The following is a 54,831-nucleotide window of genomic DNA, read 5'->3' on the forward strand; positions in this document are numbered from 1 at the left end:
GAGCGAGCGCAGCAGGTCGCGCGCCTCGTCGCGGCTCTGTGCGTCGCCCGTCGCCTTCCAATCCCGCAGCAGCACGACGGCCGCGCGCGCGATGTCGTCGGCGTTGTACGCGCCCTGACTCCAGTAGCCGGTCACCGCATCGCGGTTCCCTCCTCCGACGCGGCGGAAGCCGCCCGCGCCGTCGGCATCCGCGTAGGTCCACGGCGCCCGCACTGTCGGCCGGGTGTCGATGCCGAACGTGGTGTGCTCGGCGCTCGCGGCGACGGGAACGTCGGCGAGCAGGAAGCGCAGGTGCGCGAGATTGGTCAGGCGCGGGCGTCGGGCGGCATCGAGCGGCAGCGGACCGGCGAGGCCTGGAGCTGCGCTCGTCGCGCCGACGGCCGCGTCGACCGGGATCAGGGCGAGGGCGGATGCCGTCGCCGCGATGGTCAGGAAGGTGCGTCGTGAGGTGTCCATGTCATCACTTCTTCGTGCTGTCGGTGGAGCGGGGTTCGTGAGGGGCGATCAGGAGAGGTCGGCCGCGGGCTCGCGCAGCGCGCGGCCCCACGGCTCCGCCGGATCGTGGATCGCGACGGCGAGCGTGGTGTCGGACTGGCCGTAATACGCGAACCACCTGCCGTGGAACTTCACGAGCCCCTCGATGAAGGTCACGTTCGAGATGAGTCCGTGCAGGTCCTCGAACGACTGCGGCCGCAGCCACGGCTCCTGCAGCCGGGCGATGACCTTCGTCGGCTCGTCGGGGTCGATCGCGATCTGCCCGCAGCGGTAGTCGACGTCGACCGATCCGTCGTCGTTGATCGTGCGGGTCGCGCCGTTCGTGAGGAACACGAGCAGTCCGTTGTCGGCGAGCACGGGGGAGGCGCCGATCTCGACCAGGGCCTCGTCCCACGTGCCCGGCGTGGGGGAGTACATGGGGTCGGTGTCTGCGGTGCCCGGCGTCCAGTGGATGAGGTCGTCGCTCGTGGCCCAGTAGATCGCGCCCTCGCCGAAGTACATCCACCATTTGCCGTGCATCCGCTGCGGCACGATCACGCCGGCCTTCGACCAGTTGAAGCCGCGCGGATCCATGGTCTTGAACGTGTCGAAGTCCTCGAACAGCGGGCCGTGCTTGGTCCAGGTGCGCAGATCGGTCGAGGTCGCCAGGCACAGCTGGGCGCTGCGGCGGTCCCAGCCCGTGTAGGTGAGGTAGTAGGTGCCGTCGATCAGCGCGATGCGGGGGTCCTCACAGCCGTAGCGCTCGTAGTCCTCGGACGGAGAGAGGATCGGAGCATCCTCTCGCGTGAAGGTCACCCCGTCGCGGGAGCGGGCCATGCCGATGTGCGACACGATGTCGTCGGCGTGCGCGCGGTACAGCAGCACGACCTCGTCGCCGTCGACCAGCGCGGCCGGGTTGTACAGGTTGGCCGACTCCCAGCTCTCGCCGCGGGGGCGCAGGATGGGGTTGCCCTCGTAGGGGGTGAACGGTCCGAGGGGGAAGGATGCTCCGGTGAACATGGATGCCTTTCTGGGCTAGCCCTTGACGGCGGCGCCGAGGTCGGTGGCGGTGAAGAACCGCTGGAAGACGATGAACAGGATCACGACGGGGAACGCGAGGGCGGTGGCGCCCGCGAGGATCGCGCCGTTGGGGTTGGCGGTGGACTGCGCCACGTTCGAGATGTAGTTGGCGAGGGACACGGCGAGCGGCTGAAGGCTCGAGTCCTTGGTGATGAGGAACGGCCACAGGAACTCGTTCCACGGGCCGATGAAGGTCACCAGCACGACGGTCACGAGCACCGGCCGGATCAGCGGGAGCGCCACCGAGGTCAGCAGGCGGATCTCACCGGCCCCGTCGATCCGCGCCGCCTCGAAGATCTCCACGGGCAGCGCCTTGAAGAACTGCGTGAAGATGAAGACCGCGGTCGTGTTGATGAGGAACGGCAGGATCATGCCCAGATACGAGTCGCCCAGGCCGTAGCTGCGCGTGATCTGCACGTACAGCGGGATCATGAGCAGCTGGAACGGCACCATCTGCACGAGCAGCATGAGCACCCAGATGACCCCGCGACCGCGGAAGTCGAGCCGGGCGATCGCGTAGCCGGCGAGCAGCCCGAACACGACCGTGCCGAGCAGCACGCCCGCCGTGAAGATGAGCGAGTTCAGCAGGGAACCCGCCAGATCGATGCGCGAGTCGATCGCGACGAAGTTGTCGACCGTCCACCCGCTCGTCGGGAAGAGCTCGTTCGGGGAGTTCGTGGGGTTCTTCTGGAACGCCCCCACGAGCATGAAGTAGAACGGGAAGGCGAAGCCGATCGCCGCGATCGTGAGCACGATGATGCTCAGGATGCGGGGGACTGAACGTCTGCGGGTCATCATCGCTCCCTGGTCGCGCGGTTGGCGGCGAGCGACAGCATCCCGACCAGGACCACGAGGATCATGCCGATCGCCGCGGCGGTGTCGGGGTTCTGCTGCTGGATGCCCAGCTGGTAGATGAGCAGCACGGGGGTGGACGAGGCGCCGTCGGGGCCGCCGCCGTTCGTGAGCAGGTACGGCTCGGTGAAGAGGTTGGCGCCGGTGATGATCGAGAGGATCAGCACGAGGGTCGTCGCGCTGCGGACGCCGGGCACGGTCACGTGACGGAATCGGGAGAGGATGCCGGCGCCGTCGGTCTCGGCCGATTCGTACAGCTCCTTCGGCACGTTCTGCAGCGCGGCCAGGTACAGGAGGATGTAGAAGCCCAGCTGCTTCCACGTCACGTACAGCGCGATCATCGGCATCGCGAGTCCGCTGTTGACGAGCCATGAGGGGTCGGGGGCGAGCGGACCGAGGATCGTGTTGATCAGTCCGTTGCCCGAGAACAGCAGCATCCACACGCCCACGAGCGAGACGCTCGCCGTCAGATACGGCACGTAGAACGCCACGCGGTAGGCGGCGACCCAGCGGATGCCGGTGTTCAGCGCCGCCGCGAGGATCAGCGACAGCACCGCGGTCAGCGGCACGTTGATCACGAGGAACACGAGCGTGTTGCGGAACGAGTCGATGACCCGCGGGTCGGTGAGCACCGTGACGAAGTTGTCGAAGCCGACGAACGGGCGCTCGACCTCCGTGCCGGGGGCGGTGAAGAAGTAGTCGTGGAAGGCGATGTAGACGGCGAAGGCGAGCGGATACGCGAAGATCGCGATCACGAAGACGAAGTACGGCAGCGCGAAGAGGCCGCCGATCGGCTGCGCACCCAGCCATCGGGTGCGCAGCCGCCGGTTGTCGGTCATGACGTCACTCGGCGACGAGCTTGTCGATCTTCGAGGCCGCCGTCTTCAGGAACTCGTCGATGGAGGTCTTGCCGAAGATCACGGCCGACGAGTACTCGTCGCGGAAGGCCTGCCAGGCCTCGACGGAGTTCGGGATGCTGGGCACGTCAGCCGTCGCCTCGACCTGCTTCGCGAAGGCCGTGTAGTCCGGGTTCGCGGAGAAGTAGTCGGGGTAGGTGCCGGCGAGGTCGGTGCGCATCGGCATCTGACCGGTGAGCTCCAGCAGCTGGCCGTCGCTGTCCTCGTTCGTGGAGAACTGCAGGAAGTCCCACGCGGTGCCCTGGTTCTTGCACGCCGTGAACATCGAGACGCTCTTGGAGTCGGCGAAGGTCGTCGGGTTGTCGCGACCGTCGCTGGTCGGCACCGGCATGAAGCCGACGTCGACGGTGTCGGCGTACGACGGGATCGCCCACGGGCCGGCGAGCTGCATGGCCGTGGTGCCCGCCGACATCGCGTCGTCGGTCGAGGCCTCGTTCGGGGCCAGCTTCTCGTCGTAGATCGTCTTCCAGAACTCGGCGACCTTCTTTCCGGCATCCGAGTCGAACGTGGCCTTGCCGTCTTCGACCAGCATGGTGCCGTCGGTCTCGGCGAGGTACAGCGGATAGAAGTCGAACCACGGCTGGTAGAACTCGCTGGTCGGAGCCGGCCAGATCGCGCTCTGCACGCCGGACGCCACGATCTTCTTGGACCCCTCGAGGAAGGTGTCGTAGGTGTCCATCTGCGGGTCTTCGGGGTCGATGCCCGCGGCCTGGAAGAGGGCCTTGTTGTACATGACCATCACCGGGTTGGACTTCCACGGCAGCTGGTAGAAGCTGTCGTCGGTCTTGTAGGCGGCGAGCTCTCCGCCGCGCGAGGTGATGTAGTCGTCGCCGCCGTCGAGCTTGCTGAGGTCGACGAGGCCGCCCTGCTTGACCCATCCGGAGACGGCGGCCGGGGCCACGTTGTACACGAGGCACGGTGCGGTGCCGGCGGTGATCGCCGCGGTGATCGCCTCTTCGGAGGAGGATCCGGCCGGGATCTCCTGCGCGGTCACCTTCTCGTCGGGGTGCTCCTTGTTCCAGGCGTCGACGACGGCGTGACCCCAGGCCACCTCCTGCTCGTTGTTCGACAGCCAGACCTTGATCGGTCCCTTTCCGTCGGCCGAGCCCGAGGCGTCGCCGCCTCCGGCCGAGCATCCGGTCGCGACGAGCGCGACGACTCCGACGAGTGCTGCTGCACGGATCTTCTTCATGGTGTCCTCCTCGACACGGTGGGTGCGGCGGCCGACGGCGCCGCTGTGCTCTCGCGGAAGTGCACGACGTTGCAGTCGACGATCTCGGTGCGCGGCTGCGCTCCGAGGATGTCTGCCCGCAGGAGGCGGGCGGCCGCGCGACCTCGCGCGGCGGGGTCCGACGAGACGCTGGTCAGCGCCGGAGAGAGGTGGGCGGACAGGTGGTCGTCGTCGAATCCGGCGATAGCGAGGTCGTCGGGGATCGAGAGGCCCTGCGAGCGCGCGTAGGACAGGCCGGCGATCGCCATGGTGTCGTTCGCGTAGACGATCGCGGTGGGGCGCTCGGGAAGAGCGAGCAGCTCCTCGGTCAGCGCGCGTCCGCTCGCGGCGGTGAAGTCGCCCTCGCGCAGCAGCTCGTCGCCGCCGATCTCGTCGGTGTAGGCCTCGGCGCGGGCGCGGGAGTGCACGTAGGCGAGCGGGCCGGAGATGTGCGCGATGCGCTCGTGACCCGCGTCGCGCAGGTGGGCGATGATCTCGCGCACGGGGGTCGCATCGTCGGTGCGGACGCAGGAGAACGAGTGCGGCTGGTCGTAGGCGCCGACCAGGACCGTCGGCAGCTCGAGCTCGTCGAGGAAGGGCACGCGCCAGTCGTCGTCGCGGAGGTCGAGCAGGAGCGCTCCGTCTGCGCGGCCGTGGGTGAGCGAGCGGTAGGCGCGCTCCTCGGCGTCGCGGTCGGGGACCACCTGGAGGATGAGAGCCGTCTCGGTCTCGGCGAGGACGGACTCCACTCCGGCGATGAAGGCGGGGAAGAACGAGTCGTTCGCGATGACCTCGGGGTCGCGGGCGAGGACGACGGCCACGGCGTTGGCGCGGCGGTTCGCGAGGGCCCTGGCGCTCTGGCTGGGCGCCCAGTTGAGCTTCTCGGCCGCCGCGAGGACCTTCGCGCGGGTCTCCTCGGAGATCGGGCGGTTGCCGCTCAGGGCGTGCGACACCGTCGCCTTCGTGACGCCGGCCTCGCGGGCGACATCGGCGATCGTCGTGCGGCTCATGCCACCTCCTCGTGGAAAGACCGGAGTGAACCGGTTTGATGAGTGTAAACCGGTTTGATTGACCGAGTCAACGCTCGGCGCGGAACCCGTCAGTTGTGAGGGGAGTGGATGCCGCTAGGCCGTAGATCGCGGGCGAGCGCGCCGCTCAGACGAATCGCACGGTCTGCTGCAGGCGCGTGCGGACGTCGAAGAGCTCGTTGCCGCCGATCGCGCGCACCCCTGGCACGCCCTGGCGGAGCACCATGCCCAGCGCGCTCCGGCGCACGACGACGACCGGGATGCCGCGCACGGTGCCCAGCGGAGTGACGGCCTGCACGAGGTCGTCGTCCGGCAGTACGACGATGGCGCCGCCGAACCGCACCCGTGCGGCACGTGCCGTCACGCGCATGCGTCCGAGGAGCGCGGTGACGGGGGCGCGGACCCCGACGGTCGGACCCGTGATCTCGCCGCGGCGGAATCCGACCACCCCGCCGAAGTCCTCCGACATCACGCCGTAGAGACCGGACGGGCTGAGGACGACATGGTCGAGCTTGTCGTCGGCATCCGCCCCCGTGGCCACGTCATGCCAGATCGTGAAGCCCATGCCGAGGTCGGAGACGGTCCGTGCCGTCTCCTCCTCCGCCAGCGCATCTGCGAGCATTCGGCGCAGTTCGCGCGGCGCCTGACGGACCAGCGCGGGGTCGTAGGGATCGGGGACCTCCACGCCGACGCCCGCCCACTCGCGGATCAGCGTGATGTACCGCTCCCGGCGCCATCCACCGGGGTGCCCGTAGGAGCGGGCGCGAGGCCGTGTGTCCGGACGGGCGGTCTGCACGCGCCATCCGCTCCACTCGCTCTCCTCGACGAATCCGTGCCCGCGGTCGTACGCGGCGCGGCCCTCGGGGGTGCCGATGAGCTCCCACGCGTACTGCACCTGGATGAACACGGCGGCGTCGCCTCCCGTGTCGGGGTGCGTCTGGCGCAGGCGCAGCCGGTAGGCGCGCCGCAGCTCGTCGTGGTCGACCGTCGGGTCGACGCCGAGCACCTCGTACGCAGAGGCCGAGAGCGGGCTGTCGAACATCTCGCTCCTTCCGGCAGCTCTGATCCAGCGTATCCGCCGTGCCGGGGTGCGGACGCCCCGCACCGATCACACCCCGTGCGGCGCGGCGCCGGTCGACACGCGCTCGTCAGGAAAACCCAGAGCATCGGATGCCGGTGCTGCGTGCCGCCGGTCGACACGCCGCGCCGCGTGCAGATGCTCTGGGCCTTCCAGCAGAGCCCGGCGGGATGCTGCCGTCGTGAGGCCGTGCACTCGGCGAGGCCCCGTGAGGGCGACCGGCGATGGGCGGCGACGGCCGACGGACTTCGGCGTCGGGCGGGCGCGGGTGGGCGTGGATGCGGGGGCGGACGGGAACGTGGATGCGGGGGGCGGACGGGACTTCGGTGGTGGGCGTCGGGCGGGCGCGGGCGGATGGGACTCCGGTGGCGGGCGACGGGCGATGGGCGGGCGCGGGCGAACGGGACACGTGGACGCGACGACGGGCGGTCAGCCGGGCACGTCGACGATGCGCTCGGCGCCGAAGACGGGCGTCACGGCGCCGGCGGATGCGGCGGCGAGGTCGTCGCCCAGGGAGGCGAGCGCCGCGGCTGGCGCCCAGAGCTCGAGGGTCGCCGCCGCGCCGTAGCTCGGTGCGCCCAGCGTCGCGCCGTGGTGGCCGGCCCAGTCGCGCAGCAGGTTGTCGTAGCGGCCGGCATCCGCGTGGGGCACGACCACCGTCGCCTGCGTGAGCGACTCCCGCCGCACGGGCGACGCGAGATCCAGCGCCTCCGAGACGGCGGTGGAGTAGGCGCGCACGAGTCCGCCGGCTCCGAGCTTGACGCCGCCGAAGTACCGGGTGACCACGGCCACGACATCGGTGAGCTCCCGACGCCGCAGCACCTCGAGCATCGGGATGCCGGCTGTGCCTGACGGCTCTCCGTCATCCGATGACCGCGCCTGGTCGCCGAGCAGGCCGGTGACCATCGCGCTGCAGTTGTGCCGTGCGTCCCAGAACCGTTTGCGGATGCCGGCGATGACGGCATCCGCCTCCGCCACCGAGGCGACGGGCTCGACGTGGGCGATGAACCGCGACTTCTTGATGACGAGTTCGTGCTCCACGCCCGCGGCGATCGTCGTCGGGTAGCTGCGGTCTGTGCTCACCCCGCCACGCTAGCCCCGCCGCGTGCACGCACGCGATCTCGCCGAGTGCATGTAAACCCCGCCTGTGGGCGTGAAGCCGCCGAGTGCACGTGACGTCGCCGAGTGCACGGCCTGTCGAGGTCGGGATGCTGTGCACTCGCCGAGTGCACGGCATCTCGGCGAGTGCACGTAAACCCCGCCTGTGGGCGCAACCCCGCCTGTGGGCGTGAAGCCGCCGAGTGCACGTGACGTCGCCGAGTGCACGGCCTGTCGACGTCGGGATGCTGTGCACTCGCCGAGTGCACGTGATCTCGCCGAGCGCACGTAAACCCCGCCTGTGGGCGCGACGCCGCCGAGTGCACGTGAAGCCGCCGAGTGCACGGCCTGTCGAGGTCGGGATGCCGTGCACTCGCCGAGTGCACGTGAAGTCGACGCGCCCCGACGCGACGCGACGTGACCCGACGCGACCCGGCGGCGGGAAGAGCGGGGTCAGCGGTCGATGAAGGACATCTGCTGGGGGTTGTAGCGGGCGCCGTGGACCCGCGTGGCCAGCTGATCGAGGGCGGACATCTCGTCGGCGGACAGCGCGACGGCGGTCGAGCCCGCGTTCTCGGCGATGCGCGCCGTGCGGCGGGTGCCGGGGATGGGCACGATCCACGGCTCGCGGGCGAGCAGCCACGCGAGGGCGATCTGTCCGGGGGAGGCGTCCTTCGCGGCGGCGAGAGCGGCGACCTGACCGACGAGCTCCTGGTTCGCTGCGCGGTTCTCCTCGCTGAAGCGCGGGATGGTTCCGCGGATGTCGCCCTCGGTGAAGGGCGTGCTCTGATCGACCGTGCCGGTCAGGAAGCCCTTGCCGAGGGGGCTGAACGGCACGAAGCCGATGCCGAGCTCGGCGAGCACGGGAAGCACGGACGCCTCGGGCTCGCGCGTCCACAGCGAGTACTCGCTCTGCAGGGCCGTCACCGGGTGCACGGCGTGCGCGCGCCGGATGGTCTCCGCCGACGCCTCGGAGAGGCCGAAGTGCCGAACCTTGCCCTCGGCGATCAGCTCGCCGACCGTCCCTGCCACGTCTTCGATCGGCACGTCCGGGTCGACGCGGTGCTGGTAGAACAGGTCGAGCGTGTCGGTGCGCAGCCGGCGCAGCGAGGCTTCGGTGACCCGTCGGATCTGCTCGGGCCTGCTGTCGAGGCCGACGCTCTTGCCGTCTTCGATCTTCCAGCCGAACTTCGTCGCGATCACGACCTGGTCGCGGATCGGCGCGAGGGCCTCTCCGACGAGCTCCTCGTTCACGTAGGGACCGTAGACCTCCGCCGTGTCGAAGAAGGTGACGCCGAGGTCGAGCGCCGAGCGCAGGACCTCGATCATCTCCTCGCGTGTGCCGGGGTTGGGGCCGTAGCTCTGCGACATGCCCATGCAGCCGAGTCCGACCGCCGAGACCTCGAGGCCCTGTCCGAGTGTGCGCGTGTGCATGGGGTGTCCTTCCGTCGGCATCCTGTCGTTCCGACGCTACGCCCGCCTCTCCCTCCCGAGGGAGGCCCTGCCGCACCCCCTCTTGCCAGGCCCTCCATCGCCGTCGAGTGCACATGAACTCGCCGAATGCACGGGCTGTCGACGCGAGGATGCCGTGCACTCGGCGAGTGCACGTGAACTCGACGGCGGCAGGTAACGGAGAAGGGGCGGTCAACCGAAAGGTGGAGGCGCGCGCCGCACGGTCGGGGAAGAATGTGAGGATGCCGTCTCCTGATCACCCCGCCGCCGAGCCCGTGCGCGTGCGCACCTGGGCGGGGCTGATCGGCTCCGTGCAGGTCGGGCAGGCGGTGATCACCGTGGTGCTCGTCGCGATCGGGTCGTGGCGGGCCGCGCTCGACGGCGTGCCCCTGCCGTGGGTGCTGGCGATCAGCCTCGTCTTCCTCGGCTGGTACGGCGGCGGTCTGGTGCTGAGCGAGCGCACCGAGGATCGTCGCCTCGCCGCCGGCTGGCTGCTCGGGCTGACGCTGATCTGGCTCGGCGCCGTCGCGCTGTCGCCGGAGTACGTATGGCTCGCCTTCGCGCTCTGGCTGCTCTCCGGTTTCGTGCTGCGGATGCGGTGGGCGGCTCCGCTGAGCATCCTGATCCTCGCCGTCGTCATCGCGGCACCCGTGCTGCACCACGGCACCACGAGCTACGCCAACGTGATCGGCCCGCTGGTCGGCGGGGTCTTCGCGCTGGGGATCTCGCGCGGATACCTCGAGCTCGTCCGCGACGCGCGCGAGCGGCGTCGGCTCATCTCCTCGCTCGTCCAGGCGCACGAGGAGATGGCGGCCCTGCAGGACGAGCTCGCCCGCACGCAGCGCGAGTCAGGAGCGAGCGCCGAGCGCACGAGGGTGTCGCGCGACATCCACGACACCGTCGCGCAGAGCATGGCGTCGATCGGCATGCTGGCGCGGACCGGGACCGAGCAGGATGCCGACCCCGACCGTGCGCTCGAACAGATCGCGGCGCTCGCCGCAGAGGGACTGGCCGACGCCCGACGCATCGTGAACGACCTCATGCCGGCGGAACTGGAGCAGGCCGCCCTCGGCGACGCGCTCGGACGGATGCTGCGGCGTCTGTCGGACGAGACCGGGATCGCGGCGACGCTGCAGGCCGACGACCTCCCCGCGCTCGGCCTCGACGCCGAGGTCGCCCTGCTGCGCACGGCCCAGTCGGCGCTCGCGAACGTGCGCACGCACTCCGGCGCCTCGCGGGTGGTGGTGACGCTGGCGGATGCCGGTGACACGGTGCGCCTGGACATCGTCGACGACGGACGCGGCTTCGATTCCGCGCGACTCGACGCGCCGGGGCCGGACGGCGGCTACGGCCTGCGCGCGATGCGGGCGCGGCTGCGCGAGCTCGGCGGCGGGCTCGACGTGGAGAGCGCCCCCGGCGACGGCACGGCGCTCTCGGCTCACGTCCCGGTCGGAGGGCGCCCGTCGCCCCGCGGTGAGGGGAGAGCGTCATGACCGCGCTGCGCGTGCTGCTCGTCGACGACCACCCCATCGTGCGTGCGGGCGTGCGCTCGTTGTTCGACCGCCGCGACGACATCGAGGTCGTCGGGGAGGCCGCATCCGGTGAGGAGGCGGTGGCGCTGTCGCGGCACCTGCACCCCGATGTCGTGCTGTGCGATCTGCGCCTGGGCTCCGGCATGGACGGCGTCCAGACCACCGCTGCACTCCGGGCGCAGGAGCCGGCACCCGCGGTGATCATCCTCACCACTTTCGATCGAGATGCGGAGATTCTCGGGGCGATTGAGGCAGGTGCAGCGGGATATCTGCTGAAAGACGTCGCTCCTGACGTGATCGTGCAGGCGATCCGTCACGCCGCCGCAGGAGGGCTCGTGCTCACCCCCGAGCTCAGCGAACGCGTCGTCGAGGTCATGCGGGCACCGCGGGTGCGGCTCACCGAGCGCGAGCTCGACGTGCTGCGGCTCCTCGACACCGGCTCATCGAACCGGGAGATCGCGAAGACGCTGTTCGTCACCGAGGCGACGGTCAAGACGCACCTCGTGCACGTGTTCGAGAAGCTCGGCGCCGACAGTCGCGCCCGGGCGATCGCGATCGCCCGGGACACCGGCATCCTCTGACGTCTCGGACGTCTCGGACGTCTCGGGCGTCTCGCCGGTCGCAGCTTCGCACGGCGCTGCCGTGCCGTACGAGTGCGAGGCCGTGCGGAGGCGTGCGCTGCGAGGCCGCGCCGCGTCGTGTCGCGTCGTGTCGTGCCGTGCATCTCAACCGAACGATGGATCCGGTGCGGGAGCCGCGGAGCGAGGCTGGAGTCAGCCTCGAAAGGACACCCCTCATGCGCAAGCTCTTCTACGCCGCGTTCGCCTACATGCTCGTCGGCGTGCTCTCCGGACTCTTCTACCGCGAGTTCACCAAGGCCAACGGCTTCCCCGAGGGGCAGTTCACCCAGCTCGGTCTCGTCCACACGCACGTCCTCGTGCTGGGCTTCGTCGTGCTGCTGATCGTGCTGCTGCTCGAGAAGACGTTCGCACTGAGCGAGAGCCGCCTGTTCGGCTGGTTCTTCTGGATCTACAACGCCGGACTCGTGCTCACCTCGGCGATGCTCGTCTGGCACGGATGCCTCACGGTGCTCGGTCGGGAGTCGTCCGCCATGATCTCCGGCATCGCGGGGCTCGGTCACATCCTGCTCTCGGCGGGCATGGTGCTGCTGTTCCTCGCGCTGCGGAAGCGCCTGTTCGCTCCGAAGCCCGCCGGGGTGGCCTCCGCCTGAGCCGGGTCCCGGGTTCCTGGTTCACAACTCCTCAAGAAACAGGGCCGACAAACGAGGATCGGCCGATTCCGGGCGGAATCGGCCGATCCTTGAGGAGTTGTGAACGCGTTACTCCGCGGAGTCGTCGCGCAGGTGCGCGATGTGGGCCTCGTGACGGGAGATGTGGTTCGGAGACCTGCGCACGAAGATCCACGCCACGACGAGCAGCGCGAACCAGATCGGCGTCACCGCCAGCGCGGTCAGCGTATCGGGCTGCGTGGTCAGCGCCCACAGGATGAACACGAAGAACGCGAGCACCACGTAGGGCATGAACAGACCGCCCGGCATGCGGAACGCCGAGGCCGCGGCCTTCTCCTTGCGCGTGCGGCGGTAGACGATGTAACTGATCAGGAAGATCGTCCACACGAACATGAAGCACACGGCCGAGACCGTGGTCACCATGTCGAAGGCGGTGCCGATGTCCTTGCCCGCGTACAGCAGCACAACGCCCGACAGCAGCAGGATGCAGGAGAGGAACAGCGCGTTCTGCGGCACCTTGCGCGACGACAGGCGGCCGAAGATCTGCGGGGCGTCGCCGTCCTGCGCGAGGCCGAACACCATGCGCGAGGTGGAGTAGATGCCCGAGTTCGCGCTCGACATGGCCGAGGTCAGCACGACGAGGTTCACGACCGTCGCGGCGATGCCGAGGCCCGCGAGGGCGAACATGGCGATGAAGGGGCTCTCGCCCGCGACGTACTCGGTCCACGGGGTCACGGCCATGAGCACGATGAGCGCGCCCACGTAGAACAGCAGCACGCGGATCGGGATGGCGTTGATCGCCTTCGGCAGGTTGCGCGTCGGGTCCTTCGTCTCGGCGGCGGCCGTGCCGACGAGCTCGATGCCGACGAACGCGAAGACGGCGATCTGGAAGCCGGCGACGAAGCCCATGAAGCCGTGCGGGAACATGCCGCCGTGGTCCCACAGGTTCGCGAACGACGCGGTGCCCGCGTCATGCTGGAAGCCGGTGAAGATCATCACGAGGCCCGTGATGATGAGCGCGACGATCGCGACGATCTTGATGAGAGCGAACCAGAACTCCATCTCGCCGAAGGCGGCGACCGTGGGCAAGTTCAGCGCGAGCAGGATGATGATGACGAGCAGGCCGGGGATCCACAGCGGGATGCCGGGGATGAGCGCATCCGTGTACCCGGCGATCGCGATGACGTCGGCGACGCCGGTGACCACCCAGCAAAACCAGTAGGTCCACCCGGTGAAGAAGCCGGCCCAGGGGCCGAGGAGGTCGCTGGCGAAGTCGCTGAACGACTTGTACTTGAGGTTCGACAGCAGCAGCTCGCCCATCGCCCGCATGACGAAGAACAGCATGAAGCCGATGATCATGTAGACGAAGATGACCGACGGGCCCGCGACCGAGATGGTCTTGCCGCTGCCCATGAACAGGCCGGTGCCGATCGCCCCGCCGATCGCGAGCAGTTGGATGTGGCGGTTGCTCAGCGCCCGCCGCAGATGCTCCTCCTCGCCGGTGCCCTTTGTGGTGCCCCCTGAGTGCTGATTCGTCACTGTGATCCTCCGGTCGTCGTCGACTGCGCCCGCGCGCGGGCACGGTGTGCAGGCTAATGCACGCGGATGCCGTCGCCCGGGCGATCCGCGGAGGGTCAGCCGGATCGGCGTCGGGGCCGCGGCCGCGCGCGAGGCCGTCCAGAACTCCGGAGATCCGCCGACCGTCGGACGGGCCAGACCCGATTCGTCGGGCGCCGACACGGGCGCCGCCCGAGATCTCCGGAGTTCTGGACGCGCGGAGGGTCAGCCGGATCGGCTACTTCGCGACGAGCGTGGTCTCGAAGCTGTACATGTCGGGGCGGTAGCAGTGGTGGCCGTACTCGATGGCCCTGCCGGAGTCGTCGAAGGCGATGCGCTCCATCGTGAGCACGGGGCCGCCGTCGTCGATGTCGAGCAGTTCGCTCTCGTCTCCTTCGGCGCGCCGGGCGCCTATCTTCTGCTTGGCGATCCGGATCGTCACGCCCCGGGCGCGGAGGATCTGGTAGAGCCCGCGGGTGCCGAGGTCGTCGGTGGTGATGTCGCGGAACTCGCGGGGGAGGTAGTTCTCCAGCACGGCCACCGGCATCCCGTCGGTGCTGCGCTGGCGGCGGATGTAGACGACGTCCTCGCCGACCGGCACGCCGAGTCCCACGGCGACGGCGTCGGTCGCGGGGACGACCTCGTGGGCGAGCACGCGGGTGCCGGGCTCGTGGTGGGAGCCCTGGAGGTCTTCGTAGAGGCTGGTCAGCTCGACCTGGCGGGTGACCTGTCCCTGCACGACCTGCGTGCCGATGCCGCGGCGTCGGACGAGCAGTCCCTTGTCGACGACCTCCTGGATCGCGCGACGCACGGTGGGGCGGGAGAGGCCGAGTCGCTGGGCGATCGCGATCTCGTTCTCCAGACGGGCGCCGGCGGGGATGGCTCCGGAGTGGATGGCCCCTTCGAGGCGGCTGGAGACCTGGTAGTACAGCGGCACGGGGCCGGTGCGGTCGAGGTCGGCGAACAGCTCGTCCGGCCAATGGGGCTCGTCGCCGGCCATCGTTCCCTCCCCGGCCCGCGTGGTCGCGGGGTCCATGTTCCGACAATCTTACGTCCGCAATTACGGACATCTGGATCTCTTGCGCGTACACACCTATGTGCTATTGTTAGGACATTCGAGCATCGAAGCGGATGCCGACGTACAGAGAGGTGTTCGCGCGCATGACCGAGACGCAGGACGCACCCGAGATCATCGCCTTCGGACGCCTCGGAGTGGACCTCTATCCGCTGCAGAGTGGGGTCGGCCTCGAAGACGTGACGAGCTTCGGCAAGTACCTCGGCGGCAGCGCGGCCAACGTGAGCGTCGCCGCGGCGCGGCACGGGCGCCGCTCGGCCCTCGTCTCGCGTGTGGGCGACGATCCCTTCGGCCGCTATCTGCTCCGTGAGCTCGACCGCCTCGGCGTCGACCCGTCCGGCGTGGCCGTCGATCCGCTGCTGAAGACGCCCCTGACGTTCTGCGAGATCTTCCCGCCCGACGACTTCCCGCTGTACTTCTACCGCGACCCGAAGGCGCCCGATCTGAATCTCGACGCCGACCAGCTCGACCTCGACGCCGTGCGTGCGACCGATCTCCTCTGGCTCACGGTCACCGGCCTCAGCCAGGAGCCCAGCCGCTCCGCCCATCTCGCGGCGCTCGCTGCCAGGGGGCGCGCTCGGCACACGGTGCTCGACCTCGACTACCGCCCGATGTTCTGGAGCGATCCGGCCGCAGCGTCCGCGCAGGTGGATGCCGTGCTCGACGCCGTGACCGTGGCCGTGGGCAACCGCGAGGAGTGCGAGATCGCCGTCGGCGAGACCGACCCGCACCGCGCAGCCGACGCGCTGCTCGACCGCGGCATCGAGCTCGCGATCGTGAAGCAGGGGCCCAAGGGCGTGCTCGCCAAGACCCGAGACGAGACCGTCGAGGTGCCCCCGCTGGTCATCGACGTCGTCAACGGCCTCGGCGCCGGAGACGCGTTCGGCGGCGCCCTGTGCCACGGCCTGCTGAGCGGGTGGGAGCTCGAGCGGATCATCCGCTTCGCGAACGCGGCGGGGGCGATCGTCGCCTCGCGCCTGGAATGCTCGACGGCCATGCCCACGACGGCGGAGGTCGACGAGGCGATGGCAGGGGGGGAACTGACATGGGCATCCTGACGGCATCCGACTTCGCGCGGCTGCGGGAGATCCGCTCGCGGCGTCCGCACGAGATCACCGAGGCGCTGCGGGCGCGCACGCGGCGAGAGATCCTGGGCGCCGACGACCGCATGTTCATCGTCGCCGCCGACCATCCGGCCAGGGGCGCGCTCGCGGTGGGACCGGACGCGACGGCCATGGCCGACAGGTACGACCTGCTCGACCGGCTCGCCACGGCGCTCTCGCGACCGGGCGTCGACGGCGTGCTCGGGACCCCCGACATCATCGACGACCTCGCCGCTCTCGGCCTGCTCGACGGAAAGGTCGTGGTGGGCTCGATGAACCGCGGCGGCCTCCGCTCGGCGACCTTCGAGATGGACGACCGCTTCACGGCCTACGACGTGCCGAGCCTCGTCGACTCCGGGCTCGACTTCGCGAAGACGCTCATGCGCATCAACTTCGACGACGAGGGCACCTCGGCGACGCTCGAGGCGACCGCCCACGCCGTCACGCAGGCCGCCGCCGCGCGACTGCCCATCATGCTGGAGCCGTTCGTGAGCCAGTGGAAGGACGGGCACGTCGTCAACGACCTGACGCCGGATGCCGTCATCCGCTCGATCGCGATCGCCGCTGGTCTCGGCGGCAGCAGCGCGTACACGTGGATGAAGCTGCCCGTCGTGGCCGACATGGAGCGCGTGATGGCGGCGACGACCATGCCCACCGTGCTGCTCGGCGGCGACTCTCCCGACGACCCCGACGAGACCTTCGCCGCCTGGGAGGACGCGATGTCGCTTCCCGGCGTGCGAGGCCTCACCGCCGGTCGCACCCTGCTCTACCCGCCCGACGGCGATGTCGCCGCGGCCGTCGACATCGCGGCCCGACTCGTCCACCCCACGCTGATCTGAGGAGCCCGCATGACCATCGACATGACAGCCGCCCTCACGGGTGTGCAGGAGATCGGCCACTGGATCGACGGGGCGCAGCGCCCCTCGACGAGCGGCCGCACCGCCGACGTCTTCAACCCCGCGACCGGAGCCGTGATCGGCCGGGTGGCGCTGGCCGACGAGACCGAGATCGCCGAGGCGATCGCGTCCGCCGAGCGTGCGCAGAAGGCCTGGGGCGCCACGTCGATCGCGAAGCGCCAGGCGGTGCTGTTCGCGTTCCGCGAGCTGCTGAACGCCCGCAAGGGCGAGCTCGCCGAGATCGTCACGCGTGAGCACGGCAAGGTGCTCTCCGACGCGATGGGGGAGATCCTCCGCGGGCAGGAGGTGGTGGAGCTCGCGACCGGGTTCCCGCACCTGATCAAGGGCGCCTACTCGGAGAACGTCTCGACCGGCATCGACGTGTACTCGATCAAGCAGCCGCTGGGCGTGATCGGCATCGTCAGCCCCTTCAACTTCCCGGTCATGGTGCCGATGTGGTTCTTCCCGATCGCGATCGCCGCCGGCAACGCCGTGGTGCTCAAGCCCAGCGAGAAGGATCCGTCCGCCGCTCTCTGGATGGCCGAGCTGTGGCGCGAGGCCGGGCTCCCCGACGGCGTCTTCACGGTGCTGCAGGGTGACAAGCTCGCGGTCGACGGCCTCCTCACGAGCCCCGTCGTGCAGTCGATCTCCTTCGTCGGCTCGACCCCGATCGCGCAGTACATCTACGAGACGGCATCCCGCCACGGCAAGAGGGTGCAGGCGCTCGGCGGTGCGAAGAACCACATGCTGGTGCTCCCCGACGCCGACCTCGACCTCGTCGCCGACCAGGCGATCAACGCGGGCTACGGCGCCGCGGGCGAGCGGTGCATGGCCATCTCCGTCCTGATCGCGGTGGAGCCGGTGGCGGACCGGCTCATCGAGAAGATCACCGAGCGGATCTCCCGACTGCGCGTGGGCAACGGCGCGGGGGATGCCGACGGCGAGCCCGACCTCGGCCCGCTGATCAGCGGCGCGCACCGCGAGAAGGTGTCGGGCTACGTCGACATCGCGGCCGCCGATGGGGCGCGCATCGTGGTGGACGGCCGCGGCTTCGTCGTCGACGGGCACGAGGACGGCTTCTTCTTCGGACCGACGCTGATCGACGAGATCCCGCTCACATCGCGGGCGTACCGCGAGGAGATCTTCGGCCCGGTGCTGTCGATCGTGCGCGTCGAGACGTTCCAGGAGGGGCTCGACCTCATCAACTCCGGCGAGTTCGGCAACGGCACGGCGATCTTCACGAACGACGGCGGCGCCGCGCGGCGCTTCCAGACCGAGGTGCAGGTCGGCATGATCGGCATCAACGTCCCGATCCCCGTCCCCGTCGCGTACCACTCCTTCGGCGGCTGGAAGGCCTCGCTGTTCGGAGACGCGAAGGCGTACGGTGTGCACGGGTTCGAGTTCTTCACGCGGGAGAAGGCGGTCACCAGCCGCTGGCTCGACCCGGCGACGCACGAGGGCATCAACCTCGGATTCCCGCAGAACCGCTGAGGCGCGCATGAACGACGAGACCGGATGGTTCCATCGCCGCGGCGCGCTCACCGGCGAGGGGTGGGAGAGCGTCGTCGACGACGGCATCCCCGGCTGGCAGCACACGGGGCTGCGCGTGGGCGTGCTGACCGAGGGCGAGTCCCTCGCGCTGGACGGCGGCGGGCAGGAGCGCATCGTCGTGCCGCTCGCCGGGAGCTTCACGGTGGAGGTCATCGAGCAGGGAACCTCGTCGACCGTCGAGCTCGCGGGCCGGACGTCGGTCTTCGACGGCCCGACCGACGTGCTGTACCTCTCGTCCGATGCGACGGCGACCGTGCGGGGGAGCGGCAGGGTCGCCGTCGCCTCGTCGCCGACGACCGAGGTCCGGCCGACCAGACGCATCGCGGCGGGCGAGACCCCGGTGGAGCTCCGCGGTGCGGGGGCATCGAGCCGCCAGGTGCACAACTTCGGCACCCCGCAGGCGCTGGATGCCGCCCGGCTCATCGTGTGCGAGGTCATCACGCCGGCAGGCAACTGGTCGTCGTACCCTCCGCACAAGCACGACGAGCACCTGCCCGGTCACGAGTCGCGGCTCGAGGAGATCTATTACTTCGAGGCGGCTCGCGCCGACCGGTCGACGCAGGGGGCGGATGCCGCGTTCGGGCTGTTCAGCACCTACTCCTCTCCCGCCGGCGACATCGAGATCGACGCGATGGTCCGCACGGGCGACATCGCCCTCGTGCCGTTCGGCTACCACGGCCCGGCGGTCGCCGCCCCCGGATACGACCTGTACTACCTGAACGTGATGGCGGGGCCGGACCCCGAGCGCGAGTGGCTGATCAGCGACGACCCCGCGCACGCGTGGGTGCGCGACGCGTGGGCCTCGCAGCCGATCGACCCCCGACTGCCCTTCCCCGAGGGCGCATCAGCGCACGACGACGAGCACGACGAAGGAGGGCCGCGATGACGGCGACCAGGAGGATGTCGGTCAGCCAGGCGCTGGTCGGGTTCCTTGCGAACCAATGGACGGTCGACGGCGACATCCGCGAACGGACGATCCCCGGCGTGTTCGGCATCTTCGGGCACGGCAACGTCGCCGGCATCGGCCAGGCGCTGCGCCAGCTTGACGTCGAGAGCCCCGGCCTCATGCCGTACCACCAGGCCCGCAACGAGCAGGCGATGGTGCACCAGTCCGTCGGCTTCGCGCGGATGCACCGCCGCAGGGCGACGTTCGCCTCCGCGGCATCCGTCGGCCCCGGCGCGACCAACATGCTCACCGGCGCCGCGCTCGCCACGACGAACCGGCTGCCGGCGCTGCTGCTGCCGAGCGACACCTTCGCGACCCGCGTGGCCGACCCGGTGCTGCAGCAGCTGGAGCAGCCGTGGGACATCGGGCTCACCGTCAACGACGCGTTCCGTCCGCTCTCGCGCTTCTTCGACCGCGTGCAGCGGCCGGAGCAGCTGTTCTCGATCGCGCTGAACGCCCTCCGCGTGCTCGTCGACCCCGCAGAGACCGGCGCCGTCACGATCGCGCTGCCGGAGGACGTGCAGGCCGAGAGCATCGACGTGCCGCTGTCGTTCCTCGCCGAGCGCGAGTGGCACGTGCGCCGGCCCGTCCCCGAACGCGGTGCGCTGGAGCGGGCCGTGCGGGCGATCCGCGCCGCGAAGCGCCCGTTCATCGTCGCGGGGGGCGGCGTGATCTACTCGGGCGCAGAGGAGCAGCTGCGCGCCTTCGTCGAGGCCACCGGCATCCCCGTCGGCACGACGCAGGCCGGCGGCGGCAGCCTCGACTGGGATCAACCGCAGCACCTCGGCGGCGTTGGGGCCACCGGCTCGACCGCGGCGAACCGGCTCGCCGCCGAGGCGGACGTCGTGATCGGCATCGGCACGCGCTACAGCGACTTCACCACGGGGTCGCGCACCGCGTTCCAGCATCCGGGCGTCGAGTTCGTCAACATCAACGTCGCGGCCTTCGACGCGTACAAGCACGGCACGCAGCTGCCCGTGATCGCCGACGCCCGCGAGACGCTGGTCGCGCTCGCCGAGGCGCTGCCCGTCCGGCTCGTGAGCGATGAGTACGCCACCCGCATCGCCGGGGAGAAGGCGGAGTGGGATGCCGCGGTCGACGCCGCCTTCACGCCATCGGGGTTGGAACGGCCCGGCCAGCCGGAGATCATCGGCGCCGTGCAGGCGGCCACCGACCCTGAGGACGTGATCGTCCAGGCCGCGGGTTCTCTGCCCGGCGACCTGCACAAGCTCTGGCGCGTTCGCGACCCGCTCGGCTATCACGTCGAGTACGCGTTCTCGTGCATGGGGTACGAGATCGCCGGAGGACTCGGCGCCAAGCGCGGCGCCCTGGCGTCCGGCTCCGACCGCGACGTGGTCGTGATGGTGGGAGACGGCTCGTACCTGATGCTGAGTTCCGAGCTCGCCACGGTCGTCGCCGAGGGCATCAAGCTCATCATCGTGATCGTGCAGAACCACGGCTACGCCTCGATCGGCCACCTGTCGGAGACCGTCGGCTCGGAGCGGTTCGGAACGCGCTACCGGATGCAGGACGATCCGGCGCACGCCGAGCGGCTGCTGCCGGTCGACCTCGCCATGAACGCGCGCAGCTACGGGCTGGACGTCGTGGAGATCCCGTCGACGGCATCCGCGATCGACGACCTGTCGGCCGCGCTCGCCGCAGCGAAGGCCTCGCCGCGGTCGACCGTGATCCACATCGAGAGCGACCCGCTGCTCTACGCCCCCGACGGGGAGGGCTGGTGGGACGTGCCGGTGCCGGAGGAGGCGTCGCTGCCGACGACCCGTCGCGCACGCCGCGAATACGAACAGCGCCGGACGGCGCAGCGCCCGCTGCTGGGCGCGGAAGACGGAGGAGAGGCATGAAGGCGACGGTGGCCGGCGCCCCGGTGAGCTTCGGCGTGTTCGAGCTGACCCCGGAGGGCGCCGAGACGATCAGCCCCGACGACCTGCTGGCGACGCTCGCCGAGTCGGACTACCGCGGCGTGGACCTGGGCCCGTCCGGCTTCTTCGGGCAGGGCGCGCGGCTGCGGGAGCGGCTGCGGAGCCACGGGCTGGAGCTCGCCGGAGGATGGGTGCAGTTGCCCTTCTCCGACGACGACGCGTTCGAGGCGGCGCTGCCGGAGCTGCACGAGGCGCTGCGCGCGTTCTCCGATGCCGCAGAGGACGGTCCCGATCGGCTGCCGCTGCCCACGCTCGCCGACGGAGGCTCGAGCATCCGTCAGGGGGCGCCGGGTCGGGGAGGCGAGGTCGACCCGCTCGCCGAGGCCGCGTGGGGAAGGCTGCTCGCGAACACCGAGCGCGCCGCGGCCATCGTGCGCGCCGCCGGATTCGAGCCGACCTTCCACCACCACGCCGGCACGTTCGTGGAGTCGCCCGACGAGATCGACCGATTCCTCGCGAACGTCGACGTCGACCTCACCCTCGACACCGGGCACCTCTTCATCGCGGGCGGAGACCCGCTCGACGCCGTGCGCCGCTGGGGAGACCGCATCAACCACCTGCACCTGAAGGACGTCGACCTCGGCGAGCTGACGCGCGTCCTCTCCGCCGGCGGCGGGATGCGCGAGGTCTGGTCGTCTGGCTCGTTCGTCGCGTTCGGCGCAGGCGACATCGACCTCGCCGCCGTGATGGATGCCGTCGACGAGCGCGGTTTCGACGGCTGGATCGTCGTAGAGCAGGACGTGCTGAACGGCCCCGACGTCTCCCTCTCCGAGTTCCGCGCCGCGCGCGGGGCCGACCAGATCCGCAACCGCGAGGCGCTGCGCCCCTGGGCGTGACCCCTCTCCCCGACCCCCTCTCCCCGAAGGACCGCACGATGTCACACGCTCCCCTCCGCTTCGGCCTGATCGGCACCGGACGCATCGGCCAGGTGCACGCCGCGAGCATCGCCGCCGACCCCGACGCGCAGCTCTCCTGGGTTGCCGATCCCTTCGTCGACGGCGCGCGCCGCGTCGCCGCGACGTACGGCGGCACGGCGACCGACACCCCCGACGAGGTGTTCGCCTCGGGGCAGGTCGACGCGATCCTCATCGCCTCGCCGACCCCGACGCACGTCGACCTCATCGCGCAGGCGGTGGATGCCGGCATCCCCGTGCTCTGCGAGAAGCCGATCGACCTCGACATCGCGCGGGTCGAGGCGCTGCGTCCTCGGGTCGCGTCGGCCGGGGTGCCGGTGGCGCTCGGCTTCAACCGCCGCTTCGACCCCGCGTTCGCGTCGGCCAGGGCCCGCGTCGCCGCGGGTGAGATCGGCGCTCTCGAACAGCTCACGATCATCAGCCGCGACCCTTCGGCCCCGCCCGCCGACTACGTCGCCGTGTCCGGCGGGATCTTCCGCGACATGACGATCCACGACTTCGACATGGCACGGTTCTTCCTGCCCGAGATCGTCGAGGTCTCGGCATCCGGGTCGACGACCTTCGACGCCGGCGCCGCCCAGCACGGCGACTTCGACACCGCCGTGACGACCCTGCGCGCGGCATCCGGCGCCCTCGTCACGATCGTCAACTCGCGGCACAGCGCCGTCGGCTACGACCAGCGCATCGAGGCCTTCGGCGGCACCGGGATGCTGCAGGTCGCGAACGCGCCGACCAGCCTCGTCAGCCTGTCGACCGCGGATGCCGTCGAGGCGAAGCCGCCGTACGAGCCGTTCTTCCTGGAGCGCTACGCCGCCGCCTACGCCGCGGAGCTGCACGAGTTCATCCGACTCGCCCGCGGAGAGGAGTCGACGAGTCCGACGTTCGAGGACGGGCGCGCGGCGCTGATCCTCGCCGACGCCGCGCAGCGTTCGGCGACCGAACGCGTCGTCGTGCCGGTCGACCTGCGATGAGCGCCGTCGAGCAGCCCGCCCGCTACCGGCTGGCCGCGTCGGCCGAGATGCTCTACACCGACCTCGACTTCGTCGAGCGCGTACGCCGTCTGCACGAGCGCGGCTTCGAGGTCGAGATCTGGGACTGGAGCACCAAGGACCTCCCCGCTCTCGCCGCCACCGGCGCGGTGTTCTCGTCGATGACGGGGTACCTCCGCGGCGACCTCACGACGCCCGAGGGCATCGCCGACCTCCTCGCGACGGCAGAGGAGTCGCTGCGGAAGGCGGAGGTGATCGACGCCCCCCGGCTGAACCTGCACGGCACGGGGCTGGCGCCCGGCGGCCATCCGGTGCGCCCGCAGACCGAGGTCGCCCCGCACGAGTGGGAGATCGCCGCGGATACCCTCGCGCGCCTGGCCGCGCTGGGTGCGCGCGAGGGGCGCGTGTTCACGCTGGAGAACCTGAACACCGCCGTCGACCACCCCGGGACCCCGTTCGCCCGCGCCGCCGACACGCTGCGTCTGGCGCGGGCCGTGGACTCTCCGTGGCTGCGCCTCAACCTCGACCTGTACCACGCGCAGATCGGAGAGGGGAACCTGATCGAGCTCGTGCGGGAGGCGCTGCCGTGGGTCGGCGAGATCCAGGTCGCTGATGTGCCTGGTCGCTGCGAGCCGGGCACGGGGGAGATCCGCTACGAGGCGATCGCCGCCGCGCTGCGCGACCTCGGCTACGACGGAGTGATCGGCCTCGAGGGCTGGGCGCGCACCGACACGGATGCCGCGCTCGACGCGTTCCGGAGCGCCTTCGGGGCCTGAGCCGCAGTCACGTGACAGAGAGGCCGATGCGGACACACCGCATGGGCCTCTCTGTGGTCACGCGTCGTACGTCGTGGGGCCCGTCACCTCGGGTACGGACTCCCAGGCTCCGGATGCCGTGCTCCGCAGCGCGGCATCCACGATCTCCGCCGCCGACCATGCATCGGATGCCGACGGCGCGAGCTGCCTGCCCTCGGCGACGGAGCGCAGGAACAGCGAGGCCTCGATGGTCTTCAGGTCGTCGAAGCCCATGCCGGTGCCGGCCCCGGGCTGGAAGCGCGCGAAGTCGCCGTAGTCGGGCCCGGCCATGACGGTGCGGTAGCCGGAGGCGTCGTCGGCCAACTGGAGCTCGTTCAGGCGCTGGAAGTCCCACCGCAACGAGCCCTTCGTGCCGTACACCTCGATGCGGTACTCGGCGCGGGGGCCGATCGCGACGCGGCTGGACTCCAGCACGGCGACCGCACCGGAGTCGAAGCGGGCGAGGATCGCGGCGTAGTCCTCGTTCTCGACGTCGCCGCGGGGGCCATCGTCGGCGCCCTTGCTGAAGTGGCTGGCCGCGCCGGCCGACGGCAGGGGGCGGGTGCGGATGAAGGTCTCGGTGAGCCCGCTGACGGAGCTGATCCGGCCGACGATGTACTGCGCGAGGTCGGCCCCGTGCGAGAGCAGGTCGCCGAGCACGCCGCTGCCCGCGCGATCGCGGCTGAACCGCCACGTGAGGGCGCCGTCAGGATCGGCCGAGTAGTCGGCGAGCAGGGCGACGCGCACGTTCGTGATCGTGCCGAGCGCCCCGTCGCGCACCAGGCGCCTGGCGTGCGCGATGGCGGGGGCGTGCCGGTAGTTGAAGCCCACCGAGGTCACGAGGCCCGCGTCGAGAGCGCCCTGTGCGATCTCTCGCGACTCGCCGGCGCCGCGGCCCATCGGCTTCTCGATCCAGAACGGCTTGCCGGCCTCGATCGCGGCGAGGGCGATCTCGTGGTGCAGGAAGTTCGGCGAGCAGATCGAGACCACGTCGACGTCCGGGTGGGCGATCAGCTCGCGGTAGTCGGAGACGGTCTCGCGGTAGCCGAGCACGTCGGCGGCGTGTTCGCGGCCCCCGGCATCCGGGTCTGCGGCGACCGTGAGGTCGGCGACGACGGGCAGGTCGGGGTAGTGCCTGTGCGCCTCCAGATAGGCGCGTGAGTGCAGGCGCCCCATCCATCCGACCGAGACCAGACCGACGCCGATGTGCTTCTTCGTCACCACGGGCGACTCCTTCCGTTGGACACAGCGTATACCCCGAATGGAGATGTTGACAGAATGTATTGACATTTGGACTCCACGGTGTCAGGATCGCCCTGACACCGACGTCACCAGGTGGGACGTGTCGACGTCGACAGGATCCGCATCGAAGGGAAACCGAAATGAAGAAGCGCCTCATCGGCGTTCTGGGGATCGCCGCCGCAGCCGCGCTGCTGCTGTCGGCGTGCTCTGGAACCGGACAGGAACCGACGACCGACTCGCAGGGCGGCGGCGACACCAAGTCCTCAGGGCTGAGCTACGCCGTGGTCACGCACGCAGCGCCCGGCGACGCGTTCTGGGACCGCGTCAAGTCCGGCGCGGAGAAGGCCGGAGCCGACTACGGCGCCGACGTCACCTACAACTCCGACCCTGACCCCGCGAAGCAGTCGCAGCTCATCGACAACGCGATCGCGCAGAAGGTCGACGGCATCGTCGTCTCCATGGCCAACCCCGACGGCGTCCAGGCGAGCGTCGAGCGCGCCGTCGCCGCCGGCATCCCGGTCGTGACCATCAACTCGGGCATCGAGAAGTTCAAGGAGTTCGGCGCGATCACCCATGTCGGGCAGAGCGAGTCGATCGCGGGAGCCGCTGTCGGCGAGCGCCTCAGCACGGAAGGCGCGACCAACGCCCTCTGCGTCATCCAGGAGGCGGGCAACATCGGACTCGAGGAGCGCTGCAAGGCCGCGGCCGGCGCGTTCGGCGGCACCATGGAGAACCTGCAGGTCGACGGCACGAACGATGCCGAGGTCAAGGCGACCATCAAGTCGAAGCTGCAGGCCGACCCCTCCATCGACGCCGTGCTGACCCTCGGCGGCCAGTACGCGATCGACGCGGTCGGCGCCGTCGAGGAGTCCGGCAGCGCGGCGAAGGTCGCGACCTTCGACCTGTCGGAAGACGTCGTGGCCGCAGTGGCCGACGGCAAGATCCTCTTCGCGGTCGACCAGCAGCCGTACGTGCAGGGCTTCCTCGGGGTGACCGCGCTCTACCTCAAGAGCATCAACGGCAACGACATCGGCGGTGGAGAGCCGATCTACTCCGGACCGGCGTTCGTCACGAAGGACAACGCGGCCCAGGTCGCGGAGTTCGCCAAGAAGGGCACGCGCTAACACCGGCGGAGGGGGCGGGATGACACCCGCCCCCTCGTCCGGCGAAAGGACTGAAGATGACAACGACGGACATCGTCACGGTGGGCAACAGACCGCGACTAGAACGGCGGCCGCTGCGCAATCTGCTCGTGCGGCCCGAGATGGGAGCGCTCGTCGCAGCGCTGGCGGTGATGATCTTCTTCTCCGTCTACACGAAGAGCTTCATGACCACCGCCGGAGCGGGCGTCTGGCTCGAATCCGCATCGACCTTCGGCATCATGGCCGTGGCGGTCGCCCTGCTCATGATCGGCGGGGAGTTCGACCTCTCGGCGGGTGTGCTCACCGGCTTCACCGCTCTCGTGGTCGGCATCCTGACCACCCGGTACGGGCTGAACATCTGGGTGGCCGTGCTCGTCTCGCTCGTGCTGGCCCTCGCGATCGGCGCCCTCAACGGCCTCCTCGTGATGAAGACCGGGCTGCCGAGCTTCATCATCACCCTCGGCACGTTCTTCGTCCTGGCGGGCATCGACCTCGCCGTCACGAAGCTCATCACCGGTCAGGTGGCCATCCAGGGCATGACCAAGGTGCCCTACTACGACAGCATCCAGCCCCTCTTCGGCTCGTCGATCGAGATCGGCGGTGGCACCTTCTACATCTCGGTGCTCTGGTGGTTCGTCGTCACCGCCGTCGCGACCTGGGTGCTGCTGCGCACCCGGCCGGGCAACTGGATCTTCGCGGTCGGCGGGGCGGTCACGTCATCCCGCCAGGTGGGCGTTCCCGTGCTCAAGACCAAGATCGGCCTGTTCATGGTCACGGCCGGTGCAGCGTGGCTGGTCGGCATGATCTCGCTGTTCCGCACCTCGACGGTGCAGGCGAACACGGGCGTCGGGCAGGAGTTCATCTACATCATCTGCGCGGTCGTCGGCGGCTGCCTGATGACGGGAGGCTTCGGCTCCGCGATCGGCGCGGCGCTGGGCGCCCTCATCTACGGCATGGTCTTCCAGGGCATCACGTTCGCCCAGTGGGACACGAACTGGCTGCGCACGTTCCTCGGAGCGATGCTGCTGCTGGCGGTGTTCCTGAACCACTGGGTGCGACTCAGGGCGGGAGGAGTGAAATGACCGCGGTCAGCACGACGGCGCCCGTCGTCGAGGTGCGCGACATCGGCAAGAGCTACGGTCCGGTGAACGCGCTCGCCGGAGTCAGCACGACGGTGAACGCCGGACAGGTCACGTGCGTCCTGGGGGACAACGGCGCGGGCAAGTCCACGTTCATCAAGATGCTGGCCGGGGCGCACACCCCCTCCAGCGGCGAGCTGCTCGTCGACGGGGCGCAGGTGACGTTCTCCTCGCCGAGGGCGGCGTTGGATGCCGGCATCGCCACGGTCTATCAGGACCTCGCTGTCGTGCCGCTGATGCCGGTCTGGCGCAACTTCTTCCTCGGGTCGGAGCTGACGAAGGGCTGGGGGCCGCTCCGTCGGCTCGACGTGAAGCGCATGAAGCAGATCACGTACACGGAGCTCGCCAACATGGGCATCGACCTGCGTGACGTGGATCAGCCGATCGGCACGCTGTCGGGAGGAGAGCGCCAGTGCGTCGCGATCGCCCGTGCGGTGTACTTCGGTGCGAGGGTGCTGATCCTCGACGAGCCGACCGCCGCACTGGGTGTGAAGCAGTCGGGCGTGGTGTTGAAGTACATCGCCAGGGCCCGTGACCGCGGTCTGGGCGTGGTGTTCATCACGCACAACCCGCACCACGCGTACCCCGTGGGCGATCGGTTCCTGCTGCTGAACCGCGGTACCAGCATCGGCAACTTCGAGAAGGAGGAGATCTCCCTCGCGCAGTTGACGAGCATGATGGCTGGTGGCGCGGAGCTCGATTCGCTCGCCCACGAGCTGCAGCGGGAGATCGGCGACGACTCACCGGTCGTCGAGGAGATCGTGCGCGAGGCCGAGCAGGCGTCGGAGTTGGGGAGCCCCGACGCGGAGTCGCCGTCCGGCGGCTCCACCCCTGCATCCGCCTGAGCGCGCGGAAGAGATCGGCCGGCATCGCCCCGCGATGCCGGCCGATTCCGCGTGTTCGGGGATACCGCTCGCCGAATCGATTCGATAAACTGGTCGGACCCCCGATCCACCCCCCAGTTCTGCGAGCCGCTCCCTCATGGCCACCTCTCTCACCACGGGCCGTCCGTGGCGTGTCATCCTTGCCTTCTCCATCCCGCTCCTGCTCGGCAATGTCGTCCAGCAGCTGTACCAGTTCGTCGATGCGATCGTCGTCGGCCGCCACCTCGGCGTCGGCTCCCTCGCCGCCGTCGGCGCGACCGGACCGCTGCTGTTCCTGCTGCTCGGCTTCGCGTGGGGCCTCACGAGCGGCTTCGCCATCCCCATCGCGCAGGCCTACGGCGCCGGCGACGAGGTCGCGGTGCGCCGATCTGTCGCGACCGGGGTGATCCTCACCGGCATCACGAGCGTGATACTCACGGTCGGGGCGCCCCTGATCTCGCACCCTCTCCTCGCGCTGCTGCAGACGCCGAGCGAGCTGATGGCCGAGGCCACGGTGTTCACGCAGATCAGCTTCATCGGCGCCGGCGCGACCATGTTCTTCAACTACCTGTCGGCGATCATCCGCGCGATCGGCGACTCCCGCACGCCGCTGGTCTTCCTCACGGTCTCGTGCGCCCTGAACGCGGGGCTGGTCGTGCTCATGGTCGGACCGCTTGAGTGGGGCGTGGCCGGGGCGGCGCTGGCGACGGTCGTCGCGCAGGCCGTGTCGGTGCTGCTGTGCCTGGAGTTCGTGCGCCGCCGCCTGCCTCTGCTGCACCTGCGCCGCAGCGACTGGCGCGTCACGCGCGCCGATGTGGCCGAGCACCTGCGTCTCGGACTGCCCATGGGCTTCCAGGCGTCGATCATCGCGATCGGCACCCTCACCGTGCAGGTCGCGCTCAACACCATCGGCGCCGACGCCGTCGCCGCGTACACCACGGGCGCCAGGGTCGACAGCCTCGGCGTGGCCTTCCTCTCGTCGCTCGGCCTCGCCGTCTCGATGTACACGGCGCAGAACCTCGGCGGGCGCCGTCCCGACCGCATCCGCCGCGGCGTCGTGGAGGCGACGTGGATGGCGGTGGCCGCCGGTGCGGTGATCGGCATCGTCATCATCGCCTTCGGCGTGCCGATGGTGCGGCTGTTCATCGGCGACGGCTCCGACGAGGTCGTGAGGCTCGCGCACCTCATGCTCATCGTGAACGGATGCGGCTACTGGGCGCTCGGCGTGCTGTTCGTGCTCCGCGGCGCCCTCCAGGGCCTCGGGCACACGCTCGTGCCCACCGTCACCGGCGTCATCGAGCTCGTGATGCGCGTCGCCGCCGCGGTCGCCCTCGGCGCGTGGATCGGATTCCCCGGCGTGGCGCTCAGCAACCCGCTCGCCTGGGTGGGGGCGATCGTGCTGCTCGTGCCGGCGTACATCAGCGCGCACCGCGCCCTCGGACGGATGCCGGTGAACCCCGCGGAGGCCACCGAGACGTCGGCGATCGCCATCGTCGGACCGGTCGACGGATCGATGGTGGTCGACGCCGTGGTCACGCAGCCGGTGCGCGTGGTGAAGAGGTCGCCGCTCGCCCGCCTGAAGAGGCGTTAGGCGTTTGCGCCCCGGACGTCGCCGACACTCGCGATGGTGAGCATGAAGAGGCGCTTGGTTGCCCGGGTCTGCGCGACATAGAGATCGCGGAGCCCTGCGTCGCTTTCGCCCTCGATCGCGTCGGGATCGACGATGATGACCGCGTCGAACTCCAGTCCTCGAGCGTCGGGAGCCGGCACGACCACCACTCCCTTTCCGGTGAACCTGCCGTCGAACATCCGAGCGCGCCGCGTCGCGACGACGATGCCGATCAGGTCATGAGGATGCTCGTGCTGCTGTCGAGCGACGAGATCGTCGAGAGCCGCATCCAGGTCGGTGTCGAAGACCGTGCGGAGGTTCGGGGGTTCGCCGTGGCGGATCGAGTAGGAGGGTCGTTGCGACGGGGCGATGCGAGTGAGCAAGGGCGAGGCGGACTCGAGGATCTCGGCGGTCGTCCGATAGTTGACCGTGAGGGTGTGGTGCGCGTATCGGTCGGCCACGAACGGTTCCAGCGCGTCCTCCCACCGCGCGATCGTGGTTGTCGGTCCCGCCTGCGCGAGGTCACCGACGACGGTCATCGAGCGGTTGGGGCAGCGTCGCATGAGCATCCGCCACTCCATCTCGGATAGCTGCTGGGCCTCGTCGATGACGATGTGTCCATAGGTCGTCTCGGGTAGCCCGTCCACGAGTGCGCGCGCTTCGTCCAGCGCCGCAAGATCGGCTCTGCTCCACTTGGTCCGCGCTCCCGAGCCGAGCGATGGCAGTTCGTCGCTGGAAAGCTCCGGCAGGGCGCGAGTCAGCGCATCGGGATCCGCGAGCAGCCCGCGGAGCAGCTCCTCCGCGTGGAGCGGCGGCCACACTTCGGAGATGATCCGATGGATGCCAGCGTCTTCGAGAAGGTCATCTCGAATGAGGTCCCAGTCGATGGTGGGCTCAGGGGATGACGACTCGACATCATCAGGCTCGGGGTCCCCGGGTCGGCGTGCGAACATGCGGGCGAGGTCGATCCCGACGTCCTTGAGCTCGTCCTCGAACTCCGCCGTCTCCATCGCGGTCTGGAGTTCGAGTTCGCTGACGAGGTCATCCACGACGTGTTCGAGGAACAGTTCCCGTGCGTGGTTGTGACCGACGCCACCTTGCAGGGCGCTGCGCCTAGCGGCGTCGACCCGCGATGCGTCCAGGAAGACATCGCCGTATGTCGTCGCGAGCCGCAGAGGCACCCCATGCGGCTGCCGTTCCGTCACCCGTCGTGCAAGAGCCTCTCCGAAGGTGCGGCGGCCCTTGGCGCGTGCCACCGCGTCCGGTTCTCCCATCGTCGACTCGGCCCCGACGAGATCAGCGGTCGTGGCCATCTCGACGTTGTTCTCACCGAGCGAGGGGAGCACGTCGGAGATGTAGGAGAGGAAGCGCCTGTTCGGGCCGAAGATCAGAATCCCCCGTTCAGAGAGCGCCGGAAACTCGTACAGAACGTACGCTGCTCGGTGCAGGGCGACGATCGTCTTGCCGGTGCCGGGTCCGCCGTCGACGACCATCACACCGCGATGCGCGGATCGAACGATCTCGTCCTGCTCTCGCTGCAGAGTCGATGCGGCTTCACGCATGCGACCGGTACGCGCACTGCTCAACGCCGACGCGAGGGGTCCATCACCGACCACGTCTTCCGGGGTCGGTCGCGTTCCATCGAGGATCTCATCGGTGACGTCGACGACACGGCGACCTTCGGTGCGCAGGTGGCGGCGGCGGTGGAGACCCTGGGGAGAGACCGGCGTCGCCGCATAGAAGGGGCGGGCGGCATCCGCGCGCCAGTCGACCAGAAGGATCTCGCCTGACTCAGAGCGCAACCCCACACGACCGACGTGCAGTGATGTTCCCGCGGTGCTGTCGATCCGTCCGAAGCACAGTGAGCGCTCTGCCAGCCGGAACCGCCCCATGGCTCCGTCCGTCTGTGCGAGCACGGCATCCCTCGCCAGTCGGGATTCCGGCCCATCGACCGGCGAAGCCGCGGCTCGCGCTCGCGCCGCACCGAGTCGGGACGTCTCCGCGTCCAGACGCGTGTACATCACACTGATCGCGCTCTGTTCTGATTCGACCTGTTCCCTCTTGTCGACGACCCCGTCTGCCATCAGGTTCTCCCTTCGTCCGGGATCCACCCTGGGGGGTCGGATCGGCAAAGGCAACTTTGACTTCTGCGCCCGAATTTGGCCTCCTGATCAGCAGATATGAGAGACGGGGCTAGGCGTCGCGAGGGCACAGACGTGCGGTTTCCGCAACCGTTCCCCACCGCATCGTCCGGCGGTCCGTCATCGAGGTCGGTGCGACGTGAGACCGCAGGAGTACGAAACATCATCCTTGAGACGGATGCGTTCATCCAGACACTTTCCTAATGTAGAAGGTGCGGAGATACCGCTGACGGGGGGTCGTCATGACGACATCGAGGGTGGCCAGCGATCTGGCCCAGATCATGGTCCCGATCGGAGTGGTCGGCGCGGTGCTCGCGGCGGTCTGCGCGATCGTCGCAGCCGTCGCGATCACACGCGGCGCGAGCGGTCTGAGCGGAGGCGCGGTGGGGCTCTGGATCCCCAGCGCGATGATCAGCTCCATCGCCGGATTCGCCAGCCAGTGGATGCCGCTGCTGGCCTCCGTCGCGGCGCTCGTCGGCCTGCTGGTGATCGGCGGCGTCGTGCGCGCGATCATGAACGCATCCGGCGCCGAGTGGCCGACGCGGGCGGAGAAGGCCGAGGCGACGGCCGCTGCACCGGCCGTCGTGGCTCCGGCATCCGTCGCCCCGGCGACCAGCACGATTCCGACGCTCACGCGGCCGAATCCGGTCCGCGCGGCCTGACCCTGTTCGCGCGGCTCATTCCTGTATGCGCGGCTGATACTTCTGCCGCGCGTGCAGCGAACTGCCGCGCGACTCCGAGCCGCGCGACCCGAGCGACTCCGCGGAGACTCAGCGGTAGTCGCGGTCGCGGTGCTGCCCGGTCTCGTCTCCGGACTCGACGCGTGCGGCCTCGCGGGCGCGCAGCTCGACGCGACGGATCTTGCCCGAGATGGTCTTCGGCAGCTCGGGCGCGAACTCGATGATCCGCACCCACAGGTGCGACGACAGGCGGTCGTGCGCGTAGGCGAAGATCGATCGTGCGGCCTCCGCCTCGGCTCCGGCATCCGTTCGCAGGCACACGTACGCCTTCGGCACCGCCAGGCGGGTCGGATCCGGGCTCGGCACCACCGCTGCCTCGACCACGAGGTCGTGCTCCAGCAGCACCGACTCGAGCTCGAACGGCGAGATCTTGTAGTCCGAGGCCTTGAAGACGTCGTCCGCCCTGCCGACGTAGGTGAGGTACCCGTCGGCATCCCTCGTCGCGATGTCGCCCGTGTGGTGGAACCCGCCTGCACGCGACTCCGCCGTCTTCTCCGGGTCGTCGTAGTACCCGGCCATGAGGCCGAGGGGCGGCTGCGACAGGTCGAGGGCGATCTCGCCCTCCTCGTCGGTCACGACGCCCGTCACGGGGTCGAGCAGCGCGACGGGGTAGCCGGGGAGCGGTCGTCCCATCGACCCGATCTTGATCGGCTGACCGGGGGAGTTGCCGATGCACGCCGTCATCTCGGTCTGCCCGAATCCGTCGCGGATCGTCCCTCCCCACGCGTTCCGCACGCGCTCGATGACCTCGGGATTCAGAGGTTCGCCGGCGCCGACGAGCTCACGCGGCGGGTGCGTGAGGCGTCCGAGGTCGGCCTGGATCAGCATGCGCCACACGGTCGGGGGTGCGCAGAACGTCGACACGTGGTGGGTGTCCATGACCTGCATGAGGGCGTTCGCATCGAAGCGGTCGTAGTTGTAGACGAAGACGGTGGCCTCGGCGAGGAACGGCGAGTAGAAGCTCGACCACGCGTGCTTCGCCCACCCGGGCGACGAGATGTTGAGGTGCACGTCGCCCGGCCGCACGCCCAGCCACCACATGGTCGACAGGTGGCCGATCGGGTAGGAGACGTGGGTGTGCTGCACGAGCTTGGGACGACTGGTGGTGCCGCTGGTGAAGTAGAGCAGGGCGGTGTCGGATGCCGGGGTCGGGGCATCCGGCTCGAATTCCGTCGGGGCGTCGGCGGAGTCCGCGAAGCGCTCCCACCCGGCGGGGATGCCGTCGCCGACGCCGATCCGCAGGATGTCGATGCCGTCGAGCCGCCCGGCGAGTGCGCCGAGGGTCACGACGGCGCGGGCGCGGCCGTGCTCGATGCGGTAGGCGAGGTCGGATGCCGACAGCAGCGTCGAGGTCGGGATCGACACCGCGCCGATCTTGGTGATCGCGAGCATCACCTCCCACAGCTCGATCTGGTTGCCCAGCATCACGATGACGTGATCGCCGCGGCGGATGCCGAGACCCGTGAGCCAGGCGGCGACCTGGTCGGAGCGGGCGGAGAGCTGCCCGTAGGTCCACTCCGCGAGCGACAGGTCGGCGGACACGATCTGCACGGCGGAGCGGTCGGGGTCCTCTCCCGCGACGACGTCGAACCACTCCAGCGCGAAGTTGAACTCGTCGGGGTGCGGCCAGGAGAAGCCGGCGCGTGCGGCGTCGTAGTCCGTGGCGTTCGCGAAGAGGAAGTCCCGCATCTCGCGGATCGTGTGCGTGGCTGCGGTGGCGCTGCGGCTCATTCGGTGCTCCCTTGCTTCACGTGCCGTTCCATCCTCGCGCTCTCGGGCCCTGCGCGCGAGTGCGGGCCGGGCATCCGTCGACCGCGCGGCTACCGGGCGAGCAGTCCGCTGCCGTCGCGGAGCTCGAACACCAGCTGGGTCTCGGTGCCCCGCACGACGGGGTGGATCGTGATGTGCTCCAGCACGATGTCCCGCAGTGCCGTCGCATCCTGCACGGCGACGTGCACGAGGAAGTCGTCGACCCCGGCGACGTGGAAGACCTGCAGCACGCGGGGGATGCCGACGAGCGCATCGAACAGCGCGGTGACCTTGGGGCCGGTGTGGTTCGCGAGGCGCACCTTGATGATCGCCTGCAGCGGGAAGCCCAGGGCGGCCTCGTCGACGCGGATGCGGGTGTCGCGGATGACGCCGCGCTCGCGCAGCGCCCGCACGCGGTGCGCGCACGTCGACTCGGCGAGACCCAGACGGGTGGCGAGCGCCTTGTTCGTGACCTCGGCATCGGCGGTGAGGGCGGCGAGCAGCTCGAGGTCGAGCTCGTCGAGTTGCGGATTCGCCAAGATGGCTCCTCTTCTAAGGTCGCTTTCGGCACAGAATAGCGAATACAGCGGAAGAACTGGCGGATGCTGTCGAATCCCTGCGCCCGGATTGGGATTCGGGCAACGTGGAGACATGACTGCACCGTTGCATCCCGACACCGTCGCCGTCCACAGCGGCCGCTCCGACCTCGAGGGTCTCGGGGTCCACGCGCTGCCGATCGACCTCTCCACGACGAACCCGCTGCCCGACATCGAGCGCGGAGGGGACTCGTACGAGGCGATGGCCACGGGCGGACGTCCTCCCGCCGACGGCAGCATGGTCTACGCCCGCCTGTGGAACCCCACGGTCGCGCGCTTCGAGGAGGCGCTCGCCGAGCTCGAGCACGCCGAGGCCGCGGTCGCGTTCGCCTCGGGCATGGCGGCGATGACCGCGGTGATCCTCGCGCACGGCCCCGCGACGGGCATGCGCCACGTCGTCGCGGTGCGCCCGTTGTACGGCGGAACCGATCACCTGCTGGGCTCCGGGCTGCTCGGCGTCGAGACCACGTACTGCCACCCCGACGAGGTCGCCGCCGCGATCCGGCCCGACACGGGGCTCGTCGTGGTCGAGACCCCCGCGAACCCCACTCTCGACATCGCGGACATCTCCGACGTCGTGCGTCAGGCCGGCGGGGTTCCGGTCGTGGTCGACAACACGTTCGCGACCCCCGTGCTGCAGAACCCGATCGACCTCGGTGCGGCGATGTCGCTGCACAGCGCCACGAAGTACCTGGGCGGTCATGGAGACGTGATCGCGGGCGTCGTCGCGTGCAGCGAGGAGACCGCCGAGGCGCTGCGCCGCGTGCGCGCCGTCACGGGAGGCCTGCTGCATCCGCTCGGCGCGTACCTGCTGCACCGCGGACTCACGACCCTGCCGGTGCGGATGCGCGCGCAGCAGGAGAGCGCCCGCCGCATCGTGCAGTGGCTGATCGATCGGCCCGAGATCGCCGAGGTGTTCTACCCGGGGTTGGACGGCGATCCGCGCGGCATCCTCGGGCGGCAGATGCGCGGCACCGGCGCGATGATCGCGATGCGGATGCGGGGCGGCTTCGCCGCGGCATCCGCCATCACCACGGCGACCGAGCTGTTCACGCATGCGGTCTCGCTCGGAGGAGTCGACTCGCTCATTCAGCATCCGGCGGCCCTCACGCACCGCCCGGTTCCGCCCGAGGCCCGGCCGGGTGCCGACGTGCTGCGCCTCAGCATCGGACTGGAGAACGTCGACGACCTGATCGCCGACCTCGCCACCGCGTTCGCCGCCCTCCCGCAGCACGCCCCCGAGCTGCACGCCGCACGCTGACCCCCACCCTCACCCCGAGGGTGGCGTCGAGATCCCGTGCACTCGTCGAGTGCACGGGATCTGCGCGTGAAGATCTCGTGCGTTGGAGTGGATGCCGTGCACTCGCGCGGCGCTCTGCCACGAAGGGGAGGGCAGCGGGTGCTGTTGACTCGGGGTCAATGGGAATTGTGAGATCACTACAAGGAACCGAGTATCAGCCCTCCTGAGACTTGGTCCCGAGCGGCAAAGCTGTGCGGAGGCTGGGAAAGCCGCCCATACACTCGCCGGTGGCAACGACGCCACCGACCCCAGGAGTCCTCAATGACGAGTGCTAGACCCCATGCCCACGGACTTGGAATGCGCATCGCCGTGATCGTGCTCAGCGTTCTGCTGGCCGCGATGGTGATCCTGTTCTTCATCGTGACCGGCAAGATCGCCGCCGGTGCGGCCGAGCTCGCCGGCGGAACGACCACGGCCGAAGACGGCTCCGCCGCGCTGGCCGACGGGGCGGGAGACCTCTCGTCCGGCGCGGACAAGCTCGCCGCAGGCACCGAAGACCTCGCCGCCGGAGCGACCACCGCACACGACGGCGCGCAGAAACTCGCCGCCGGAACGCAGTCGGCCGCCACCGGTGCGGCGACGCTCTCCGAGGGCGCCGGAGCCCTCGCCGCAGGAGCGTCGAACGCCGTGGCCGGTGCGGGCAAGCTCAGCGCCGGGGCCCAGACGGCCCTCAGCGGCGCCCAGGACCTCCAGGCCGGGACCACGAGGGCGGATGCCGGGGCGCAGCTCGCCGTCGACGGCGCGAAGCTCCTCGCGGCCGGCGCGCAGAAGGTCGGCGGCGGCAGCGTGTCCTTGGCCGCCGGCGCCCAGCAGCTCGCTGCCGGGGCGAAAGAAGTCGACGGCGCCGCACAGCTCGCCCTCGACGGAGCCGGCAGCCTCTCCCGAGGCGCGTCAGATCTGGATGCCGGAGCGCAGCAGGTCCTCGACGGCGCGAACAACCTCGCCGCTGGTGTCGCGGGAGCGCACCAGGTCGCCGTTCAGGTGAAGGCGGGTGCCGACCAGCTCAGCGCAGGACTCTCTTCGGCGGTGACCCCTCAGCTGCAGAGCCTCGCCAGCGACCAGGCGGCGACCGCGATCAGCGGTGCGGCGCAGGGCGCGCCGGCCAACTCGCAGGCGCTGGCCGACGCGTTGGCGCAGCTCGCCGCTGCAGACCCCTCCAACACGAAGCTGCAGGAGCTGAAGGCGCTGGCGGCCGGTCTCGATCAGCAGGTCGACGGCATCGCAGGAGCCGCGGCCGCAGCGCCGCAGCTCGCCAAGGGTGCGCTCGCGGCGGCGAGCGGTGCACAGGGTCTCGCCGCGGGAGCGAACGCCCTGGTGAACGGAGACGCGGCGAAGGGGTGGCCCGGAACGGTCGCGCTCGCAGCCGATACGGGCGCTCCGGCGTTCGTCCTCGGCGTTCAGAGCCTCAAAGCGGGCAGCGCTGAGGTCGCTGCGGGAGCGTCCCAGCTCGTCGTCGGCCTCGACACGCTGAAGACCGAGGGCACGTCCGTCGTCGCCGCAGGGGCCGCGACCGTCGCACAGGGAGCGGTGCCCCTCGCGGCCGGTTCGACCGAGCTCTCCGCCGGAGCACAGCAGCTCTTCACCAAGCTGCAGCCGCTCAAGGACGGCACATCCCAGCTGTCCGCGGGAGCCGCCAAGCTCTCGGGTGGCCTCCAGGCTCTCTCGTCCGGCGCCTCCACGCTCCACTCCGGCACGATCAAGCTCGACTCCGGCGCGACCTCGCTGAGCCAAGGCGCGGTGTCCCTCGCCGAGGGCGCGGCGACGCTGCAGTCCGGGGCATCCGACCTCAGCACCGGCGTCGGCGACCTCTCCGAGGGTGCGGCCACCGTGGCCGAGAAGACCGGGGAGCTCGCGGCGGGCGGCGACAAGATCGAGGCGGGCGCGACCGATCTCGCCGAGGGCACCGGCCTGATCGCCGACGGCTCGGGCACCCTGGCATCCGCCACCGCCGGCGCGGCCCCGTCGACCCTTCCGTGGATGCTCGGCATCGGACTCGTGGGCCTCATCGCCCTCGGATTCTGGGTCGGCCACCGCATCTCCCACCGCCGCGCGCTCGCCGCGGCCTGAAACCCCACTCCCCACCCCACCCCCGCAGACCGCCCCCTCGACACGACGTCGAGGGGGCGGTCGGTGCGTGGGCGCCGCTCAGGGCAGAACCGCCCACAGCAGAAACCGGTCAGCGCGGAGACGGGGCGGCGGATGCTGGGGGCATGAGCGAAGACACCCCCATCCCGCAGTTCGGCCCCGAAGCGCGGCGTGCGCTGTTCCACGACCGCATCCTCGTGCTCGACGGCGCCCTCGACGACGACAACGGCACGCTGCTGATGACGCAGCTCCTCACCCTCTCGGCCGAGGACCCCGTGGCCGACATCGCGCTGTGGATCCATTCGCCCGGAGGCTCGGTTCCCTCGATGCTCGCGATCCGCGACCTCATGAGGCTCGTGCCGAACGACGTCTCGACGCTCGCCCTCGGCCTCGCCTGCAGCGCCGGGCAGTTCCTGCTCTCCGCGGGCACGAAGGGCAAGCGCAGAGCCCTGCCGCACGCGCGCATCCTCATGCACCAGGGGTCGGCGGGCATCGGCGGATCGGCGGTCGAGATCGAGACCCAGGCCGACGACCTCCGCCACATGCGCGACACCGTGCTCGGGCTCATCGCCGGCGACACCGGTCAGCCCCTGGAGCGCATCTTCGAGGACTCGCTCCACGACCGCTGGTACACGGCGGAGCAGGCGCGCGACTACGGCTTCATCGACGAGATCGTCGGCTCGTTCGCAGAGATCATGCCCCGCAGACGCGCCCGCGTCGGGCTGGGGGCGGACGCATGAGCAGCTACACGATCCCGAACGTGATCGCACAGCATCCGCGGGGCGAGCGCGTCATGGACGTCTATTCGCACCTCCTCGCCGAACGCGTGATCTACCTCGGCACCGGCATCGACGCCGGCGTCGCGAACGCCCTCATCGCGCAGCTGCTGCACCTCGACGCAGACAGCCCCGAGAGCGGCATCCAGTTCTACATCAACAGCGAGGGCGGCGATCCAGGGGCCGCTCTCGCGATCTACGACACCATGCAGCACATCCGTCCGACGATCGCGACGACGTGCGTCGGCCAGGCGATCGGCCCCGCAGCACTGCTCGTCGCATCGGGAGCACCGGGTCAGAGGTCCGCCCTCGCCCACGCGCGCATCGTGCTGCATCAGCCCGCCGGGCAGTCGCGCGGCGCGATCCCCGACCTGATCCTCGCGGCCGACGAGGTGGTTCGGGTGCGCGCGGACATGGAGGAGATCCTCGCCAGGCACAGCGGCCGCACGGTCGCCGAGCTGCGGGCCGACACCGACAGGGACCGCGTGTTCGCGGCATCCGCTGCCAGGGACTACGGCCTCATCGACAGCGTGCTGGGGGAGCGGGGCTGACCCCGGACGCCGTGCGGGTCGCCGGTGCGGTTCCCGCAATGCCCTGACGTTCTGTCGGCCCCGAACCCGCTCTGTCGGCGCGCGTGCACGCACTGCGCCGACAGAACGGCACCTGCGCCGACAGAGTGTCGGGCCGGAGGCCGTGGAGGGCGAGGCGACGGGATGCCGGATTCGCGCCGACAGAACGGCACCCGCGCCGACCGAGTGGCGGGCCGTGAGGCCGTGGAGGGCGAGGCGACGGGATGCCGGATCCGCGCCGACAGAGTGTGGGGCCGTGGAGGGCGAGGCGACGGATGCCGGATTCGCGCCGCTCCTCAGGCGGCGAGGGCGAAAGCGCCCCGCGCGGACGAGACGGCGGATGCGGATGCCGGCTCCGACCGCAGCTCGTCGGCGACGGCGCTGGTGAGCTCGATCAGGGACGTGTCGAGGGCGCCGGCGATCGCGGCGATCATCTCGCTCGACGGCTCCTTGAGTCCGCGCTCGACCTCCGAGAGGTACTGGGGTGAGACGCCCGCCTTCTCTGCGGTCTCCGTGAGGGTCTCGTCGCGGTCGTGGCGTCGGCGGCGCAGCTGGTCGCCCAGCAGCTGCCGCCACAGCGGCTCGGGCTCGGAGGGGCGACGCGGTGCACGGGGGAAGGGGACGAGTGCGGCCATGCCTCACGGTACGTCGGGCCGTGGCGCGGCATCCATCGATTCTGCTCTGAGCAGAACGCGTGCGTACGATCTGAGGGTGATCGCGTATTTCGAGCGGCTCTCCGACCGCGCCTTCCGGGCGACGGATGCCGTGCAGGGAGCCTGGAACACCGCAGAGCAGCACATCGCACCGACGATCGGCCTGCTCGCCCACCTCGTGGAGCAGCACCGCGACGTCCGGCGCGACGACGGACTCGTGCTCGCCCGCCTCTCCTACGACATCCTCGGTGTGCTGCCGATCGACGTGGTGGAGGTGGAGATCGCCGTCGTCAGGCCCGGCCGCACGATCGAGCTCGTCGAAGCCACCCTCAGCCACGGGGCCAGGCCTGCCGTGATCCTGCGCGCCTGGCTCATGCAAACGGCCGACACGGCGGCGCTCGCCGGAGGTGCGCTCCCGACCATGCCGCCGCTCGACGCGCACGCCGACTGGGCGCCTGGCGACATCTGGCCGGGGGCCTTCATCCGCTCCGGCGACTTCCGCCACGACGAGGCCGAGCCGGGGAGGGCGTCCGCGTGGGTGCGCCCCCATCATCCGCTCCTCGAGGGCGAGCGCATCAGCGCGACCGCTCGGGCGCTGGGCGTCGTCGATGTCGCGAACGGCGTGAGCCCCCGTGTGCCGATCGGCTCCGCGTTCTTCCCGAACGTCGACCTCACCGCCCATCTGTTCCGCGAGCCCGACGAGGGCTGGATCGGCCTCGACACCACCGTCACGTTCGGAGCCGTGGGCATCGGACTGACCCACACGGTGCTCAACGATGCATCCGGGCCCTTCGGGGTGTCGATGCAGAGCCTCACGGTGCGCCCGAGCGCCTGACCACGCCGGGGGTCGATCCTCGGGCGACCGGTGCGTCGGCGCGGGGCCTCAGGCTTCCGTGGTGAGGCGGACGGATGCCGCGGCATCCGTCGCCGCCCAGCTCGCCAGCAGCCCCAGCTTCTCGGCCGACGCCGAGCCGGGCTCCGCGGTGTACGCCGACAGCTGGAGTCCGGGGTCGGCGGGAAGCTCGAACGCCTCGTAGGTGAGCTCCATCTCGCCGACGACCGGGTGGTTGATGCGCTTGCGGCCCGTACGGTGGAAACGTACGTCGTGCGCCGCCCACAGAGTGCGGAACCGGTCGCTGCGCGTCGACAGCTCTCCGACGAGATCGGTGAGCTTCTTATCGAAGGGGTTGCGGCCGGCCTCGCCGCGCATCGCGGCGACGAGCTCCTGCGTGTTGCGCTCCCACTCGGGGTAGAACTCCTGAGCGGCAGGGTTGAGGAACGCGAAGCGCGCGCTGTTGGGCCGCGGCTCCGCGAACACGGGGGCGTACAGCGCCCGGCCGAGCGCGTTCGCCGCGCGGTAGTCGAAGTGATTGTCGCGCACGATCGCCGGCGCCTCGGTCATCGCGTCGAGCAGCCGCAGGATGCTGGGCCGCAACTGTCCAGGCTTGGTGCGGGGCGAGCGCGGAACGGGGCCGGCGTTGGCGGAGCGGGCGAGGTCGAACAGGTGCGCGGTCTCGGCCTCGTCGAGCTGAAGCGCGCGGGCGAGGGCGTCGAGCACGCTCTCGGACGCCCCGGACAGGTCTCCGCGTTCGAGGCGGGTGTAGTAGTCGACGCTGACGCCCGCCAGCAGCGACACCTCCTCGCGCCGGAGCCCCGGCACGCGCCGGTTGCCCCCGTACACGGGGAGTCCGGCCTGGTCAGGGGTGATGCGGGCGCGCCTCGACGAGAGGAACTCGCGCACCTCGCTGCGGGTGTCCATGCCTTCGACCGTACGCCCTGTCGGCCCCACGAGACAGGTACTGACGGTACCTCGTACGGCGGGCGCGGTTCGCACGTTCGGGCTGGGTTCGCACGTTCGGGCTGAGGTTCTGCCGGCATCCGTCCTCCCGAGCGTGTTTTCTCCTCCCGAACGTGAGGCGTGCCAGGAGGGCCGCACGTTGGGGCTGAGTTCGCACGTTCGGGCTGAGGTTCTCTCGGCATCCGTCCTCCCGAGCGTGCTTTCTCCTCCCGAACGTGCTCTCTCGGGCTGGGCCTGAGGGTGTGCACGCGGGTCGCGCGTTCGGGCTGGGTTCGCGCGTTCGGGCTGAGGTTCTGCCGGCATTCGTCCTCCCGAGCGTGCTTTCTCCTCCCGAACGTGCTCTCTCGGGCTGGGCCTGAGGGTGTGCACGCGGGTCGCACGCTCGGGCTGGGTTCGCGCGTTCGGGCTGAGGTTCTGCCGGCATTCGTCCTCCCGAGCGTGCTTTCTCCTCCCGAACGTGCTCTCTCGGGCTGGTGCGCGCGGGTCGCACGTTGGGGCTGGGTTCGCACGTTCGGGCTGAGGTTCTCCCGGCATCCGTCCTCCCGAACGTGCTTTCTCCTCCCGAACGTGCGGGCGTGCGAGGCCGCACGTGCCAGGCCGCACCGCACCCGCACCGCACCCCAGCACGAGCCCCGCACCGCACCCCAGCACGAGCCCCGCACCCCCCGCAGCACTACCCCCCCCCGCACCCCCCAGCACGACCCCCGAGGCTCGCGCGCTACAGGGCGGCGGTGATCCCGGGCAGGAGCTTCGAGAGGATGCCGCCCAGCTGGTCGCGCTCCTGCGCGGTCAGCGGATCGAGCACCAGCTCGCGGATCTGCGCCACGTGCACCGGGGCCGCCGAGCGCAGCAGTTCGCGTCCGGCATCCGTGAGCGCTGCCGTGAGGGTGCGCTTGTCGCTGCTGCAGCTCGTGCGCGTCACCCACCCCCGCTCCTCGAGCGAGTCGATGGCGTGGCTGAGGCGCGAGCGGCTGAGTCCGGCGATGTGCGCGAGCTCGGTCATCGGGATCGCCCGGTCGGCCTGACCGGCGAGGGTGATGAGGATCGCGTAGTGCGCGTGGTTGAGTCCGGTCTCGGCCTTCAACGCCCGGTCGAGCACCTGCGGCAGCAGCTGCACGAAGCGGATGGTCGGCAGCCACGTCGCCATCTCGGCGTCATCGAGCCGCCGCTCGCTCATCAGGCGGCCGACAGGTCGAGCGTGTGCGAGGTGTGGTCGCGCTTCGCCTGCAGGTACCGCGTGTTCGCCTCCGACAGGTGGACGCCGGTCGGGATGCGCTCGGCGACGCGGATGCCCAGCTCTTCGAGCTGCACCGCCTTGTCGGGGTTGTTGCTGAGCAGGCGGATGCCGTCGACGCCCACGGCGCGCAGCATCTGCGCGGCGACGGTGTAGTCGCGCTCGTCCTCACCGTGACCGAGGGCCACGTTCGCCTCGTAGGTGTCGAGTCCCGCGTCCTGCAGCGCGTAGGCGTCGAGCTTGGCGTAGAGGCCGATGCCGCGACCCTCCTGGCGCAGGTACAGCAGGAAGCCGCCCTCGTCGGAGATCCGCTCGACCGCTTCGCGCAGCTGCGGGCCGCAGTCGCAGCGCTCCGAGCCGAACGCGTCGCCCGTGAGGCACTCGCTGTGCGGGCGCACGAGGGGTGCGTCGCCGCCCTCGGCTGCGCGCTCCATCGCTCCGCGCCAGTCGCCGAGTCCCAGCAGCAGGTGCTCGCGCCCGTCGACGAGACCGTCGAAGGTGACCACGTCTGCGGTGGTGGAGAACCCGTCGGCGAAGCGCATCGGCACGCGCACACGGGTCCGCTCTGTGGCGATCGGAACGACGGTTGAAGTTTCAATCATGTCTGGTGCAACGCGGAGGCCCCGTCTCTATTCCCGGCCTCTCCCCGGTCACGATCGGGTTGCGGAGTCGCGGCGTCCTCAGCGTGTGGCGTAGAAAGGGAGGATGACGAAGGGGGCGAAGAGGGCGCTGTGGATCGTCCTCGGCTGTCTTCTCCTGACCACCGTGCTGTTCGCCCCCGTGTTCGGGGCTGGCATGTGCGTGGACGCACAGGACTCCGCGAACTCGTACTGCCGCGAATGGCAGACCTCGCTCATCGGGCTCGAGACCACGCCGTGGATGTGGCTGGCCCTGAGCGCTGCCGCGGTGGTCGTCGCGCTTCTCGTGGTGCGTCCGTTCCGCGCGAACGACTCGACGCCCCCGGAGAGCCCGCTCCCCGGCGACGACCTCACGTGACGTCGACGAGTGCACGGCATCCTCGCGTCGACGACCCGTGCACTCGCCGAGTTCGCGTGACGTCGGCGGCGACCGCGGGGGCCAGAGGGGTCAGGGCCGGTTGCGGCGGCGGATGAGCTTGAGCTCGCTGGCGAGGATGCCCAGCACGACGAGCCCGCCGCCGATCAGCGCGGTGACGGGCAGACGCTCGCCGGCGATGCGCCCGACGACGGCCGCCCAGACCGGCTCCCCGGCGTAGATGATCGTGGCGCGGGTCGGCGACACCGACTTCTGCGCCCAGTTGATGGTGAGCTGGATCAGGCAGCTCGCGGCTCCCAGACCGATGGCCGCGCCCACCCACACCCACGAGAACGCGGGAACGCCCTCGCCGACGACCGGCATGGTGAGGATGCCGAGCACCCCGGCCGTGAGCAGCTGCACGATCGTGACCCTGCCGAGGTCGACGCGGGTCGCGAAGAAGCTGATGAGGATGATCTCCGCCGCGATCGGCAGCGTGCTGATCATCGTGGCGAACTCGCCGGGGCCGAGTGTGAACGTGAGGGCGTCCGGCCCCGCGATCAGGAGCAGTCCGACGAACGCGAGCCCCGCCCCGACGAACGCCATCATGGGCGGACGCCTGCGGAACACCGCCCACTGCGCGAACGGCACCAGGGGCACGTACATCGCCGTGATGAACGCCGACGTGCTGGAGTCGATGGTCTGCAGCCCCACGGTCTGCAGGCCGTAGCCGAGGTGGATCATCACGCCGATCGCGGCGCCCGCGCCGATGTCGCGCCAGCGGATGCCGCGCAACGACCTCCGGAAGATCACCACGCTGATGAGACCGGCGACGAGGAATCGGATGCCGACGAAGAACCACGGCCCCGAGTGCTCCATGGCCCAGTGCACGAGCAGGAACGTGCTGCCCCAGACCGCGGTGATCGCGACGAGGGCGACCTCCTGAGGGCGGAGACGCATCCAGCGGAGACGAGCGGGCATTCGGTGCCTTTCTCGATCTGCCTCCCTGAGCCTATCGCCGCCGCGGCGTCCGCCACCGGCATCCCCCCTTCGCGTTCACGGCGTTCGGACGGCGGGTGAAATTGTCGGCGGGGAGGCCGGTGTGCCGGCGGGATTCTCCGGATGCTGCCGACACACCGCCGACCGCGCCGACAGGATGACCCCGTCCGCGGTCGGACGCCGCCGCGGCCCATGACGGAATGCGACCGGATCGGCGAGCCGCGGGTCGCCGGCGGGTAGCCTCGCCCCATGAGCAACTTCGTGACCGCCGCCGAACTCCACGACCTGCTGACCACGGGCGCGCCCGTGCGCGTGATCGACGTGCGCTGGCGGCTCGACCGTCCGGACGGACGCGGCGAGTACCTGGACGGGCACGTCCCCGGTGCGGTGTACGTGCCGCTCGATCAGGAGCTCGCGACGCACGGGGAGCCGTCAGAGGGCCGGCATCCGCTCCCGTCCACCGCGACGCTGCAGGCGGCGGCCCGCCGCTGGGGCGTGCGCCCTGGAGACACGGTGGTCGTGTACGACGACGCCAAGGGCATCGCGGCGGCGCGTGCGTGGTGGCTGCTGCGGCAGGGCGGGGTCGACGTGAAGGTGCTCGAGGGCGGCATCCGCTCCTGGAAGGCGGCCGGTCTCGACACGACGACCGACGATGTCGAGCCCGAGCCCGGAGACGTCGTGCTCGCCGAGATCGGGGCGGACGCGATCTCCATCGACGAGGCCGCGGCGTTCCCGGCATCCGGAGTCCTGCTCGACGTGCGCGCACCCGAGCGCTACCGCGGCGAGACCGAGCCCCTCGACCCGGTGGCCGGCCACGTGCCCGGCGCCCGCAACCTGCCCACCGTGCTGCACTTCGACGCCGCGGGGCGGATCCTCGATCACGACACCGTGCGGGCGACCTTCGCGTCGGTCGGCGTCACCCCCGGCACGGCCGTCGCCGCGTACTGCGGGTCGGGCGTCACGGCGGCGCACACCGCGCTGATCCTCGACGAGGTCGGCATCCCGGCGAAGGTGTTCCCCGGTTCGTGGAGCCAGTGGTCGAACACCCCCGGCCGCCCCGTGGCGACCGGCGATCAGCCGGGCTGATCCGTCCGCTCCCCGAAGCCCCAGCGCAGCTCCACCGTGCCGGGGCCGAACGCTCTGCGCACCTGATGGATCGACGACCGGCCCTCGAGCGACAGCGGGGCGAGGTGGATGCCGGTCGGCGTCTCGATCTTCTCCTCGATCCAGTCCGGCAGCGCGTCGGGGTGGAATCGCGTCCAGACCATCAGCTCACGGCACTGCCGGGCGACCGCATGACCCGTCTCGCGCGTGGGCGGGTAGTCGTCGGGGTAGGCGATGGACCACTCGATGACCGCGGTGCCGGGGGCGGTGAGAGGGCTCTCCAGCTCGAACAGCGCGCCGTGGACCTCGCCGGTCGGATGCGAGTACCGCTCCGAGATGCTGCCGCCGGAGACCGCGTCGAGCAGCGGCGCCGGAGTGCTGATCCCGGGGCTCAGCTCGAGGAAGGGGATGGCCGACACCGTGCCGACGGTCGACTGCACCACGCTGCGGGTGATGCAGCGGAAGACGTTCCCGTCGGCGTCGACGTCGGTGACCGAGTGCGTCGTGAGCTCGCGGCTCGTGTCGGGGTAGGGGGTTCCCAGGGCCTCGAAGGTGTCCTTCACCGCCTGTTCGAGCTCCTTCTCGTCGAGGGGGAACTGGTTCGGCCCCAGAGGACCCGTGCGATTGGTGCCGCCGAGCAGGGCGGTCAGCGCCCCATCGGGAAGGTGCAGCAGCTCCTCGATGTCGTGCAGCGCCGCCATCGACTGCACACCCTCGGGGCGCCGAGCCCCGGACCGCCAGTAGCTGAGCGTCGCCATCGACACCCTGTTGCCGCGGACGCGGAGCTGCTCGTGCAGCCACGCGAGGGTCACGCCTCTGGCGTTGATGCCGTCGCGGAGAGCGGCGGCGACAGCATCCGTCCCGGACGTGCGGAGAACTTTCTTCGAACTCATCACAGGCCCCCTCCGGTATGTGAAGATCTTCGTCCTAGAGTGAGCTTACGACCGCGCACGTGCACCTCAGGGGACGGAGGTGCCGGAGTGGGGTCACTTGGCTGTGTCGCCGCAAGCAGGGTGCCCGACCTTGCACGACCAGCCTGGCGCAGTGATGCCCCCCTCGCTGCGTATGTCGTGGGGCCTGGTGATCGATCTGGGGAGATCCACCCGGCCCCACGAACGTCTCCGGGCACGGCCACAGCTCTCCGCGCCCGCGCGTAGACTGGGTGAGACACCTCGGAGGACCCTGCTCGTCATGTCTGCCCCTGCTCGCACGTTCACCGTGCGCCACGTCCAGCTGGTGCGCGCGCTGTTCGCCGCGGCCGCTGCGCTGATGATCACCTTCTCGCCCGACCACTCGGCGGCGGTGGGACTCGCGGTCTTCAGCGGCTTCGCCCTGACCACCGCCCTCGTGCTGGCCCTCTCGGCCTGGCTCGTCTTCCCTGCGGGATCGCGCTGGCCGTACGTGCTGCTCGCGGCCCTCGGGTTCCTGTTCGGCATGGCGGGCGGCGTGCCCGCCTGGCGCACCGACGACCTGTTCTTCGTCATCGTCGTCGGCTGGGGTGTCACCACCGGAGTGGTCGAGCTCATCGCGGGTCTGCGGGCGCGGCGTGCCGGAGAGCCGACTGCACGCGACGCGATCACCGTGGGCGCGTTCGGCATCCTGCTCGGCATCCTGCTGCTGGCGATCCCCGCCGGGTTCACGCAGCCCTACGCGATCAAGGACGCGGGGGAGTTCGTGCTCACCGGCATCATCCTCGGCGTCGGCATGTTCGGCGGGTACGCCGCGATCGTGGCGGTGTTCCTCGGCATCGCGGGTCTCACCCCGAAGCGAGCGGATGCCGTCGCCACGGCATCCGATGACGGACTGAGCGCGGCCGAGGCCGCGCGCGGAGGAGAGCGATGAGCGACGAGAAGCCCACCAGACGGGACATCCTGCGCCCCCTCCACCTGCTCGGAATCGCGCTCGGCTGCGGCGTCTTCGCCGCGCTGGTCACGCTGATCTCCACCGGCGCCTTCACGTCGCGCGTCAACACCGCGATCGCCAACGGCACCTATCAGGGGCTCACCCCGATCGCGCTGGGCCTGGTCGTCGGCGGGGGCGCGTTCATCGTGACGCTGCTCGCCCTGGCCATGCTGATCCTCGCGGTCGACCCCGCCGACGTCACGAAGACGGTCGACCGGCCCGTGCTGTACGACCCCGAGACCGAGGGCGACGCCGAGTCCGAGTCGCCGAAGGGCACCGCCTCCTCCTGACCGGCATCCTCCGCCGACTCGGAATAGTCCGGCACCGCGGGGACTTGTCCCTGTAGTGACTGCCTCGATCGACCGCGCCTCCATCGGACTCCGATCGGAACGCGGACCGGTCCTCGCGGCGCTCATGCTCTCGACCGGTCTCATCGCGATCGACGCGACGATCCTCGCCACCGCGGTGCCCAGCATCGTGCGGGATCTCGGCAGTTACCAGCAGTTCCCCTGGCTGTTCTCGGTGTACCTGCTCGCCCAGGCCGTCAGCGTGCCCATCTACTCGCGCTTCGCCGACACCGTCGGACGCAAGCCGATCATCCTGCTCGGCATCGGGCTCTTCCTCCTCGGCTCGATCCTCTGCGGCTTCGCGTGGAGCATGCCCGCGCTGATCCTGTTCCGCATCATCCAGGGACTCGGCGCCGGCGCGGTCGCCCCGATGTCGATGACGATCGTCGGCGACATCTACACGGTCGCCGAGCGCGCCAAGGTGCAGGGGTACATCGCGTCCGTGTGGGCGATCTCCTCGGTGGTCGGCCCCGCCCTCGGAGGCATCTTCGCCCAGCTGGACGCCTGGCGCTGGATCTTCTGGGTGAACATCCCGCTGTGCCTGATCGCCGGGTGGATGCTGCTGCGCAACTACGAGGAGAAGAAGCAGACCCAGCGCCACCGCATCGACTACGCGGGGGCCGTGCTGCTGACGGTCGGGCTCACCGGTCTCATCCTCGGGATGCTGGAGGGCGGCAACGCGTGGGCGTGGCTCTCCCTGCCGAGCGCGCTGTGCTTCGGCCTCGGCGCGCTGGCGCTCGTCGCTTTCGCTCTGGTCGAGCGCCGGGCCGCGGAGCCGATCGTCGACCTGCGGCTCGCCGCACGCCCGCTCATCCTCACGACCACGATCGTCTCGCTCGGCATCGGCGCGCTCATGACCGGCGTCACCAGCTTCGCTCCGGCCTACCTCGAAGGATCGATCGGCATCGCTCCGCTGCTGTCGGGGCTCGCGGTCGCCGCGCTCACGCTCGGCTGGCCGATCTCGGCGGCCAACGCGGGGCGCCTCTATCTGCGCATCGGATTCCGCCGCACGACGCTCACCGGCATGAGCATCACGACCGCCGCCGCGATCGCGCTCGCCGTCGTGTCGCCGTGGCCCAACCCGTTCTCCGTGGCCGCGATCGCCTTCGTGCTGGGCTTCGGTCTCGGCTGGAGCGCGGCGCCGACGCTGATCGCCGCCCAGGCGTCGGTCGGCTGGGGCGAGAGGGGCGCCGTCACGGGCATGAACGCCTTCGCTCGCTCGGCGGGAAGCGCACTGGGCGTCGCCGTGTTCGGAGCGATCTCCAACTCCGTGATCGCACAGGGAACCGGCCCCGACGATCCCGCGACGATCATCTCGGCATCCGTCTGGGTGTTCGTCGGCGCCGCGGTCGTGGCCGCGCTGACCCTGGCCGCTGCGTTCTTCATGCCCCGCGACTCCGTGGAGGAGCACTCCGGCGAGGCGCGCTAGCCCCCTCGCGCGCGCCTCAGCGTCGCGTCGACTTCGCGTGCACTCGGCGAGTGCACGGGTTCTCGACGCGAGGATGCCGTGCACTCGTCGAGTTCACGTGCACTCGACGGCGGCGCCAGCGTGACGCAGGGAGAGCGGGTCAGCTGCGGGGGCGCTTCTTGATGTCGTCGAGCATGGCGCGGAGCTCGGCCTCCTGGGCCTTCTCCTGCGCCGACTCCGGGTCGTACGCGCGCAGGCGCACGCTGACCTCGTCGAGCAGGTTGTCCACGGCATCCGCGTCGTAGCCGGTGCCGAAGAACGGCACGTTCCGGAACTGCGCGAGCACGATCTCATCCACGCGGAGCGCAGGGCGGAACCCACGCTCTCCGGCCCTCAGCGCCTCCCCGCACCGCGCGAGGAACGCGTCGACCTCCTCGACGTCGTACCGGCTCCCGGTGCGACGCAGCGGCAGCGTCGCCGCCGCGAGCTGTGCGCTGTCCATCCGGGCTACTTCGCCAGCTGCTCGGCGATGCCCGTGTAGGTCGCGGGGGTCAGCGCGAGCAGTCGCTGCTTCGCGGCATCCCCGATCTCCAGCTTCTGCACGAACTCCGCGAGGTCCGCAGCGCCGACGCGGTGGCCGCGGGTGAGCTCCTTGAGCAGCGCGTACGGGTCCTGGATCGTGGAGCGCCCGGCGACGACCTCCGCGCGGATCACGGTCTGGATGGCCTCGGCGAGCACCTCCCAGTTCACGTCGAGGTCGGCGAGCAGCACGTCGCGCGACAGCGAGATCGCGTTCAGGCCGCGGCGCAGGTTGTCGAGCGCGAGCAGCGAGTGCCCGAACGCGACGCCGATGTTGCGCTGCGTCGTGGAGTCGGTGAGGTCGCGCTGCAGGCGGCTCGTGACCAGGGTCTGGCCGAGCGAGGCGAGCAGGGCGCCCGAGATCTCCAGGTTCGCCTCGGCGTTCTCGAAGCGGATCGGGTTGATCTTGTGCGGCATCGTCGAGGAGCCGGTGGCGCCGGCGACCGGGATCTGCGCGAAGTAGCCCAGCGAGATGTAGGTCCAGATGTCGGTGGCGAGGTTGTGCAGGATGCCGCCGGCGTGACGCACGCGGTCGTACAGCTCGACCTGCCAGTCGTGCGACTCGATCTGCGTCGTGAGGATGTTGAAGCCCAGCCCCAGGCTCTCGATGTACTCCCGCGCGATGGTCGGCCAGTCGGCGTCGGGGTCGGCGGCGAGATGCGCCGACCACGTGCCGGTCGCGCCGGAGAACTTGGCGAGGTAGTCGGATGCCGCGATCTGGCCCCGAACGCGCTCCAGGCGCCACGCGAAGACCGCGAGCTCCTTGCCCATGGTCGAGGGGGTCGCCGGCTGCCCGTGCGTGCGGGAGAGCATCGCGGCATCCGCGTGCTCCACGGCCAGCTCGCGGAGCGTGGCGATGATCGTGTCGAGCGCGGGGAGCCAGACCTCCTCGACCGCGCGCTTGACGGTGAGCGCGTAGGAGGCGGAGTTGATGTCCTCGCTCGTGCAGGCGAAGTGGGTGAGTTCGGCGATGCGGTCGAGTCCGAGCGTCGAGAGACGGTCGCGCACCAGGTACTCGATGGCCTTCACATCGTGCTGCGTGACGGCCTCCTTCTCGGCGAGCCAGTCGATCTCGGCCTGGCCGAAGTCGCGGTAGAGGGCGCGCAGGCGCTCCTTGTCGGCATCCGACAGGGGAGACGTCTCGAACAGCGAGCGGTCGGTGAGGGCGATCAGCCACTCCACCTCGACCTCGACCCGTGCGCGGTTCAGGCCCGCCTCGGAGAGGAAGTCGGCGAGACCGGTGACGGCGCCGCGGTAGCGGCCGTCGAGGGGGCTCAGGGGCTGGGGCGGGAGCGAGGGCTGGAAAGTCAGGGGAGTCCTCCTGATCGGGCCCCTATGCTCGGGGCGTGCGAGGGGCGCGAAGGGCCGGTTCGAGCTGGCGGAACAGGCCGCGCGTCGCCGCCTCAATCATACCGAGCACGGCATCGAACATCTCCGTGCCGGCGTAGTAGGGGTCGGGCACGTCCTGGGTCGAGGCGTCAGGGTCGAACGCGAGCAGCAGTGTGACCTTGCCCTCCTCGTCTTCATCGTGCGCCCACTCGCGGAGGATGCGCTCATGGGTGCGGTCGAGCGCCACGACCAGGTCGTTGTCGGCGAAGGATGCGGTCGTGAACTGCTTCGCTCGATGCTGCGAGCCGTCGTAGCCGCGGCGGGTGAGGGAGTCGATCGTGCGCTGATCGGCCCTTTCTCCGAGGTGCCAGTCGCCCGTTCCCGCGCTGCGCGAGACGATCCGCGACCCCAGACCCTGGCGCTCTGCGAGATCGCGGAAGACGACCTCCGCCATCGGGGAGCGGCAGATGTTCCCCGTGCACACGAAGATCACGCGGAAGGGATCCGGGGATGTCACCGTTCCATTCTGCCGGTCTCCGGCTCATCCCGCAGTCTCATCCTCCACATTCAGCATCCGGAGCGACCTGTCCACCGTCGTCGTCGTTCCGCGGATCGCGGCCCCGCACGTCGATCGCGGATCGCGGATGCTGGCCGCATGTACGCATTCGCCATCGCAGACACCGGCGGCTCAGAGGCGGCCTGGGCCCTGATCCTCGCCGGCCACGCCGTCGACGAGGCCGTCCAGGCGCTGGATGCCGTCGGGGCCGCACTCGGCCCGCTGATCGCCGACACCGAGTGGGAGTCCGAGGGTGTGCGGGCCCTCCGACGCGAGCTCCTCGGCTATCGCGACGGCGCGGCGGCGGAGGTCGCGCGTCTGCACGAGAGGTCTCGGGAGATGGAGAGGGCGCTGGCATCGTGAGCGGCGGGATGGAGATCGACCACGGCGGAGCGATCTGCGTCGACCCCGAGGCGCTGCGGGAGGTCGCGGCGCGGCTGGCGGCGCTCGCGACGGACATCGACGGAGCGCATTCCTCGATCATGCGGGCCCATCGCATCATCGTCGACGCCCCTGGGGCGGGCGAGCGGGTCGACACCGTGGCGCTCTGGGCGAGTGGAGAGCGCGCGGAGGACCTGCGGTCTGAGTGCGATTCGGCCGTGATCGGGATCAGACTGATGGCCGATGTCTACGAGTATGTCGAGCTGCAGGCAGAGGCCGATGCGCTGGCGCTCGCCCACGACGCCGGAGCCGATGTGCTGCGCCGGAGGATGGGGCGGCTCGCCGACGGAGACGCCCGCATCCCCGACATGGCGACTCTGCTCGTGCAGGGCTGGAAGGACGAGCGGTTTCGAGGGCTCGACAGTCAGTTCGACCTCGGCGGGCTGCTGGCGCCGCTGTTCCTCGGAGCCGGTGCCGTCGGCGCCACGGGCCTCGGGGTGATCCCGGCGGGGTCGCGCCTCACGGGCACGGCCGATCCCGTCTCGGTGACGCCCGTGCGCACCTCCTCGCCGTCGGGCGCGCCCGCCGGGGCCGCCGAGGCTCTCCGCAGGATGCCGAGCGCAGCGGGCGCGCAGATCGCCGTCGAGAAGTACACGATGCCCGGAGGGGAGGCGAGGTACGTGACCTACCTCACGGGCACGCAGAACGCCTGGCCGCAGTCGCTGCTCGGCGGGAAGGAGCCGTGGGACATGAAGTCCAACCGGGAGCTCTACACGGGCCGGCGGTCATCGTCCTATCAGGCGACGCTCGACGCGCTCGCGGCGGCCGGGGCGAAGCCGGGCGACGAGGTCGACGTCGTCGCCCACTCGCAGTCGGGCATGATCGCCGCGCACCTCGCGATGGAGTCGGACTACGACGTGAAGGTGCAGATCACCGCGGGGAGTCCGGTCGAGCCCGCTCTCGGCGACGATCAGACCATCGTCCAGTTCCGGCACACGGACGATCTGGTCTCGAGTCTCGCGGGTGGCGGTTCCCCCGGGGGCACGGGCTCGGCCGACAGCGTCACCGTCACGCGCGAGGGCGACCCGCGCGACGGCATCCAGGACGCGGGTCTGGAACCCCATCAGCTCCGCACCTACATCGAGACGGCGGAGATGGCCGATGCCTCCGGCGACCCGCGGATCGAGGCGCTCGGCGAGTTCTGGGCCGACCTCGACGAGGCCGTCGAGGTCGAGCGGACCGAGTACCGGGCGACGCGGGACTGACCGATGGCGCACACGAGAGGAGTGCGCCGACCGGTCAGGGCGGGGGGGGGGGGGGGGTCAGTCGCGGCGGGACTTCTTGGTCTGCGGGCGGAGGATGAAGCCGAAGACGCCGTTGATGACCGAGATGATGAGCGCGGCGAGCACGCCCCACCAGAAGTCCCCGACGGTGAGACCCCAGCCGAATCCGCTCGTGATCCACGCCGTGAGCCACAGGAGGAACCCGTTGATCACGAAGCCGATGAGGCCGAACGTGATGATGTAGAGCGGGAACGCGACGATCTTCACGATCGTGCCGATGATCGTGTTCACGAGGGCGAAGATCGCCGCCACCGCGAGCAGGGTCAGCACGAGCTGCAGGGTCTCGCCGGGCGCGAAGGCCTTGATCTGCACCTGCAGCGCGGGGATCAGCGTCACCACCCACAGGGCGAAGGCGTTCACGACGACACGGATGATGAAGCGCATAGTCCCTCCAGTCTCACACGAGGAAGCCGAGATGTCAGCGACCTTCGGCCTCTGGTCGACCCGAGGGAGAAGGAGCTCATGATCGCGCTCATCACGCGGATGATCGCTGAATCCCTAGACTCATGACCGTGACCG

The 54,831-nt window shown here is 70.3% G+C and carries 54 protein-coding genes (2 of these 54 only partly in view); 29 read left to right on the plus strand and 25 right to left on the minus strand.

The window, feature by feature from the left end; all coding sequences use genetic code 11:
- From ACFVRO_RS04570 to ACFVRO_RS04610, 9 genes are all read right to left on the minus strand, one after another.
- Positions 1 to 456, minus strand: partial view of a hypothetical protein gene (locus ACFVRO_RS04570; protein WP_386949738.1) — the 5' portion only. It extends 1,575 nt beyond the left edge of the window; the window shows 456 of its 2,031 coding nt (coding positions 1–456); the start codon lies at positions 454 to 456; the stop codon falls past the left edge of the window.
- A gap of 48 nt (positions 457 to 504) precedes the next feature.
- Positions 505 to 1,494 (minus strand): glycoside hydrolase family 130 protein, encoded by a 990-nt coding sequence (locus tag ACFVRO_RS04575; RefSeq protein WP_105675901.1) that lies wholly within the window; start codon positions 1,492 to 1,494, stop codon positions 505 to 507.
- Between the two features lie 15 nt (positions 1,495 to 1,509).
- Entirely contained in the window at positions 1,510 to 2,352 is an 843-nt protein-coding gene (locus tag ACFVRO_RS04580) for a carbohydrate ABC transporter permease (RefSeq protein ID WP_341940882.1), read from the minus strand.
- Positions 2,349 to 3,245, minus strand: a complete 897-nt coding sequence (locus ACFVRO_RS04585; protein WP_223585546.1) for a carbohydrate ABC transporter permease — start codon at positions 3,243 to 3,245, stop codon at positions 2,349 to 2,351. Before ACFVRO_RS04585 ends, ACFVRO_RS04580 begins: the two co-directional genes overlap by 4 nt.
- Positions 3,246 to 3,249: 4 nt before the next feature.
- Positions 3,250 to 4,515 carry an ABC transporter substrate-binding protein gene (locus tag ACFVRO_RS04590; RefSeq protein ID WP_386949741.1) on the minus strand — a complete coding sequence of 422 codons (1,266 nt, stop codon included), beginning with the start codon at positions 4,513 to 4,515 and terminating at the stop codon, positions 3,250 to 3,252.
- Positions 4,512 to 5,543: a LacI family DNA-binding transcriptional regulator gene (locus ACFVRO_RS04595; protein WP_386949744.1), complete on the minus strand. Its 1,032-nt coding sequence runs from the start codon at positions 5,541 to 5,543 to the stop codon at positions 4,512 to 4,514. Before ACFVRO_RS04595 ends, ACFVRO_RS04590 begins: the two co-directional genes overlap by 4 nt.
- A 145-nt stretch (positions 5,544 to 5,688) precedes the next feature.
- Complete coding sequence (locus ACFVRO_RS04600; protein WP_386949747.1) at positions 5,689 to 6,603, minus strand: J domain-containing protein; 915 nt, start codon at positions 6,601 to 6,603, stop codon at positions 5,689 to 5,691.
- A gap of 465 nt (positions 6,604 to 7,068) precedes the next feature.
- On the minus strand, positions 7,069 to 7,722 hold the full coding sequence (locus ACFVRO_RS04605) for an IMPACT family protein (protein WP_386949749.1): 654 nt from the start codon (positions 7,720 to 7,722) through the stop codon (positions 7,069 to 7,071).
- Between the two features lie 468 nt (positions 7,723 to 8,190).
- Positions 8,191 to 9,171, minus strand: coding sequence for an aldo/keto reductase (locus tag ACFVRO_RS04610; protein ID WP_386949752.1), 981 nt, complete (start codon positions 9,169 to 9,171; stop codon positions 8,191 to 8,193).
- Positions 9,172 to 9,431: 260 nt separating this feature from the next.
- On the opposite strand from ACFVRO_RS04610, the gene ACFVRO_RS04615 reads away from it, so the two are divergent.
- The 3 genes from ACFVRO_RS04615 (at position 9,432) to ACFVRO_RS04625 (ending at position 11,952) form a co-directional block, all read left to right on the plus strand.
- The gene (locus ACFVRO_RS04615) at positions 9,432 to 10,682 is read left to right on the plus strand and encodes a sensor histidine kinase (protein WP_386949755.1); all 1,251 of its coding nucleotides are present in this window, start codon (positions 9,432 to 9,434) and stop codon (positions 10,680 to 10,682) included.
- Positions 10,679 to 11,302: a response regulator transcription factor gene (locus ACFVRO_RS04620; RefSeq protein WP_223585551.1), complete on the plus strand. Its 624-nt coding sequence runs from the start codon at positions 10,679 to 10,681 to the stop codon at positions 11,300 to 11,302. The genes ACFVRO_RS04615 and ACFVRO_RS04620 overlap by 4 nt, the downstream gene beginning before the upstream one ends.
- Positions 11,303 to 11,517: 215 nt before the next feature.
- Positions 11,518 to 11,952 carry a DUF2871 domain-containing protein gene (locus ACFVRO_RS04625; RefSeq protein WP_386949758.1) on the plus strand — a complete coding sequence of 145 codons (435 nt, stop codon included), beginning with the start codon at positions 11,518 to 11,520 and terminating at the stop codon, positions 11,950 to 11,952.
- A gap of 108 nt (positions 11,953 to 12,060) precedes the next feature.
- Here ACFVRO_RS04625 and cycA read toward each other — a convergent pair whose 3' ends face one another.
- Both cycA and ACFVRO_RS04635 read right to left on the minus strand, forming a co-directional pair.
- On the minus strand, positions 12,061 to 13,509 hold the full coding sequence (gene cycA, locus ACFVRO_RS04630; protein ID WP_386949761.1) for a D-serine/D-alanine/glycine transporter: 1,449 nt from the start codon (positions 13,507 to 13,509) through the stop codon (positions 12,061 to 12,063).
- A gap of 256 nt (positions 13,510 to 13,765) precedes the next feature.
- Positions 13,766 to 14,527 carry a GntR family transcriptional regulator gene (locus ACFVRO_RS04635; RefSeq protein ID WP_386951594.1) on the minus strand — a complete coding sequence of 254 codons (762 nt, stop codon included), beginning with the start codon at positions 14,525 to 14,527 and terminating at the stop codon, positions 13,766 to 13,768.
- Between the two features lie 161 nt (positions 14,528 to 14,688).
- Between ACFVRO_RS04635 and iolC the strand changes: the two genes are divergently transcribed.
- From iolC to ACFVRO_RS04675, 8 genes are read left to right on the plus strand one after another with little or no spacing between them, the layout of a single operon-like run.
- Entirely contained in the window at positions 14,689 to 15,660 is a 972-nt protein-coding gene (gene iolC / locus ACFVRO_RS04640) for a 5-dehydro-2-deoxygluconokinase (protein WP_386951596.1), read from the plus strand.
- Positions 15,648 to 16,544: a class I fructose-bisphosphate aldolase gene (locus ACFVRO_RS04645; RefSeq protein ID WP_181155935.1), complete on the plus strand. Its 897-nt coding sequence runs from the start codon at positions 15,648 to 15,650 to the stop codon at positions 16,542 to 16,544. Before iolC ends, ACFVRO_RS04645 begins: the two co-directional genes overlap by 13 nt.
- Before the next feature lie 9 nt (positions 16,545 to 16,553).
- Entirely contained in the window at positions 16,554 to 18,092 is a 1,539-nt protein-coding gene (locus ACFVRO_RS04650; RefSeq protein WP_386949764.1) for a CoA-acylating methylmalonate-semialdehyde dehydrogenase, read from the plus strand.
- 7 nt (positions 18,093 to 18,099) lie between these two features.
- Complete coding sequence (iolB, locus tag ACFVRO_RS04655; protein ID WP_386949767.1) at positions 18,100 to 19,038, plus strand: 5-deoxy-glucuronate isomerase; 939 nt, start codon at positions 18,100 to 18,102, stop codon at positions 19,036 to 19,038.
- Entirely contained in the window at positions 19,035 to 20,960 is a 1,926-nt protein-coding gene (iolD, locus tag ACFVRO_RS04660; RefSeq protein ID WP_386949770.1) for a 3D-(3,5/4)-trihydroxycyclohexane-1,2-dione acylhydrolase (decyclizing), read from the plus strand. The genes iolB and iolD overlap by 4 nt, the downstream gene beginning before the upstream one ends.
- Positions 20,957 to 21,874, plus strand: coding sequence for a sugar phosphate isomerase/epimerase family protein (locus ACFVRO_RS04665; RefSeq protein WP_386949773.1), 918 nt, complete (start codon positions 20,957 to 20,959; stop codon positions 21,872 to 21,874). The genes iolD and ACFVRO_RS04665 overlap by 4 nt, the downstream gene beginning before the upstream one ends.
- Before the next feature lie 38 nt (positions 21,875 to 21,912).
- On the plus strand, positions 21,913 to 22,923 hold the full coding sequence (gene iolG / locus ACFVRO_RS04670) for an inositol 2-dehydrogenase (RefSeq protein ID WP_386949776.1): 1,011 nt from the start codon (positions 21,913 to 21,915) through the stop codon (positions 22,921 to 22,923).
- Positions 22,920 to 23,717 carry a TIM barrel protein gene (locus ACFVRO_RS04675; RefSeq protein ID WP_386949778.1) on the plus strand — a complete coding sequence of 266 codons (798 nt, stop codon included), beginning with the start codon at positions 22,920 to 22,922 and terminating at the stop codon, positions 23,715 to 23,717. Before iolG ends, ACFVRO_RS04675 begins: the two co-directional genes overlap by 4 nt.
- A gap of 57 nt (positions 23,718 to 23,774) precedes the next feature.
- On the opposite strand, the gene ACFVRO_RS04680 is transcribed toward ACFVRO_RS04675, so the two are convergent.
- Positions 23,775 to 24,959, minus strand: coding sequence for a Gfo/Idh/MocA family protein (locus tag ACFVRO_RS04680; RefSeq protein ID WP_386949782.1), 1,185 nt, complete (start codon positions 24,957 to 24,959; stop codon positions 23,775 to 23,777).
- 158 nt (positions 24,960 to 25,117) lie between these two features.
- On the opposite strand from ACFVRO_RS04680, the gene ACFVRO_RS04685 reads away from it, so the two are divergent.
- The 4 genes from ACFVRO_RS04685 to ACFVRO_RS04700 all read left to right on the plus strand — a co-directional run bounded on the left by ACFVRO_RS04685 (position 25,118) and on the right by ACFVRO_RS04700 (position 29,712).
- Positions 25,118 to 26,101 (plus strand): sugar ABC transporter substrate-binding protein, encoded by a 984-nt coding sequence (locus tag ACFVRO_RS04685; protein WP_341940900.1) that lies wholly within the window; start codon positions 25,118 to 25,120, stop codon positions 26,099 to 26,101.
- A 56-nt stretch (positions 26,102 to 26,157) separates the two neighbouring features.
- Positions 26,158 to 27,201, plus strand: coding sequence for an ABC transporter permease (locus ACFVRO_RS04690; RefSeq protein ID WP_223585560.1), 1,044 nt, complete (start codon positions 26,158 to 26,160; stop codon positions 27,199 to 27,201).
- Positions 27,198 to 28,103, plus strand: coding sequence for an ATP-binding cassette domain-containing protein (locus tag ACFVRO_RS04695; protein ID WP_386949785.1), 906 nt, complete (start codon positions 27,198 to 27,200; stop codon positions 28,101 to 28,103). The genes ACFVRO_RS04690 and ACFVRO_RS04695 overlap by 4 nt, the downstream gene beginning before the upstream one ends.
- 136 nt (positions 28,104 to 28,239) lie before the next feature.
- Positions 28,240 to 29,712: an MATE family efflux transporter gene (locus ACFVRO_RS04700; protein WP_386949787.1), complete on the plus strand. Its 1,473-nt coding sequence runs from the start codon at positions 28,240 to 28,242 to the stop codon at positions 29,710 to 29,712.
- Here ACFVRO_RS04700 and ACFVRO_RS04705 read toward each other — a convergent pair.
- A complete protein-coding gene (locus ACFVRO_RS04705; protein ID WP_386949790.1) occupies positions 29,709 to 31,814 on the minus strand; it encodes a HelD family protein in 2,106 nt (701 codons plus the stop codon). The genes ACFVRO_RS04700 and ACFVRO_RS04705 overlap by 4 nt on opposite strands.
- Positions 31,815 to 32,113: 299 nt before the next feature.
- Here ACFVRO_RS04705 and ACFVRO_RS04710 point away from each other — a divergent pair, with 299 nt between their 5' ends.
- Positions 32,114 to 32,533: a hypothetical protein gene (locus ACFVRO_RS04710; RefSeq protein ID WP_386949792.1), complete on the plus strand. Its 420-nt coding sequence runs from the start codon at positions 32,114 to 32,116 to the stop codon at positions 32,531 to 32,533.
- A 108-nt stretch (positions 32,534 to 32,641) separates the two neighbouring features.
- Here the strand turns inward: ACFVRO_RS04710 and ACFVRO_RS04715 are convergent, their stop codons facing one another.
- Together ACFVRO_RS04715 and ACFVRO_RS04720 are read right to left on the minus strand one after the other, a co-directional pair.
- Positions 32,642 to 34,342 carry an AMP-binding protein gene (locus ACFVRO_RS04715; RefSeq protein WP_386949795.1) on the minus strand — a complete coding sequence of 567 codons (1,701 nt, stop codon included), beginning with the start codon at positions 34,340 to 34,342 and terminating at the stop codon, positions 32,642 to 32,644.
- Between the two features lie 89 nt (positions 34,343 to 34,431).
- Entirely contained in the window at positions 34,432 to 34,899 is a 468-nt protein-coding gene (locus ACFVRO_RS04720) for an Lrp/AsnC family transcriptional regulator (RefSeq protein ID WP_386949799.1), read from the minus strand.
- A 112-nt stretch (positions 34,900 to 35,011) separates the two neighbouring features.
- On the opposite strand from ACFVRO_RS04720, the gene ACFVRO_RS04725 reads away from it, so the two are divergent.
- The 4 genes from ACFVRO_RS04725 to ACFVRO_RS04740 all read left to right on the plus strand — a co-directional run bounded on the left by ACFVRO_RS04725 (position 35,012) and on the right by ACFVRO_RS04740 (position 39,668).
- The gene (locus ACFVRO_RS04725; protein ID WP_386949802.1) at positions 35,012 to 36,217 is read left to right on the plus strand and encodes a trans-sulfuration enzyme family protein; all 1,206 of its coding nucleotides are present in this window, start codon (positions 35,012 to 35,014) and stop codon (positions 36,215 to 36,217) included.
- A 336-nt stretch (positions 36,218 to 36,553) separates the two neighbouring features.
- On the plus strand, positions 36,554 to 38,323 hold the full coding sequence (locus ACFVRO_RS04730; protein ID WP_386949805.1) for a hypothetical protein: 1,770 nt from the start codon (positions 36,554 to 36,556) through the stop codon (positions 38,321 to 38,323).
- Positions 38,324 to 38,466: 143 nt separating this feature from the next.
- Complete coding sequence (locus ACFVRO_RS04735) at positions 38,467 to 39,081, plus strand: ATP-dependent Clp protease proteolytic subunit (protein WP_341940908.1); 615 nt, start codon at positions 38,467 to 38,469, stop codon at positions 39,079 to 39,081.
- Complete coding sequence (locus ACFVRO_RS04740) at positions 39,078 to 39,668, plus strand: ClpP family protease (protein ID WP_386949808.1); 591 nt, start codon at positions 39,078 to 39,080, stop codon at positions 39,666 to 39,668. The genes ACFVRO_RS04735 and ACFVRO_RS04740 overlap by 4 nt, the downstream gene beginning before the upstream one ends.
- Positions 39,669 to 39,982: 314 nt before the next feature.
- Here ACFVRO_RS04740 and ACFVRO_RS04745 read toward each other — a convergent pair whose 3' ends face one another.
- Positions 39,983 to 40,321 (minus strand): helix-turn-helix domain-containing protein, encoded by a 339-nt coding sequence (locus tag ACFVRO_RS04745; protein WP_386949811.1) that lies wholly within the window; start codon positions 40,319 to 40,321, stop codon positions 39,983 to 39,985.
- 76 nt (positions 40,322 to 40,397) lie between these two features.
- On the opposite strand from ACFVRO_RS04745, the gene ACFVRO_RS04750 reads away from it, so the two are divergent.
- Positions 40,398 to 41,174: a thioesterase family protein gene (locus ACFVRO_RS04750; RefSeq protein ID WP_386949814.1), complete on the plus strand. Its 777-nt coding sequence runs from the start codon at positions 40,398 to 40,400 to the stop codon at positions 41,172 to 41,174.
- Between the two features lie 48 nt (positions 41,175 to 41,222).
- Here ACFVRO_RS04750 and ACFVRO_RS04755 read toward each other — a convergent pair whose 3' ends face one another.
- The 3 genes from ACFVRO_RS04755 to ribA form a co-directional block, all read right to left on the minus strand.
- Positions 41,223 to 42,098, minus strand: a complete 876-nt coding sequence (locus ACFVRO_RS04755) for a helix-turn-helix transcriptional regulator (protein WP_105677533.1) — start codon at positions 42,096 to 42,098, stop codon at positions 41,223 to 41,225.
- A gap of 757 nt (positions 42,099 to 42,855) precedes the next feature.
- Positions 42,856 to 43,314, minus strand: a complete 459-nt coding sequence (locus ACFVRO_RS04760; protein WP_386949817.1) for a MarR family winged helix-turn-helix transcriptional regulator — start codon at positions 43,312 to 43,314, stop codon at positions 42,856 to 42,858.
- The gene (gene ribA, locus ACFVRO_RS04765; protein ID WP_386949820.1) at positions 43,314 to 43,973 is read right to left on the minus strand and encodes a GTP cyclohydrolase II; all 660 of its coding nucleotides are present in this window, start codon (positions 43,971 to 43,973) and stop codon (positions 43,314 to 43,316) included. The genes ACFVRO_RS04760 and ribA overlap by 1 nt, the downstream gene beginning before the upstream one ends.
- Before the next feature lie 103 nt (positions 43,974 to 44,076).
- Here ribA and ACFVRO_RS04770 point away from each other — a divergent pair, with 103 nt between their 5' ends.
- Entirely contained in the window at positions 44,077 to 44,367 is a 291-nt protein-coding gene (locus ACFVRO_RS04770) for a hypothetical protein (protein ID WP_386949822.1), read from the plus strand.
- A 90-nt stretch (positions 44,368 to 44,457) separates the two neighbouring features.
- On the opposite strand, the gene ACFVRO_RS04775 is transcribed toward ACFVRO_RS04770, so the two are convergent.
- A complete protein-coding gene (locus ACFVRO_RS04775) occupies positions 44,458 to 45,345 on the minus strand; it encodes a DMT family transporter (protein WP_386949825.1) in 888 nt (295 codons plus the stop codon).
- Positions 45,346 to 45,612: 267 nt separating this feature from the next.
- Here ACFVRO_RS04775 and ACFVRO_RS04780 point away from each other — a divergent pair, with 267 nt between their 5' ends.
- A complete protein-coding gene (locus ACFVRO_RS04780) occupies positions 45,613 to 46,449 on the plus strand; it encodes a sulfurtransferase (protein WP_386949827.1) in 837 nt (278 codons plus the stop codon).
- Here ACFVRO_RS04780 and ACFVRO_RS04785 read toward each other — a convergent pair.
- Positions 46,437 to 47,360 (minus strand): hypothetical protein, encoded by a 924-nt coding sequence (locus ACFVRO_RS04785; protein ID WP_386949830.1) that lies wholly within the window; start codon positions 47,358 to 47,360, stop codon positions 46,437 to 46,439. The two genes, ACFVRO_RS04780 and ACFVRO_RS04785, sit on opposite strands and share 13 nt — an antisense overlap.
- Positions 47,361 to 47,658: 298 nt before the next feature.
- Here ACFVRO_RS04785 and ACFVRO_RS04790 point away from each other — a divergent pair, with 298 nt between their 5' ends.
- The 3 genes from ACFVRO_RS04790 to ACFVRO_RS04800 are packed head-to-tail and all read left to right on the plus strand — an operon-like array spanning position 47,659 to position 50,145.
- The gene (locus tag ACFVRO_RS04790) at positions 47,659 to 48,309 is read left to right on the plus strand and encodes an acyl-CoA synthetase (protein WP_386949833.1); all 651 of its coding nucleotides are present in this window, start codon (positions 47,659 to 47,661) and stop codon (positions 48,307 to 48,309) included.
- Entirely contained in the window at positions 48,306 to 48,659 is a 354-nt protein-coding gene (locus ACFVRO_RS04795) for a hypothetical protein (RefSeq protein WP_105677477.1), read from the plus strand. Before ACFVRO_RS04790 ends, ACFVRO_RS04795 begins: the two co-directional genes overlap by 4 nt.
- A gap of 55 nt (positions 48,660 to 48,714) precedes the next feature.
- On the plus strand, positions 48,715 to 50,145 hold the full coding sequence (locus ACFVRO_RS04800) for an MFS transporter (protein WP_386949836.1): 1,431 nt from the start codon (positions 48,715 to 48,717) through the stop codon (positions 50,143 to 50,145).
- Between the two features lie 139 nt (positions 50,146 to 50,284).
- Here ACFVRO_RS04800 and ACFVRO_RS04805 read toward each other — a convergent pair whose 3' ends face one another.
- From ACFVRO_RS04805 to ACFVRO_RS04815, 3 genes are read right to left on the minus strand one after another with little or no spacing between them, the layout of a single operon-like run.
- Complete coding sequence (locus tag ACFVRO_RS04805; RefSeq protein WP_386949839.1) at positions 50,285 to 50,626, minus strand: hypothetical protein; 342 nt, start codon at positions 50,624 to 50,626, stop codon at positions 50,285 to 50,287.
- A 5-nt stretch (positions 50,627 to 50,631) separates the two neighbouring features.
- The gene (gene purB / locus ACFVRO_RS04810; RefSeq protein ID WP_386951599.1) at positions 50,632 to 52,014 is read right to left on the minus strand and encodes an adenylosuccinate lyase; all 1,383 of its coding nucleotides are present in this window, start codon (positions 52,012 to 52,014) and stop codon (positions 50,632 to 50,634) included.
- Between the two features lie 22 nt (positions 52,015 to 52,036).
- Positions 52,037 to 52,486, minus strand: coding sequence for a low molecular weight protein-tyrosine-phosphatase (locus ACFVRO_RS04815; RefSeq protein ID WP_258132734.1), 450 nt, complete (start codon positions 52,484 to 52,486; stop codon positions 52,037 to 52,039).
- A gap of 201 nt (positions 52,487 to 52,687) precedes the next feature.
- On the opposite strand from ACFVRO_RS04815, the gene ACFVRO_RS04820 reads away from it, so the two are divergent.
- Positions 52,688 to 52,951, plus strand: coding sequence for a hypothetical protein (locus ACFVRO_RS04820; protein ID WP_341940919.1), 264 nt, complete (start codon positions 52,688 to 52,690; stop codon positions 52,949 to 52,951).
- A gap of 8 nt (positions 52,952 to 52,959) precedes the next feature.
- Positions 52,960 to 54,234: a hypothetical protein gene (locus ACFVRO_RS04825; protein ID WP_386949841.1), complete on the plus strand. Its 1,275-nt coding sequence runs from the start codon at positions 52,960 to 52,962 to the stop codon at positions 54,232 to 54,234.
- Between the two features lie 57 nt (positions 54,235 to 54,291).
- Here ACFVRO_RS04825 and ACFVRO_RS04830 read toward each other — a convergent pair whose 3' ends face one another.
- Positions 54,292 to 54,696: a phage holin family protein gene (locus tag ACFVRO_RS04830; protein ID WP_105677266.1), complete on the minus strand. Its 405-nt coding sequence runs from the start codon at positions 54,694 to 54,696 to the stop codon at positions 54,292 to 54,294.
- 122 nt (positions 54,697 to 54,818) lie between these two features.
- On the opposite strand from ACFVRO_RS04830, the gene ACFVRO_RS04835 reads away from it, so the two are divergent.
- On the plus strand, positions 54,819 to 54,831 hold the beginning of the coding sequence (locus ACFVRO_RS04835) for a histidinol-phosphate transaminase (protein WP_386949844.1). 1,061 nt of this gene lie beyond the right edge of the window; the window shows 13 of its 1,074 coding nt (coding positions 1–13); the start codon lies at positions 54,819 to 54,821; the stop codon falls past the right edge of the window.

The organism is Microbacterium sp. NPDC057944 (assembly GCF_042887445.1).
Classification (GTDB): Bacteria; Actinomycetota; Actinomycetes; order Actinomycetales; family Microbacteriaceae; genus Microbacterium; species Microbacterium natoriense.

What these genes read in the sequence shown, in the direction of transcription:
- ACFVRO_RS04575 (WP_105675901.1), bottom strand. Translation starts at nt 1,494, where the DNA reads ATGTTCACCGGAGCATCCTTCCCCCTCGGACCGTTCACCCCCTACGAG.
- ACFVRO_RS04580 (WP_341940882.1), bottom strand. Translation starts at nt 2,352, where the DNA reads ATGATGACCCGCAGACGTTCAGTCCCCCGCATCCTGAGCATCATCGTG.
- ACFVRO_RS04585 (WP_223585546.1), bottom strand. Translation starts at nt 3,245, where the DNA reads ATGACCGACAACCGGCGGCTGCGCACCCGATGGCTGGGTGCGCAGCCG.
- ACFVRO_RS04590 (WP_386949741.1), bottom strand. Translation starts at nt 4,515, where the DNA reads ATGAAGAAGATCCGTGCAGCAGCACTCGTCGGAGTCGTCGCGCTCGTC.
- ACFVRO_RS04595 (WP_386949744.1), bottom strand. Translation starts at nt 5,543, where the DNA reads ATGAGCCGCACGACGATCGCCGATGTCGCCCGCGAGGCCGGCGTCACG.
- ACFVRO_RS04600 (WP_386949747.1), bottom strand. Translation starts at nt 6,603, where the DNA reads ATGTTCGACAGCCCGCTCTCGGCCTCTGCGTACGAGGTGCTCGGCGTC.
- ACFVRO_RS04610 (WP_386949752.1), bottom strand. Translation starts at nt 9,171, where the DNA reads ATGCACACGCGCACACTCGGACAGGGCCTCGAGGTCTCGGCGGTCGGA.
- ACFVRO_RS04615 (WP_386949755.1), top strand. Translation starts at nt 9,432, where the DNA reads ATGCCGTCTCCTGATCACCCCGCCGCCGAGCCCGTGCGCGTGCGCACC.
- ACFVRO_RS04620 (WP_223585551.1), top strand. Translation starts at nt 10,679, where the DNA reads ATGACCGCGCTGCGCGTGCTGCTCGTCGACGACCACCCCATCGTGCGT.
- ACFVRO_RS04625 (WP_386949758.1), top strand. Translation starts at nt 11,518, where the DNA reads ATGCGCAAGCTCTTCTACGCCGCGTTCGCCTACATGCTCGTCGGCGTG.
- ACFVRO_RS04635 (WP_386951594.1), bottom strand. Translation starts at nt 14,527, where the DNA reads ATGGCCGGCGACGAGCCCCATTGGCCGGACGAGCTGTTCGCCGACCTC.
- iolC (WP_386951596.1), top strand. Translation starts at nt 14,689, where the DNA reads ATGACCGAGACGCAGGACGCACCCGAGATCATCGCCTTCGGACGCCTC.
- ACFVRO_RS04645 (WP_181155935.1), top strand. Translation starts at nt 15,648, where the DNA reads ATGGGCATCCTGACGGCATCCGACTTCGCGCGGCTGCGGGAGATCCGC.
- ACFVRO_RS04650 (WP_386949764.1), top strand. Translation starts at nt 16,554, where the DNA reads ATGACCATCGACATGACAGCCGCCCTCACGGGTGTGCAGGAGATCGGC.
- iolB (WP_386949767.1), top strand. Translation starts at nt 18,100, where the DNA reads ATGAACGACGAGACCGGATGGTTCCATCGCCGCGGCGCGCTCACCGGC.
- iolD (WP_386949770.1), top strand. Translation starts at nt 19,035, where the DNA reads ATGACGGCGACCAGGAGGATGTCGGTCAGCCAGGCGCTGGTCGGGTTC.
- ACFVRO_RS04665 (WP_386949773.1), top strand. Translation starts at nt 20,957, where the DNA reads ATGAAGGCGACGGTGGCCGGCGCCCCGGTGAGCTTCGGCGTGTTCGAG.
- iolG (WP_386949776.1), top strand. Translation starts at nt 21,913, where the DNA reads ATGTCACACGCTCCCCTCCGCTTCGGCCTGATCGGCACCGGACGCATC.
- ACFVRO_RS04675 (WP_386949778.1), top strand. Translation starts at nt 22,920, where the DNA reads ATGAGCGCCGTCGAGCAGCCCGCCCGCTACCGGCTGGCCGCGTCGGCC.
- ACFVRO_RS04685 (WP_341940900.1), top strand. Translation starts at nt 25,118, where the DNA reads ATGAAGAAGCGCCTCATCGGCGTTCTGGGGATCGCCGCCGCAGCCGCG.
- ACFVRO_RS04690 (WP_223585560.1), top strand. Translation starts at nt 26,158, where the DNA reads ATGACAACGACGGACATCGTCACGGTGGGCAACAGACCGCGACTAGAA.
- ACFVRO_RS04695 (WP_386949785.1), top strand. Translation starts at nt 27,198, where the DNA reads ATGACCGCGGTCAGCACGACGGCGCCCGTCGTCGAGGTGCGCGACATC.
- ACFVRO_RS04700 (WP_386949787.1), top strand. Translation starts at nt 28,240, where the DNA reads ATGGCCACCTCTCTCACCACGGGCCGTCCGTGGCGTGTCATCCTTGCC.
- ACFVRO_RS04705 (WP_386949790.1), bottom strand. Translation starts at nt 31,814, where the DNA reads ATGGCAGACGGGGTCGTCGACAAGAGGGAACAGGTCGAATCAGAACAG.
- ACFVRO_RS04710 (WP_386949792.1), top strand. Translation starts at nt 32,114, where the DNA reads ATGACGACATCGAGGGTGGCCAGCGATCTGGCCCAGATCATGGTCCCG.
- ACFVRO_RS04715 (WP_386949795.1), bottom strand. Translation starts at nt 34,342, where the DNA reads ATGAGCCGCAGCGCCACCGCAGCCACGCACACGATCCGCGAGATGCGG.
- ACFVRO_RS04725 (WP_386949802.1), top strand. Translation starts at nt 35,012, where the DNA reads ATGACTGCACCGTTGCATCCCGACACCGTCGCCGTCCACAGCGGCCGC.
- ACFVRO_RS04730 (WP_386949805.1), top strand. Translation starts at nt 36,554, where the DNA reads ATGCGCATCGCCGTGATCGTGCTCAGCGTTCTGCTGGCCGCGATGGTG.
- ACFVRO_RS04735 (WP_341940908.1), top strand. Translation starts at nt 38,467, where the DNA reads ATGAGCGAAGACACCCCCATCCCGCAGTTCGGCCCCGAAGCGCGGCGT.
- ACFVRO_RS04740 (WP_386949808.1), top strand. Translation starts at nt 39,078, where the DNA reads ATGAGCAGCTACACGATCCCGAACGTGATCGCACAGCATCCGCGGGGC.
- ACFVRO_RS04745 (WP_386949811.1), bottom strand. Translation starts at nt 40,321, where the DNA reads ATGGCCGCACTCGTCCCCTTCCCCCGTGCACCGCGTCGCCCCTCCGAG.
- ACFVRO_RS04755 (WP_105677533.1), bottom strand. Translation starts at nt 42,098, where the DNA reads ATGGACACCCGCAGCGAGGTGCGCGAGTTCCTCTCGTCGAGGCGCGCC.
- ACFVRO_RS04760 (WP_386949817.1), bottom strand. Translation starts at nt 43,314, where the DNA reads ATGAGCGAGCGGCGGCTCGATGACGCCGAGATGGCGACGTGGCTGCCG.
- ribA (WP_386949820.1), bottom strand. Translation starts at nt 43,973, where the DNA reads ATGATTGAAACTTCAACCGTCGTTCCGATCGCCACAGAGCGGACCCGT.
- ACFVRO_RS04770 (WP_386949822.1), top strand. Translation starts at nt 44,077, where the DNA reads ATGACGAAGGGGGCGAAGAGGGCGCTGTGGATCGTCCTCGGCTGTCTT.
- ACFVRO_RS04775 (WP_386949825.1), bottom strand. Translation starts at nt 45,345, where the DNA reads ATGCCCGCTCGTCTCCGCTGGATGCGTCTCCGCCCTCAGGAGGTCGCC.
- ACFVRO_RS04780 (WP_386949827.1), top strand. Translation starts at nt 45,613, where the DNA reads ATGAGCAACTTCGTGACCGCCGCCGAACTCCACGACCTGCTGACCACG.
- ACFVRO_RS04785 (WP_386949830.1), bottom strand. Translation starts at nt 47,360, where the DNA reads ATGAGTTCGAAGAAAGTTCTCCGCACGTCCGGGACGGATGCTGTCGCC.
- ACFVRO_RS04790 (WP_386949833.1), top strand. Translation starts at nt 47,659, where the DNA reads ATGTCTGCCCCTGCTCGCACGTTCACCGTGCGCCACGTCCAGCTGGTG.
- ACFVRO_RS04795 (WP_105677477.1), top strand. Translation starts at nt 48,306, where the DNA reads ATGAGCGACGAGAAGCCCACCAGACGGGACATCCTGCGCCCCCTCCAC.
- ACFVRO_RS04805 (WP_386949839.1), bottom strand. Translation starts at nt 50,626, where the DNA reads ATGGACAGCGCACAGCTCGCGGCGGCGACGCTGCCGCTGCGTCGCACC.
- ACFVRO_RS04815 (WP_258132734.1), bottom strand. Translation starts at nt 52,486, where the DNA reads ATGGCGGAGGTCGTCTTCCGCGATCTCGCAGAGCGCCAGGGTCTGGGG.
- ACFVRO_RS04820 (WP_341940919.1), top strand. Translation starts at nt 52,688, where the DNA reads ATGTACGCATTCGCCATCGCAGACACCGGCGGCTCAGAGGCGGCCTGG.
- ACFVRO_RS04825 (WP_386949841.1), top strand. Translation starts at nt 52,960, where the DNA reads ATGGAGATCGACCACGGCGGAGCGATCTGCGTCGACCCCGAGGCGCTG.
- ACFVRO_RS04830 (WP_105677266.1), bottom strand. Translation starts at nt 54,696, where the DNA reads ATGCGCTTCATCATCCGTGTCGTCGTGAACGCCTTCGCCCTGTGGGTG.